Consider the following 57671-nt stretch of genomic DNA (forward strand, 5'->3'; position numbering starts at 1 on the left):
TGAAGATGATGGGCGGTCCGTCGGCGTTGCCCGATTCCTGCACGGCAATGGGCAGCCCGTCGGGGGCGGTCACGGTGTACTGCCGGGTGTCGGCGGCGTGGGCGGTGGCCACGGCTGCCATCATGACCGCCATGGCGAACAGGTGGCAAAGCGGGCGCCACAGCGGGTGAAGCAAAAGGCGAAGAGCGGCAGAGCGATCCATGGAATGCGTCCTGGAATGTGGAAAAAATCTAGTGTCGACCCTCACGCCCATGTGAGGGTCAAGCGCATCCGGGCTGCTATGCTTCGTGGCAGGAGAGACGTCATGACTTCACCCGCCAGATTCCCCCCTCTGTCCATCGGCGCCCTGGCCAACGCCACCGGCGTCAGTGTCTGGGCGATCCGTCATTACGACGAGCACGGGCTGCTGGCCTCTGGCCGCGCAAGTAACGGCTACCGGACCTTTCCGCCCATCGCTGTCACGCAGGTCAGGCAGATCCAGCGACTGATCGCGACCGGATTCAGCCTGGCCGAAATCCGCGCGTTTCCGGATTGCATGCTGTTGATCGAAGGCGCCGCGGCATGCCCGGAAACGTCCGACGTGCAGCGCAAGCGTCTGGCGTCAGTCGAACGCCAGATCGCCGATCTGGAAAAACGCCGGGCGAAGTTGCGGGGCATGCTGGCCGAAGGCGCGACGCCCGCAGGCTGACGCCGCCCACAAAAAAGCCGGCTCGAACTTCCCTTATCAGGAAAGCCGAGCCGGCTTTTATTCAGGCTGCGCCTACCGCAGCCTGGTCAACCTACGATCAGTGGCTTCCCACCGGCACCGGGTCACGACCCGACGTTGCGTGGTCGGGCACGAACACGCTTTCGCCGCTCAAGGTCAGCGCCAGCTGATCCTTGTCCAGCTCGCCTTCCCAGCGGGCCACGACAATGGCCGCCACCGCGTTGCCGACCAGGTTGGTCAGCGCGCGGCATTCGGACATGAAGCGGTCCACGCCCAGAATCAGCGCCATGCCGGCCACCGGCACCGATGGCACCACCGACAGCGTGGCGGCCAGGGTGATGAAGCCTGCGCCGGTAATGCCGGCTGCGCCCTTGGAGCTGAGCATGGCGACCGCCAGCAACAGGATCTGGTCGCCGATCGGCAGCTGGATGTCCATGGCCTGCGCAATGAACAGCGCGGCCATCGTCATGTAGATGTTGGTGCCATCCAGGTTGAACGAATAGCCTGTCGGCACGACCAGACCCACCACCGGCTTGGAGCAGCCGGCGTGTTCCAACTTTTCCATCAACGTGGGCAGGGCAGCTTCGGACGAACTGGTGCCGAGCACCAGCAGCAGTTCTTCGCGGATGTACTTGATCAGCTTGATGATCGAAAAGCCGTTGTAGCGGGCCACCGCGCCCAGCACGACCAGCACGAACAGCAACGACGTCAGATAGAAAGTCGCCACCAGTGCCGCCAGGTTGGCGATCGAGCCGATACCGTACTTGCCAATCGTGAAGGCCATGGCGCCGAACGCGCCGATCGGGGCGGCCTTCATCAGGATCGAGACCAGCTTGAAGAATGCGCCCGAGATCGCCGTCAGGAAGTTCATGACCGGGGCGCCGCGCTCGCCGATCGCGCCGAGCGAGATGCCGAACAGGACCGAGAAGAACAGCACTTGCAGGATGTCGCCACCGGCAAACGCGCCCACGACCGTATTCGGGATGATGTTCATCAGGAAGCCGGTCAGGGTCTGTTCATGCGCCTTGGCCGAATAGCTTGCCACGCTGGCCGCATCGAGCGACGCCGGATTGATGTGCAGGCCATGGCCGGGCTGGATGACGTTCGCGACCACCATGCCGATGATCAGCGCCAGGGTCGAAAAGGTCAGGAAATAGAGCATGGCCTTGCCAACCACGCGTCCCACCTTCTTCAGGTCCTGCATGCCCGCGATGCCGGTCGACACGGTCAGGAAAATGACCGGGGCGATGATCATCTTGACCAGCTTGATGAACGCATCGCCCAGCGGCTTCATCTGTTCGCCCAGCTGCGGGTAGAAGTGGCCGAGCAGGATGCCCAGCGTGATGGCGAAGATGACTTGGAAATACAGATGCTGATAGAGCTTTTTCTTGCGAGCGGGCGCGCCGCTCACCACGGGTTGTGGTGCGATCATGTTGGGATGTCCCCTGCCAGGTGTTGGAGCTTGGCGAGCAATCCCTGGGGACAGCCCTGCAAGCACATTGTTTTCACTGTTCGTGCCTTCCGGCGGTGCCAGCGGCATTCGATGGGGTGATTTAGCAATGCCTGTGCCAGGCAGCGCGTATATCGTTAAACCGTTGATAGTTAAAGGGATTCGGTACGTAGTAATACGGTAAATCCACGCCCGTTGTGCGGAATGTCGCTCGTCGGGCGGCGTCCGTGTGTGATAATCCGCACGCGCCCTTTCCGGTCCACGTCCTGTGACCCCCTCCCTGCCCCAAGAACCCGACTCGTCGCTCGCGACCTCCGCGCCCGCATTGCTGGCCCGGCAGCGCCGCGCATGGCGCTATTTCGCGGCCGCGTCCATCGCCACCCTGGCGGCGGTGCTGTTCCTGGCGTCGCAAGTGGGCGAGGACCAGGCAGTCAGCGACGTTCGCGCCCGGGCGCAGAACTCAGCCGCCCTCAAGGTGGCGGTGTTGATGAGCGAGCTCGAAAAGCAGCGTTCCCTGCCTTTCGTGCTGGCGCAGGACGTCGAAGTGCAGGACGCCTTGCGGACCAGGGATCCTGCAAGACTGGAGGCCCTTGATGCAAAGCTGTTCGCGTTGAAGTCCGGCACGGGCGCCGCCGTGATCTACCTGATCGACCCGGCCGGCATCACGCTGGCGGCCAGCAACTGGCGCGAACCGACATCGTTCGTGGGCAGCGACTACGGCTTTCGCCCCTACTTCCAGGAAGGCGTCACCAAGGGCGCGGCCGAGCATTTTGCGCTGGGCAATGTCAGCCAGCGGCCCGGGCTGTACCTGACGCGGCGGGTGGACAAAGACGGCCTGCTTTTGGGCGTGGTGGTGGTCAAGGTCGAGTTCAACGGCGTCGAAGACAACTGGCGCCGCTTTCCCGAACCGACCTTCGTCACCGATGAGAATGGTGTGGTGCTGCTGTCCGCCGTGCCCGCCTGGCAATTCATGACCTTGGGCCCGCTGCCCGACAGCGACCGCGCCCGCCTGCGCGAGAGCCTGCAATTCGGCGATGCCCCGCTGCAACCCCTGCCGATCCGTACCGACCCCGAACGCCGCGGCGCCGAACGGGTGCTGGCGACCGTGCCCGGCACAGGCCGCGAAGACCGGTATCTGCAGGTGAGCCTGCCTGTGCCGAGCACCCGGTGGACCTTCCATTTCCTGGGCCCGACGCAAGAGCCGGTGGCACGCGCCGCCACCCTGGCGCAGGCCGTGGGCGTGCTGATCGTGCTGCTGTCGGTCTTTGCCGCGGGGCTGGTGCTGCACCGGCGGCACCTTGCCCGCAACGCCATTGCCGCGCAGACCGCGGTGCGTGAAGAACTCGAGCGACGGGTCGCCGCCCGCACGGCCGAACTGCGAGACGCCAACGCCCACCTCGTCAGCGAAATGGACGACCGGCGCCGCGCCGAAGCCGGTTTGCAGCAGCTGCAGGAAGAACTGGAGCAGGCCAACAAGCTGGCGTTTCTGGGGCAGATCACGGCGGGCGTGGCGCACGAAATCAATCAACCAGTGGCCGCCATCCGCAGCTTTGCCGACAACGCCGCCACTTTCCTGGATCGCGCGCAGACCGAGCCGGTGCGGCGCAATCTGGCGTCCATCGCCGGCCTGACGCAGCGTATCGGCGCCATTACCGATGAATTGCGCGCGTTCTCGCGCAAGGGTCGGTCGGGCATCGTGCCGACCCGGGTGGCCGCTGCAATCGACGGCGCCTTGCTGCTGGTCGGCAACGCGCTGCATCGGCAGGGTGTGACGTTGATCCGGCCGGCCACGGAGGACGATGTGTGGGTGATGGGCGAGCGAATGCGGCTGGAACAGGTGCTCGTCAACCTGCTGCAGAACGCGCTGGATGCGTTGGAAGGTGTGCCGGATGCGCAGATCGTGCTGAGCGTGAGCGTGACCCCGCACCACGACGCCGATGGCGCCCCGTCAGCCCCGAATACTGAATGCGTCCGTATCGACGTTGCCGACAACGGCCCGGGTATTGCCCCCGACGTCATGGCGGCCCTGTTCACGCCTTTCACCACCACCAAACCCAACGGGCTGGGCCTGGGCCTGGTCATTTCGCGGGACATCGCGGCCGATTTCGGCGGCGAACTGCAGGCGCATAGCGAGCCTGGCGTCGGTACCCGTTTCACCCTGCTGTTGCAGCGAGCAAGGCCATCATGATGTCACCCGTCGCCCCTGTCCCCGTCAACGCTCCCGGTCCCCAGCGCGTGGTGTTCGTCGACGACGACCCCGCCCTGCGCGAGGCCAACAGCCAGACCCTGGAACTGGCCGGCATGGAAGTCACCGCGCTGCCCAACGCCCGCGCCGCCCTGGATCTACTGACCGCCGACTTTTCCGGGGTCGTGGTGACCGATGTGCGCATGCCCGGCATCGATGGCCTGCAGCTGTTTCGCGCGCTGCACGAGCGCGATCCCGACCTGCCCGTCATTTTGGTGACCGGCCACGGCGATATCGGCATGGCGGTCGAAGCCATGCGCCAGGGCGCGTACGACTTCATCCCGAAACCTTATCCGGCTGACCGGCTGCTCGCCACCGTGCGCAACGCCCTGGACAAACGCCGCCTGATCCTTGAAAACCGGCAGCTCAAACAGCTTGCGCATGATGCCGGCGCCACCCTGCCGCTCATTGGCGACACGCCCGCCATGCAGCGGCTGCGGCGCACCGTGCGTCACCTGGCCGATGCCGACGTCGACGTGCTGATCGAGGGCGAGACGGGGACCGGCAAGGAAGTGGTGGCCACCGCGCTCCACCAGTGGAGCAGCCGTCGGCGCGAACACGCCTTCGTGGCCGTGAACTGCGGCGCGCTACCCGAAGCCGTGATCGAAAGCGAACTGTTCGGTCACGAACCGGGGGCCTTCACGGGCGCGCAGCGCAAGCGCGTGGGGCGCATCGAGCACGCGCACAAGGGCACGCTGTTTTTGGATGAAATCGAAAGCATGCCGGCCATGCTGCAGGTCAAGCTGCTGCGGGTGCTGGAAGCGCGCGAGGTCTCGCCGCTGGGCACCAACGACGTTCGCCCCGTGGACCTGCGCGTCGTGGCGGCGACCAAGGTCGACCTGAGCGACCCCGCGCAACGCGGCGACTTTCGCGAAGACCTGTTCCATCGGCTCAATGTGGTCACGCTGCGGCTGCCCCCGCTGCGCGAGCGGCGCGACGACGTCGGCCTGCTCTTTTCCTACTTCCTGTCGCGCGCCGCGGCCCGCTTCAAGATACCCGTGCCCGACGTGACCGACGGGGTGCGCCACTACCTCGCCACGCACCGCTGGCCCGGCAACGTGCGTGAACTGGCGCACTTTGCCGAACGCGTGGCGCTGGGTCTGGCGGATGAGGGGATGGAAGGCGGGCGGATCCGGCCCGACGAGACCGGTGACGCCGGGGCAACGCTGCCGCAGCGGATGGAACGGTATGAAGCCAGCCTGATCCGGGACGCCCTGGCCACCTATCGGGGCGACGTGCGGGCCACCCTGCAGGCGCTGGGCATTCCCCGGAAGACCTTCTACGACAAGCTGCAGCGCCACGGCATCGACCGCGCCGCGTTTGAACTCCCGGGGGAGTAGACCGCACCCCCGGGCCGCAGGCCAAAAATGACCCGGCGTCCAGACGACAAAAAGGGGCGATATCGCCCCTTTTCATCTGCGGTGCGAGACCCGATCAGCTACGCGAATCCGTGCCCGGAATCTGCAGCGTCTTGCCCATCTGCACCGCGCTGCCCTTGATCCGGTTCAGCGCGCGCAGTTGATCCACCGTGGTGTCGTAACGTTTGGCGATCGACGACAGGCTGTCGCCCTTGCCGACACGGTGCGTGCGCACATGCACCTTCTTGCCCACGGCAGCCGTGCCGCGCGCCGCCACTGGCCGCACCGCGGCGGGAACCGCGGTCGCGATGATGGCCGGCTGGCCTGCTGCCGCGCCCACCGGCACGATCAGGCTGTCGCCTGCCGACACCGAGGACTTGGGCCCCAGGCCGTTCGCGCTGCGCAGGGTGGCCACCGACGTGCGGTATTGCTTGGCAACGCTGGCCAGCGTATCGCCGCGCGCCATCTGGTGGGTGTGCCACGACGACAGTTCGCCGTTGTGCGCCAGCAGGTTCGCTTCGAAGACGCCGATGCGGTCCGCCGGCAGGATCAGGGTCGGTTCATGCCGGCCCAGGATCACGCCGCGGTTGAACGACGGGTTCAGCGCCTTGAACTCTTCCAGCGGCATTTCGGCCAGTTGCGCCGCCAGCTTCACGTCGATGTTGCGGCTCTTGGTGACCGTGACAAAGTAAGGCTGGTTGTCGATGGTCGGCAGCACGATGCTGAACTTGGCGGGGTTGGCGATGATGTTCTTGATCGCCTGCAGCTTCGGCACGTAGTTGCGGGTTTCGTCGGGCATATCGAGCGACAGGTAGTCGGTCGGCATGCCTTGCCCGGCCTTCTTTTCGATCGCGCGCTTGACCGAACCTTCGCCCCAGTTGTAGGACGCCAGCGCCAAGTGCCAGTCGCCGTGGAATTCGAACAGGTATTGCAGGTAGTCCAGTGCGGCGTTCGTCGATGCGATCGGATCGCGGCGCTCGTCGCGCCACCAGTCCTGCTTCAGGTTGTAGCCGCGGCCGGTCGCCGGCACGAATTGCCACAGGCCCGAGGCCTGCGAGCGCGAGAGCGCCCACGGATCGAACGAGCTTTCCACGAAGGGCAGTAGCGCCAGTTCGCTGGGCATGCCGCGCTGATCGATCTCTTCAATGATGTAGTACAGATATTTGCCGGCTCGCTGCGCCGTGCGCTGCAGGTATTCCGGCTTGCTGGCGTAGAAGTTTTCCCATTCGCGCACCAGCGGCGTGTCGATGTTCGGCACGGCAAAGCTGCGGCGGATGCGGGTCCAGACATCGGTCGGGGCCACGGTCAGGTCCACCACCAGCGGCGACAAGCCGGTCGGGGCCACCTGCTTGATCAGCGGCGAGTCGAGCCGGCGGCCCTGAGTCGCCGCCGCGACGCGCGGATTGGCCGGCACGTTGGGCAGGTCGGCCACGCTGGACATCGCTTCAGTGTTCGCCGACGTGTCAGCGGACGAGGTGTCACCGGGATTGGCAGGGGGGAGGGGGGCGCAAGCGGCAAGGGCCATGAGGCAACCCGCCGTAAGGACTTTCAGGAGCGCGCCGCGGGGGATGCAATCGCGGAGGGTCGTCCGCGAGATCCACGCGCCGCCAAGGCGTATTTCCATAGGGGTTTCTTCAGTTTCACTGGGTTAAAGGCGCTGCGCATAGTAGGAGCGTGACGGGGTGTACGTCAAGCTTCCTTACATATCAGCGGCTGATGTCAGGGGTTGAGCGACGATCCAAGCACGTTCAATACAAACGCCATGTTTGGCGGGTCATTTGAAGCTGTTTTTCCACTCGCGCAGTGCGGCGAAGACTTCAGTCCGGGTGGCCAGGGCGCGGCCGGCATGCGTGACCGCCGCCGCGGCGACGGCGGGTTCATCGGTCCGCAGGAAGGGGTTCACTTCACGTTCCAGCGCCAGTGTGGTGGGAACGGTGGGGGTGCCACTGTCGCGCAGCGCCTGGGCCTGATCATGCCACTGCGCCAGCGCGCCATTGTCGGGCTCGACCACCTTGGCCCAGCGGATGTTCGACAGAGTGTATTCGTGGGCGCAATACACCCGCGTATCGTCGGGCAGGGCGGCCAGCTTGCCGAGCGACTCGGTCATCTGGTCGGGCGTGCCTTCGAACAGCCGGCCACAGCCGGTGGCAAACAGGGTATCGCCACAGAACACCAGCGGCGCGACCCCGCCGGCGCGGCCGGCATAGGCGATGTGGCCGGCGGTATGGCCCGGCACGTCGATCACTTCCAGGTTCAGGTCCAGCTCGGGCAGGGCCACCTGGTCGCCTTCGACCAGCCGGCGATCACAGTGGGGCAGGGTTTCGCCCGCCGGGCCGAACACGGTGGCGCCGGTGCGTTCGACCAGTTCGGTCACGCCGCCGACGTGGTCGTTGTGATGGTGAGTCAGTAGAATGGCGCGCAGTTGCAGTTTTTGCTGCTGCAAGGCCTGCAGGACAGGAGCGGCCTGGCCGGGGTCGACCACGGCGGCAAGACTGCCGTTGCGGATCAACCAGATATAGTTGTCACTGAACGCCGCCAATCCGGTAATGCCGGTATTGCCCGGCGGCACGCCGGGGGTGGTGCTGGCGGTTTGCTTCTGTCGTTTATCCGAACCTTTCATTCCGATGCCCCTATCTGCCGCCCAAGGTTACCCGATTTCCGAGCTCGGCCGTTGGCTGGAATCGCCTCCGGGACGCTACCTGCTGGCCTGGGAACAAGCCCGGCTTGACGAAGCGGTATCCGATGTATTTGGCTTCTATGCCGTGCAGGTCGGTCTGCACCAGATCGACGGCTTGCGCGCCAATCGCATGCCCTTCAAGGGTTGCGTGGGCGATCAGGCCCCGGGCGCACCCCTGGTCGAACCGCGCTGCAACGCCTTCGTGGTGGCCGAATTCGAAGAATTGCCCTTCGATTCACAAAGCATCGACCTGTTGGTGTTGCCCCACACGCTTGAAGTGTCCGCCGACCCGCACCAGGTGCTGCGCGAGGCCGAACGGGTGCTGATGCCCGAAGGCCGGCTGATCGTGACGGGGTTCAACCCCTGGAGCCTCTGGGGCGCGGGGCGCCTGCTGGGGCAACGTGCGGCCTTTTTGCCGACCAGCCTGGGGCCGCTGCCGGTGCCGCGCCTGAAAGACTGGCTCAAGCTGCTGTCGTTCGAAGTCGACCGCGCGCATTTTGGCGGCTACGTGCCGCCCTGCAGCAGTGATGTCTGGCTGCAGCGCTTTGCGTTCATGGAAAACGCCGGCGCCAGGTGGTGGCCCTTTTGCGGGTCGCTCTATATCGTATCGGCGGTCAAGCGGCAGGCCGGAATGCGGCTGCTGGGGCCGCCCTGGAAGACGCAGCGCCTGCGGCGCCATGCCGCGGTGGCCGTCGCCCCGCGCATGAACGCGACGCGGCCCGGCAGCGAATCCCCGCCCCAGTAACTACCCCGCAGCGCACCGCGCAGTCACGCCTCGAACAGGTTCTTCTGGATCTGTTCCAGGTGAGCCGTCAACAACTCCCGCGCCTGCTGCGCATCCCGGTCCTTCAAGGCGTCCACCATGGCCCGGTGCTGCTGCTCATAGGCGGTGCGGCGGGCAGGGGTCAGCGACCGGCGTTTCAGCCGCCCCCATTCCCCCTGCTCGCGTACGTCATTGGTCAACTCCAGGATCTGCATGAAGAAGGAGTTGTGCGTGGCTTCGGCAAACGACTTGTGCAGCTCGCCGTCCCAATGCTCGAACTCTTCAATGGTCGTGGCCGCTTCGGATGCAACGACGCACTGGGTCATGCGCGCAAAGTCGGCCGAGGTCGCGTTGCGCACGATCAGCCCCGGCATCAGCGGCTCGATCAGCAGCCGCGCTTCCATCAGTTCGGCCGGACTGGTGTGGCGGGCTTCACGTATCGGCATCGGGGCCGGGGCCAGTTCGCTGGCGCCGGGGGCGACGAAGGTGCCGCTGCCCACCACCTGCGTGATCAGGCCGCGCTCGCGCAAGTCGGACAGCACGCGCCGCACTGACCCGCGCGACGTGCCAAATTGCAGGCTCAGTTGCCGCTCGGGCGGAAGCTTGACGCCTTCCCGCAGTTTGCCGCTGGCCATTTCCGCCAGCAAATGACGGGCAAGGGCGCGTGCGCCCTGCGCCCGCACCCCACCTGTGTCCGTAAAGTCATCCACGTGCATGTCTCCAGAATGCCCCCGCACAGTAAGCGAATCGAACCAATTGGTCAAATATTTGCTAGGCGAAGGCTTGTTGAAGATCCAATTTGGTTCTATATTTTCTCCACTTTCTACCAATTGGACTTTTGCAAGGCGCCCTCATGAAATTCGCAAATCTGAAGATCAACTCTGCTGCTGTCGTCTGCCTTGTGGACACCGATGCCGGCACCTATTGGCCGGTCACCGACCTGGTTCCAGAATTCAGCGGCGACATGGTCCAATTGGTTCAGGAATACCCGAGCCTCAAGGCCAGGCTGGCCCCCAAGGGAGAAGGCAAGCCGCTGGCCGGCGCCACCGTGCTGGCCCCAATCACCCAGCCCCGCCGCAACATCTTTTGCGTCGGCAAGAACTATCACGAGCATGCGGCCGAATTCAGCAAGTCAGGCTTCGACAGCAGCGCCAAAGAAGGCGAACTGGCGCCCGACTTTCCGGTGGTGTTCACCAAGCCCGCATCGACCGTGATCGGCCCCGGCGACGCCATCCCGTCGCATCCCGATGTCACCAGCCAGCTGGACTACGAAGCGGAATTTGCGGTCGTGATCGGCAAGGCCGGGCGCGGCATCAAGAAGGCAGACGCCTTCGACCACATCTTTGGCTACACCATCGTCAACGATTTCACGGCGCGCGATCTGCAGAAAAAGCACCGCCAGTGGTTCATCGGCAAGTCGCTGGACGGCTTCTGCCCGATGGGTCCGTACCTGGTCACCAATGACGAAGTCGACGCCCAGAACCTGGACATCAAGTGCTGGGTCAATGGCGAACTGCGCCAGAACTCCAACACCAGCCTGCTGATCTTCGACATCCCGACCATTATTGAAACGCTGTCGGCCGGCATGACGCTGCAGCCTGGCGACGTGATTGCGACCGGCACGCCGGCGGGCGTCGGCATCGGCTTCAACCCGCCCAAGTGGGTCAAGACCGGCGACACCATCAAGATCGAAGTGCAGGGACTGGGCGTGCTGGAAAACCCGGTCGGCTGACCAGGACGAACGCGCCGCCGCCCGGGCCATCGCGCCCCGGGCCGGACGGCATCCCTAGCCCATCACCCCGAAAAGGGGGAGGAGACACGCATGACCTTCCAGACTCTCTGGCGCCTTGTTGCGCCCGTTGCCACCGTCGCCATGGCCGCCGCCGCCCCGGCCGCGCTGGCCCAGGCGCCCGCCGCCTGGCCTTCCAAGCCCATCACCATGATCGTGCCGTTTCCTCCGGGCGGGGTGGCCGACACCGTGGCCCGTCCGGTGGCCGAAGCCATGAGTCGCAGCCTGGGCCAGACCGTGGTGGTCGAAAACCGCGCTGGCGCCGGCGGCGGGCTGGGCATGGCGCAGGTGGCCAAGGCCGCGCCCGATGGCTACACGGTCATGATGACGCTGTCGTCCATCTCCATCATTCCCGAAGCCGACACGATCCTGGGCCGGGCGCCCATGTACCAGCTCAACCAGTTCACGCCCATTGCACGCTTTACCGCCGACCCCACCGTGCTGGTGGTCCGGGCCGATGCGCCGTGGAAGGACGCCAAGGCATTCATCGCGGCGCAAAAAAAGGGCGATCGCGAAGTGACCTACGGGTCCTCGGGCAACTACGGCAGCATGCATGTGCCGATGGAAATGCTGCGCAGCCAGGCCGATATCCGCCTGCTGCACGTCCCGTATACCGGCGCGGGCCCGGCCGTGGTCGCGCTGCTGGGCGGGCAGGTGGATGCGGTGTCGACCGGGCCGGCGTCGGTGCTGCAGTACATCAGCGCGGGCAGGCTGCGCGCGCTGGCGCATTGGGGGGAAGGCCGCCTGGCGTCGATGCCCGATGTGCCCAGCCTGACAGAATTGGGGTATCCGGTGCAGTTTGCGCAGTGGTCGGGCCTGTTCGCGCCCGCCAACACGCCGCCCGCCGTGGTGGAAGCCCTGCGCAACGCCGCCCGCGCGGCGGCTGCCGACAGCCGGGTCCTGGCGGCGGTGCAGGGCGCGGGCAGTCCGATTCAGTACATGGACGCCCCGGCGTTCAAGACCTATTGGGACGCCGATGCCAGGACCCTTGCGCAGGTGGTGCGCAAGATCGGCAAAGTCGAGTAGCCGGGCAGTTGCAGGGCGCCGCCGGGGTAAGCCGGCACTGCGGCGCTGACCCGCATGCAACGGTCGTGTGGGGGGATTGCCTAAGCCAATAGTTAAGTTGTTGCGGATGCGCTTCCGCTTCTGCTGCGATGCTACATTTGGCTACACCTCCTGGGCAATCAACCTAGTTCAGCATGCAAAAAAGCTCCGTCGTCCTGTTTGTCGTCATCGCACTGGTCGCCGGCGGCGCGATCGGTTTTGTCGCGCCGCGCTATCTGGGTCCCTCGGCAGGGACAGCCGCGCAAGCTGCCGCCGATGCGCCCAAGCCGCCGGTGGCCCGTCCCACCGCGGTCGAAGTCGCCGTGGTCCGCCGGCAGCCTTTCGTGCGCGGGGTCAGCGCCGTGGGCAGCCTGCGGTCCGACGAGTCGGTCACGTTGCGCCCCGAAGTCGCCGGCCGCATCAGCGATATCCGCTTTACCGAAGGCCAGCGCGTGCAGCGCGGCCAGGTGCTGGTCAAACTGGACGACTCGGTGCCGCGCGCGGAATTCGAACAGGCGCGCGCCAACTTCTCGCTCGCCAAAAGCAATTTCGACCGGTCGATGGAATTGCAGCAGAAGGGCTTCATCAGCAAGCAGGCGCGCGACGAAGCCGACAACGCCATGAAGGTGCAGCAAGCCGCCATGGTGCTGGCCCAGGTCAAGCTCGATAAAAGCGAGATCCGTGCGCCGTTCAACGGTGTCATCGGCCTGCGCAGCGTATCCGTGGGTGACTACGTGGGCGTGGGGCAGGACATGGTGCCGATCGAGGCCATCGACGCCCTGAAAGTGGACTTCCGGATGCCGGAGCGCTACCTGCCGCAGATCCGCAACGGCCAGGCCCTGCGGATCATGGTCGACGCCGTCCCGGACAAGATCTTTACCGGTTCCGTCTATGCCATCAGTCCGCTGATCGACGCGGGCGGCCGGTCGGTGGTGATGCGTGCGCAGGTCAGGAACACGGCGGCGCAGCTGCGGCCGGGCATGTTCGCGCGGGTTGAACTCCAGATGGGCGGGCAGTCCGAAGCGCTGCTGGTGCCCGAAGCCGCGCTGGTGCCGGTTGGCGACAACCAGTTCGTGTTCCGGGTGGAAGAGGGCAGGGCCGTGCGGGTACAGATTGAAGTGGGCGAGCGCCGCGATGGCCTTGTCGAAGTGATTCGCGGCATTGAAGACCAGGACGTCGTGGTGGTCGCGGGCACGCAAAAAATCCGTGACGGCGGCGCGGTCACGGTCGCCAAGCCCGGCCCCCGTCCTGCAGGAACGCGGTCATGAAGCTCTCTGAAGTCTGCATCAAGCGGCCCGTCTTCGCGACGGTGCTGTCGCTGCTGATCGTGCTGGTCGGCGCGATTTCCTATTCGCGCCTGACCGTGCGCGAGTACCCGCAGATCGATGAGCCCGTTGTGTCGGTCACCACGGTCTACAAGGGCGCGTCGGCCGAGGTGATCGAATCGCAGGTCACCAAGCCGCTTGAAGATTCGCTGTCGGGGATCGAGGGCGTGCAGATCATGAGTTCGGCCAGTCGTGCCGAACGCAGCAACATCAACGTCAAGTTTCGCCTGAACATTTCGCCCGACGCGGCCGCGGCCGACGTGCGCGACAAGGTGGCGCGGGTGCGGGGGCGCCTGCCTGACGAAGTGGACGAACCCATCATCGCCAAGGTCGAAGCCGACTCGCAGCCGGTGATCCAGCTTGCGGTGGAAGCGGGCAGCCTGTCCAGCATGGAGGCGTCCGACTACATCAACCGCTTCATCAAGCCGCGGTTGTCGGTGCTGCCCGGCGCGGCTGAAGTGCGGGTGTATGGCGAACGCCTGCCTGCAATGCGTGTCAATGTCGACCGCAGCAAACTCGCCGCCTTCCGGCTGACGGTGCAGGAAGTCGAAGATGCCCTGCGGGCGCAGAACGTCGAGATTCCCTCGGGCCGGATCGAATCGCAGGCACGGGAATTCTCGGTCGTGGCCGCGACCAATCTGCGTACGCCCGAAGAATTCCGCCGCGTGGTCATTGCCAACGTCAGCGGCTACAGCGTCACGATCGGCGACGTGGCCGACGTGCGGCTGGGGCCGGTGGACGAACGCGTCACGTCGCGCTTCAACGGGCAACCGGCACTGAACATTGGCGTCGTCAAACAATCGACGGCCAACCCGCTCGACCTGTCGAAAGCGGTGCGCGACGAGATCGAGAAAATCAACCAGTCCCTGCCGAGCGGCATGAAGCTGAACCTGGCGTACGACACGTCGGTGTTCATTGAAAAGTCGATCGAGTCCGTCTTCCACACCATTGTCGAAGCCGTGATTCTGGTGGTGCTGGTCATCTTCTTTTTCCTGCGCAACTGGCGGGCGAGCCTGATCCCCATCGTCACCATCCCGGTGTCGCTGATCGGCGCGTGCACGCTCATGTTCGCCTTTGGTTTTTCCATCAACACGCTGACGCTGCTGGCCATGGTGCTGGCCATCGGGCTGGTCGTGGACGATGCCATCGTGGTGCTCGAAAACATCTTCCGCCATATCGAAGAAGGCAAGACACGCATTCAGGCGGCCCTGCTGGGCGCCAAGGAAATCGGCTTTGCCGTGGTCGCCATGACGCTGACGCTGGTGACGGTGTACGCCCCGCTGGCCTTTGCCACGGGCCGCACGGGCCGCCTGTTCATCGAATTTGCGCTGGCGCTGGCCGGCGCGGTGCTGGTGTCGGGCTTTGTCGCACTGACGCTGACACCCATGATGTGTTCGCTGCTGCTGCGCCACGAGACGAAACACGGCCGCCTGTACAACCTGGTCGAAGGCTGGCTGGAAGCGCTCAACCGCGGCTATCGCCGGCTGCTGGGGTTTTCGTTGCGGCACCGGCTGTGGGTGGTCGTGCTGGGCCTGGTGGTAGGCGGCGCAATGGTGCCACTGTTCTCGGTCATCAAAAGTGAATTGGCGCCTGTCGAAGATCGCGGCATGATCTTCGGCCGGATTACCTCGCCGCAAGGCGCCACGGTCGGCTACACCACCAACTACCTGGAGCGCATCGAGCAGATCTACGCCGACATTCCCGAGGCCGCCGCCCACCAGGCGATCGCGGGATTCCCGGTAGTGACCGACGGCAATGCCATCCTGCGGCTCAAGCCCTGGGACGAACGGACCAAGTCGCAGCAACAGATCGCGCGTGAACTTCAGCCGAAGTTCGCCGCGCTGCCGGGTGTGCAGGCCTTCCCGTTGAATCCCCCGTCTCTTGGACAGTCGCCGCGCTCGTCGCCGATCGAATTCGTCATCATGAGCCAGGTTTCCTACCCGGAACTGGCTGCCATCGTCGATAGCTTCGTGGCGGAAGTTGCCAAGTATCCCGGCGTGCAGAACGTGCAGACCGACCTGCGGCTGAACACGCCCGAACTTCGGGTGCAGGTCGACCGCGCCAAGCTGGCCGACGTGGGGGTGGATGTGTCACGCGTCGGCCGCACGCTGGAATCGATGCTGGGCGGCCGGCAGGTCACCCGCTACAAGGAAAGCGGCGAGCAGTACGACGTGCTGGTGCAGGTCGTGCCACGCGATCGGTCGCGGCCCAACGACATTTCGGACATCTACGTGCGGGCGCGCAGCGGCGAAATGGTGCAGCTGGCCAACGTGCTGACGGTGCGCGAAGGCGTGTCGCCGCAAACGCTGAACCACTTCAACCGCCTTCGTTCCGTCACGATATCCGCAGCGCCTGCGCCCGGCTATTCGCTGGGCGAAGCCCTCAAGGAAATGGACACCATCGCGGCCCGCGTGCTGCCGCTGCAGGCCCAGACCGACCTGGATGGCCAATCGCGGGAATTCCGCGATTCCGCCGGCAGCATCTACCTGGTGTTTGGCATGGCCATCGCGTTCATTTACCTGGTGCTGGCCGCGCAGTTCGAGAGCTGGCGCAATCCGCTCATCATCATGCTGTCGGTGCCGCTGTCATTGACCGGCGCCCTGCTGGCCTTGTGGCTGACCGGGGGGACGCTTTCCATCTACAGCCAGATCGGGCTGATCACCCTGGTCGGCCTGATCACCAAGCACGGCATCCTGATCGTTGAGTTCGCCAACCAGTTGCGGGACGAAGGCCACGGGCTGGTTGACGCGGTTGTCGATGCCAGTGTGATGCGTCTGCGCCCGATCCTGATGACGACCGGCGCCATGGTGCTGGGCGCCGTGCCGCTGGCCCTGGCCAGCGGCGCGGGCGCCGAATCCCGTGTGCAGATCGGCTGGGTGATCGTGGGCGGCATGAGCCTGGGCACACTGCTCACGCTGTTTGTCGTGCCTTGCGTCTACACCCTGATCGCCGGCGCACGGAACAAGCCGGTGCCGCTGGGCGTGGACAGCCATGCGCCCGAGCATGGCCGCACGCCGGGGCAGGTCGCGACGCCGGAGTCGGTGGGGTGATCCGCTACACTGCACCCTTGCTGTTTTATTGAACTCCCGGATCCCTATGCGTTACGTCGTCCTCGATACGGAAACCACCGGCCTTGACCCCCAGCTGGGCAATCGCGTCATCGAAATCGGTTGCGTCGAAATCTTCAATCGGCGCGTCACCCAGCGCAACTTCCACACCTACCTGAACCCGGAACGCGACAGCGAGCCGGGTGCGCTGGAAGTGCACGGCCTGACCACCGAATTCCTGTCCGACAAGCCGCGCTTCCATGACAAGGTCGACGAATTCCTGGACTTCATCCAGGGCTCGACGGTCATCATCCACAACGCCGAGTTCGACATCCGCTTTCTGAATGCCGAACTGGCGCGGCTGGATCGCCCCGGTTTCCGCACGCATTGCGTCGACGTCATCGACTCCCTGCTGCATGCCCGCGAATTGCACCCCGGCAAGCGCAACTCGCTCGATTCCCTGTGCGACCGCTACGGCATCTCGAATGCCCATCGGGTGCTGCACGGCGCGCTGCTGGACTCCGAACTGCTGGCCGAAGTCTGGCTTGCCATGACGCGCGGCCAGGACAGCCTGGTCATCGACCTGGGCGACACCGGCGGCGTCGGCACCCTGGACCTGGGCGCCTTCGACCCGTCCGTGCTGCCCATTCCGGCCGTACCTGCCGACGAACTCGCCGCCCACGCCGCCTACCTGGCCAGCCTGGACAAAGAGTCCAAGGGCCAGGCCGTGTGGCGCATATGGGATAGCGTGGCCGAAGCCGCTTGATGGGCCTTGTGGCACCATCCAAAAATTGTGCTATATTCTTGGGCTGCCAGGACATCTTTGCGTCTGGCAGCAAGAATACGCACTAAGTACCAACCACATGGGTGGTTAGCTCAGCGGTAGAGCACTGCCTTCACACGGCAGGGGTCACAGGTTCAATCCCTGTACCACCCACCAGAATTTGTCAGAAAAAAGGGCTCACGCTATCGGCGTCGAGCCCTTTTTTTCGTCTGGCGCCGGTCGGGGCTGCGGCCGTATTCCTCCTGGTGGAATGCGGCAATTGCCGCCTTGCACTGCCGCGCCGCGCACCCTTACGCTGCGTCTGACTTGCCATCGAGCGACATCGCTTCACGCGGCACCCCCTTGCGAGACCGTATGACCCACTCCAGATTCAGGACAGGACGATGGCTGGCTGTCGCCGCCTTGGCAGGCCTGCTTGCCAGCGCGCCGACGATGGCGCAGGTGACGTTCCCCGTGCGTCCCATCTCGCTGGTGATCGGCTATCCGCCCGGCGCCATTGTCGATACGGTGGCCCGGCAGGTCGGCGCGGCGTTGTCGCCCATTCTTGGCCAGACGATCGTGCCCGACAACAAGGGTGGCGCGGCGGGCGTGATCGGCGCCAGTTCCGTGTCGCATGCCCGGCCCGACGGTCACACGGTACTGTTCACCGCCTACACGTCGCTGCAGATCGCAAGCGCGATCGAGCGCAACCTGACCTTCGATCCCGTCAAGGACCTGATCCCGGTCGCGTCCATTGGTCGTCCGACGACGCTCTTGCTGGTCAATGCCGACTTTCCTGCCAAGACCTTCGATGAATTCCTGGCGTATACGAAGAGCCGGCCCGACCCGACCCCGTTCGGCACGAGCGGTATCGGGTCACCCAATCACTTTGCGCTCGAACATATGAACGCGGCGTTCGGCACCCGCCTGACCGCGGTGCCCTACAAGGGCGCCGCCCAGATGATGACCGACATGCTGGGTGGCCGGGTAAAGGCAATCTTCAGTTCGTCGTCGCTGGCGGCGGGCCACCTGCGAGCGGGCACGGTGCGAGCCCTGGCGATCGGGTCCCCCGATCCCACGCCGCTGTATCCCGATCTGCCTGTGATCGCCGACCATGGCGCGCCGGGGTTCAATGCCAGCGGTGCGCTGGGCGTCTTTGCCCCGCCCGGCACGCCGCCCGCCATCGTGGATCAGTGGAACGCGGCCATCGGCAAGGCCTTGCAGGATCCCGTCGTCGCGGAAAAACTCGCGGGGGAGGGCATCATCGTCAAGCGCCAGAGTGCGTCGCAGTTCGGTGCAACCTATCGCCAGGAGGCACGGCAGATCGCCGACTTCATCAAGCAGGGCAATATCAAGATCAATTGAGACCCCCGGCCGGGGGGTCTGCCAGGCCGCCCATCGACTTGCGCGGCATCCGGTAATTCGGCAGAGTGGGAGCCCGCGAACTTGCGGTCGCCCGACTTTTCATGCTGCCGCCCCTGTCCCCCATGCGCTTCCTGACCCATCCCGCGGCGTGCCTGCTTGCGGTTTCCCTGCTCGCCGGTTGCACGATCAGCCGCAACGCCATGCCGCCAGCCAGCGCTGCGGATGCGCTGCCTGGCGTCGGCACTCCCGTGCTGCCGCCTGCCGTGCGCATCGACCGCGTCGATGACGCGCGTCGCTTCGAGCCGCGCGCCAGGCTCGCAACCACGCCTTCCCTGAATGATGACGAAGCGGCCAATCCCGCGGTCCGTGCGCGGGCGTTCGCGCAAAAACGCGACAGCAACGGCCGCCCGCTGGGCAGCGTGCTCCTGCCGGCCGGGCAGTCGGTTGCCAAGTTGACGGAAGCAACGATCTTGCGGGTGCTGCAGGATGCGGGATATCGGGTGGCCAAAGCCGGGGACGCCGACTTTGCGCGCGCGATGCCGGTCACGGCGCGGATCGACCGGCTGTGGGCGTGGACCGAATCGGGGTTCTGGCAGGTGGAGCTGCAGGCGAGTTATGACGTGACCGTGTCGGCGGCGCTGCCGGGGCTGCAGCAAGGGCCGCGTTTTGTCGGTACCACCAAGGCGACCATGCAGTTCCCGACGGCCAGCGACTGGAATGCCGCCGTGACGCGGCTGCAAACGGATCTGGCCGCGCAGATGCGGGCAGTGGTGCCCAAGGCGCCCTGAACGCAGGCCAATGGCGTCATAGCGGCGCCCTGCCTGCGGCCGGTCAGCGTATCGGCGTCTTGCCTGCCAACGTTCCGCCTGGCGCCGTCCTGCCTACCGCCGTCCGCTGGCCGGCGCGGCGTCGTCGTCGCGGCCGGGGTTGACCTTGGTGTTGTCCATGCTTTCCTGATCCAGTTCTTCGCGGATCTCCATCAGGTCGGCACGCGCTTCGTTCACGTCAAGAATGCGCTGCGTGCCCCATGCCGCCGCCATCAGCACCAGCAGCCACGCGGCGATACGCACGGGGCGGGGCGTGTTGCGCACGGCGCCCAGCACCAGCCCGACCACCGCGCCCGCAAGCAGGCCGCCAATGTGGCAGGCGTTGTCGGTGCCATTGGTCTGCCAGCCATACACGACGTTGATGCCGACCAGCACGGCCAGTTCCACGGCGCTGAAGGGCAGGGCGAGCGGTTCGCGGCTGGCATTCTTCAACAGCTTGAGCATGATGGCCGCGGCGGCCAGGCCCATGACGGCGCCCGAGGCCCCGGCGCTGACCACCAGGTAGATGGTGGGCGTGGCATTGCTCAGGTCGGCGGCGGCTTGCGGGCGTGCGTTCCACAGGGCGCTGACCAGACTGCCGCCCAGGCCGGACAGGAAGTACACCAGCAGGTAGTTCAACTTGCCGAAGTTGCGCTCGGCGATCGACCCCAGGAACAGCAGGCTGATCATGTTCAGGGCCAGGTGCAGCACGCCGATGTGCAGGAACATGCTGGCCAGCAGGCGCCAGCTTTCGCCGGTCAGGGTCAGGGCGGCAATGTTGGCGCCCCAGCGCCCCAGGTCGTCGAGTTCCGGGTTGGTAGGGCTGATGCCCGTGGCGATCTGATACAGGAAGAGGCCCAGGTTGACCAGGATGAGCACCCCGGTGATCGGGGCAATGCGGCGCAGGAAGGTCGGCATGTCGATGGGTGTGTGGAGCGGGTCCGGCAGTCTAGGGGGCCCTATTGTCGCCCGGTCGAGCGAAACCGGGGCGCGACAGGCGGGCCATGATGCCATGAGTTGCCCGGACCGCCCTGTCAGGTCGGCCGGATGGGCGAGACAAGGGCGCGTGCGCCATCAGGCCGGATCGGCCGCGGCGCGGGCCGCAATGCCCCGGTCCTGGGCCAGGCGCTCGCGCGCCAGCACACGGAAGTCGGTAGGGGAATACTGCGTCTGGCGCGTGAAGAAACGCGAGAAATACCCGGGATCGGAAAAGCCCAGGGCAATTGCGATCTCTTTGATGCTGAGCGATGAATAGGCCAGGTCGCGCTTGGCTTCCATGACCAGGCGGTTGTGGACCACCTCGAGCGCGGACTGGCCCAGCGCGTCGCGGCACACGCGGTTCAGTTGCGTTGGCGTGATGCCCAGGTGCTCGGCGTAGTAGCCGATGTCGCGTTGCTCGCGAAAACACTGATTCAGCATGGCCTTGAAGCTTTGCACGTGCTGCATGGCGCGTGACGGCCGCACGCCCAATTCCTGCGCGGTCCGCACGCCGACTTCACGGGCCAGCATGACCAGCACCAGGCGCAGCAGGGTTTCCAGTGCCACCAGCCGCCAGGGTCCGGGCGTGTCGAACTCTTCCAGCAGGTGCTCCAGCGACCGGGCGGCTGGCGATGGCTGTCCCATAGGCCAATGCAGCACCTGCGCACTGCCAAAGCAGGCCACGAGTTCTGGCGTGGGCGCCAGCAGGTGTTCCATGTGCTGTGTCACCACCGTCACGACCGACCCGTCGACATTGCTGGAAAAACGAAAGCCATGCGCAAAGAAGGCCGGCACCACCAGCATGCACGGCCCGTTCACGTGGAACTCCCGGGCATCGAAATGGATGTCGGCGGACCCGCTGCGGATGTACAGAATTTGCATGAAGAGTTCATGCCGATGCGGCTTGATCTCCCAGTCGTAGTGGCGGCTGCGCATGGGGATCGACTCGCAGTGAAGGCTGTCGGGGACCAGCGACTGTGTATGTTCGCCGTACAGCGCATAGGTGGGCACGGTGCTGGTCATGGCGAAGGCCGGTTGCGGACGATGTTCGGATTATCCATCCGAATGTCGGCAAAATCTATTCTCGCGGCCGTGCTCGGCTATTAAGATCGCCGAAATAACGAATCCAGGAGACAGGCCATGCGCGTCCAAGTAGCCATCATCGGATCCGGCCCTGCCGGATTGTTCCTCGGACAGATCCTGTCCCGGGCTGGCATCCACACCGTGATCATCGAACAGCGCAGCAAGGACTACGTGCTGGGCCGCATCCGGGCCGGGGTGCTGGAACAGGGCACGGTCGACTTGCTGAACGAGATCGGCGTCAACCAGCGGATGAATGCCGAAGGCATGTACCACGACGGCATCGAGCTCTGTTTCAATGGCGCGCGGCACCGCATCGACCTGAAGGCGCTGAGCGGCGGCAAGCGCGTGATGGTGTACGGCCAGACCGAGGTCACCCACGACCTGATGGACGCGCGCGAAGCCGCCGGCTACGAGACGGTGTACGAGGCGCAGAACGTCAGCGTGCACGACTTTGATACCGATCATCCCAAGGTCCGCTACCTGAAAGACGGCGTGTCGCATGAAGTCGAATGCGACGTGATCGCTGGCTGCGATGGGTTCCACGGCGTATGCCGCGCCAGCGTGCCGCAGGACGCCGTGCAGACCTATGAGCGCGTATACCCGTTCGGCTGGCTGGGCATCCTGTCAGACACGCCGCCTGTGTCGGACGAGCTGATCTACTCCAACCACGAACGCGGCTTTGCCCTGTGCAGCATGCGGTCGGCCACACGCAGCCGCTATTACGTGCAGTGTTCGCTGGACGACAAGGTCGAACAGTGGTCGGACGAGGCCTTCTGGAACGAACTGCGTTTGCGCCTGGACGATGAAGCGGCCGAACGCCTGGTGACCGGGCCGTCGATTGAAAAGAGCATTGCCCCGCTGCGCAGTTTCGTGGCCGAGCCGATGCGTTTTGGCCGGCTGTTCCTGGCGGGGGATGCCGCCCACATCGTGCCGCCCACGGGCGCCAAGGGTCTGAACCTGGCCGTGGCCGACGTGCGCTATCTGTCGCAGGCCTTGCTGCAGTTCTTTGACGGCGATGCGAACGGCATCGACACCTATTCGCAAAAGTGCCTGCAGCGCGTCTGGAAGGCCGAACGTTTCTCGTGGTGGATGACGTCGTTGATGCACAAGTTTCCCGAAAACGGCGCCTTCGGCCACAAGATCCAGCAGGCCGAGCTGGCCTATCTGATCGGGTCGGAAGCGGCCGCGACGTCATTGGCGGAGAACTACGTGGGTTTGCCGTTCGAAGCGTGACGCCTTTGAGCAACGCCGGCCCGCCCTAAAGCAGCGACAATCGACACCGTTGGCCGATCGCCACATGCGGGTGTGTGCGGTCATGCCCTTGTCACTGCTTGAACGCACCCTGTCGCTTTGCCGGCACTGGCGGAACCACCATGAAAAGAACATTCGAACGCCGTGCCGTCGCGGCCGTCTTTGCACTCTGCTGCGCCGCGCCGGTCTGGGCGCAACAAGGCGGTGCGCCCACGGGCCTGGCCAATGCCGCGGCCGATAGCGCGGGCGCCGCCGACCCGGGCTTGATTCCCGAAGACGAACCGTATGCCTTTCACGGCCAGTCGACCTATGTGTGGCAGCGCAAGCCCTCGTTCGCGTCGCCGTATGAAGGCGAGAACAGCCTGCAAGGCAAGAAGGCCAAAAGCTATTCGTTTACCGCCACCGTCGACCTGGGCCTGCGCCTGTGGGAAGGGGCGGAGTTCCATGTGAATGGCGAAGGTGCGCGTGGCCAGGCCTTTTCGGGCCTGCATGGCCTGGGCGGCCTGACCAATGGCGAGCTGGCCAAGACGGCCGGCGCCGACATGGTCTATTACCGCGCGCGTACCTTCTTGCGGCAGACCTGGGGTCTTGGCGGTGGACGCGAAGCCGTCGAAGGCGACATGAACCAGCTGGCCGGCGGGCAGGACAAGCGCCGCATGGTGCTGACCGTGGGCACGGTGTCCATGCTCGATATTTTCGACTCGCTGGAATCGGCGCACGACCCGCGCACGCAGTTCCTGAACTGGTCGTTCCTGACGCATGGCAGCTTCGACTACGCCGCCGACTCGCGCGGCTACACCAGTGGCGCCGCGCTGGAATACATCGACGACGGCTGGGCCGTGCGCGCGGGCCGCTTCATGATGCCCAAGGAATCCAACGGCCTGCCGCTGGATACCCGGCTGGGCAAACATTACGGCGACCAGATCGAATTCGAAAAGCAGTACCAGGCCTGGAACCGGCCCGGCACGGCCCGCATCATCGGCTTTCGCAACAAGACGCGCATGGCGGATTTTGGCGAAGCCATCGCGGCCGGCCGTGCCGCGGGTGCCGCCCCCGAACTGGACACCGTGCGCCGCGAACATGCCAAGGTGGGCGTGGGCGTCAGCTTTGATCAGTCGATCACCGACGACGTGAATGCCTTCATGCGGGCCAGCTGGTCGGATGGAAAGACAGAGACCTATGCATTTACCGAGATCGATCGCGCCCTGTCGGCAGGCGTGGTCGTCAAGGGCACGCAGTGGTCACGGCCTTACGACACCGTGGGCGCGGCCGTGGCCGTCAATGCACTGAGCCGCACGCATCGCGGCTATCTGGCCGCGGGCGGCATTGGTCCCTTCCTGGGTGACGGCGCGTTGAACTACGGCGTCGAGCAGATTGCCGAAACCTACTACAGCTTCCGGCCCTTCAAGTATTTCTGGCTGACGGGCGACGTGCAATACATCCGCAACCCGGGCTATAACCGGGATCGCGGTCCGGCCAAGGTGTTTTCGGTGCGGCTGCACACGCAGTTCTGAAGCCGCATCAGGCGCCCGGCCGGGGTCGGTCGGCGCCGCTCTCCGACGTTTATCGGCCGCAGTGGGTTGCGGTCATTCCGGCTGGATCTGCGCCCGGTCGATCACCTGTTTCCACGCCACGGCTTCCTTTGCGATCTGTGCGCCAAATTCGGTGGGCGAGTTGCCCACCGCAGTCACGCCAATGTCGGCGTACTGCTTGCGCACGGCCGGGTCCGACAACGCCGCCTTGATGGCCGCAGACATCTTGTCGATGATGGCCGGATCGGTGCCCGCCGGCGCCGCCATGCCCCACCAATTGCCGGTCAGCAGGTCCGGCAGGCCTTGCTCGCGCGTGGTCGGCACATCGGGCAGGATGGCCAGCCGCTGATCGCTCGCCACCGCCAGCGCCTTCAACTTGCCGCCCGCCACGTTGCCCGCCACCGAACTGAACGCCGTGATGTACAGCTGGATCTCGCTGCCCAGCAGCCCCGCCACGGCGGGTGGCGAACCGCGATAGGGCACGTGCGTCAGTTGCACCTTGGCCAGCTGGCTATACAGCTCGCCGGCCAGGTGCGGGGGCGTGCCATTGCCGGGCGATCCGTAGTTGAGTTTGGACGGACTTTGCCGCGCCATCTCGGTGAAATCCTTGAGCGTGCTCACGGGCAGCGTGCTGTTGACGATCATGACCGACGGCGCATTGCTCAGCAGCGCCACCGGCATCAGGTCCTTGAGCGGATCGAAGCGCATGTTCCGGAACAGGAACTGGTTCGTGACGAAGTTGTTGGTCGCGCCCAGCAGGAAGGTATAGCCATCGGGCTGCGCACGCACGACCTCGTCGGCGCCGATGTTGCCCGACGCGCCGCTTTTGTTGTCGATCAAAAAACGAACGCCAAACTGCTTTTCCAGCTGCGGCTGGATGAAGCGGAAGGTGATGTCGCCGGTGTTGCCGGGCGCGTACGGCACCACGATACGGATCGGGCGGGACGGCCAGGGTTCGGCGGCGAAAGCGGGGGCCGTCAACGCGCCGGCTGTGGCGAACGTGGCCGCGGCGGTCAACAGGTTGGCGAACACGGTTGCAGCGATCGACGCGGTCGCCGCATTTCCGGTGCGCAACGGGGGCATGCATGATGCGCCGGGTGCGGCAGATGTGGCAGATGCGGCAGATGAGTCAGTCATGCGTGAACTCCTGAGGTGGGTCGGCTGCGTGCAGGCGGCCGTCGATGATGAGGTGATCTGCCCGCAGGCCGGCAAGGGCTTCCGGCGCGCAGGTGAGCGGGTTGTCATTCAGGATGACCAGGTCGGCCAGCTTGCCGGGCGTGATGCTGCCGCGCGTGGACTCCTCATGCGTGAGCCACGCGCCACCCATCGTGGCAATCGTCAACGCTTCGGCCCGGCTGATGGCTTGATCCGGTGCGACTGGGTTGCCGTTTCTTGATTGCCGTAGCACGGCATGGCTGATCGGCCCGAACAGCGACACCGGCAGGTTGTCGCTGCCGAAGGCGACGGGCACGCCGGCGTCCAGCAGACGGCGCAGCGGCACGATGTCGTTGACCGGGTTGTCGGGGTGGTGGATACCGGCGCCGTCATCAGCCGAACTCATTGCCCTGCGTTTGTCGACCCACCCATCGCCATCCTTGTAGATGTGCCGATTGGTATGCGTGGTGATGACCAGGCCCAGATCGTGGACTGTCGCAACCATCTCCCGTGTCAGCACGGGTTGATGGCCGAGCACCCATCGCAGGTCATCGATAGCGTGCACACCATGCGCGGCCTGAAACAGCGGCAGCAAGGTGGGCCAGATGCCGCAGACACGAATGCCTTCGCGCGCCGCTTCGATCAACAGCGGTTGCAGCACGGCTTCGGGCAAGGCCGCGCCTGCCTGGAATCCTGCCCAGCCCGTGCACGGGTGATTGGACGCACGCAGCGTGTTGTTCAGGGGGTCGGCGTCGATCTCGGCATACAGGCCTTGCAGTCGTACCCACGGGTGATCGGCATGACGGCGGCGCAGCCAGCTGCGCCAGTCGCGAAGCAGCTCGATGGCGGTGTCCGCGCCGCTGCGACTCGCGTGGCCGTTGCCTGCCATGCCCGGCCCGCTTGCTGCACCCGCTTCGCTTCCTGCACTGGCTTCGATACCCCATCGCGGGCTGAAGGTCAGTGTCGCGCGCACCGTCGCGGCGCCCTGGTTCGCCGCGTCGCGATAGGCCGCAATGACCTCACCCGCCACGCCATGCCCTTCGAACACCGCCGTGGTGCCGACGGCGTTGTAGGCGCGCATGGCGCTGCGCAGGCCACTTGCGCGCTGCGCCGCGCTGAAGCCGGGCGCAACCCGCATCAGGCTGTGTTCGACAATCGGCACCAGGGTCGATTCGCTGAACGTACCATCGGGTTCGCCGCTGGCGTCGCGGCCCAGGGTGATGTCCGGGCTGGGCGGCACGGTGTGCCGGTCGATGCCGGCCAGGCGCAGCGCCAGGGTGTTCGCGATCGACACCAGCGGCGCGCGGTTGCGCCAATAGCCCCAGATCGGGCGGATATAGACCGGGTGATCGGGACTGACGCGGTCCAGGTCGTGTCGGGTCGGATAGCGGCCTTCGCGCAGGCCGGCGGCGGGGTCGGGATACTCGGGCGGCTCGCCGATCGGTTGCGTGACAATCCAGGTGCCCGGCGGGGTGCGGCGCACGTCGTGGGCGATGCGATCCAGGATGTCGTCGATGCACCGTGCGCCCTGCAAGGACGGCAGGTGTCGGCGCAAGCCTTCGCGGTCAAGGTGGGCATGGCCATCGGTCATGCCCGGGATGACGGTGCGGCCCGCCAGGTCCACGCGTTGGGTAGCGGGGGTGGCCAGTGCCGCCATATCTTCGTCGCGGCCGATGGCCAGGATGCGATTGCCGTGGATCGCGACGGCCTGGGCCACAGTACCCGTGCCAGTACCGCCGCCGTCGCAGGCGATGACCGTGCCGCCGTGCAGCAGCAGGGTCGCATGGTCGGGCCGCGGCGCCGGCTTGGTCGTCATGGCTGGCGGTTCCTGTCGTCGCCGCTGCTGTCTGCGTCGCCGCTGCTGTCTGCGTCGCCGCTGCGGCTGCCAGGCCCGCCACCGTCGTCGCCGCCACTACCCGCGCTCCGCGTCAGCAAGGCCAGGGTGTCGCGGAACAGCTTGCTGCCTGGATCCGCCAGATCCAGGATCACATCGAAATGATGCCGGTCCGGCACGACATCGAAATCCGCCAGCATGTCGAAGTCACGCAGGCGGTCGGCCATGGCGCGGGCCTGTCGGCGGAATTCATCGGTGTCGCGTTCGGCCACGGCCACCACCACCGGGACACGCACCGTGGGTTCTGCATGGGCCAGCGAGTAGCTGCGGACATGCGCCGCATCGAGGTTCAGGCGTGTGTTGCGATACGACAGCCGCACGGGTTCCAGATCGCTCAGTCCACTGACCATCAGGGCGCCATGGAAGGGTGGGGTGGTCAACCCTTCGGCGGTCCAGTCGTGCGTCAGCGCCTGGCTGACCAGATGCGTCCCCGAGGAATGTCCGGCCAGAACGATACGTTGCGGGTCGCCGCCCTGCTCGGCAATGTGCGCGTGCACCCAGGCAATGCCGCGCCGCACGCTGGCCACCATGTCGGCAAACGCCACGTCCGACGCGTCCGGGAAACCCAGGGCGACCCACATGCACCCATGATCGGCAAACGCCTGCGCACCGAAGGCGCTGTCTTCCTTTTCCTGCGTCAGCCACGCGCCACCGTGCACGAACAGCAGCACCGGCAGCAGGCCTGGCTGCAGTCCTTGCAACGCCGCGTCGCCCGACTTGGCGGGGCGAGGTGGCCCGTAGATGTCCAGGCGTTCCAGCGGATGCGGCCCCCAGGCAATATCGCGCGCGCCGGGCAGGCCCGCCGCCGCGGCGGACAGCGCCGTACCCTGCGCAAGCGTGTCGCGAAAGCCCGGACAGGCCAGCTGATTGTTGTACTGGGCGTCGAGCGCTTCCTGGGTATATCGATCGAAAACGAAGGCGGACACAGCGGGTGGCTCCTGATGCAGACCCCCAATCTACCAGCCGGCGCTGATTGAAAAAATTGAAATGTTCATATAGATTCATTCGATTCTTCAATACCGCAGGCCACCATGTCGATCACGCTGCGTCAGCTCGAAGCCTTCGTGGCCGTCTGCAATGAGGGCAGCTTCAGCAAGGCCGCGCAGCGCATTCACATCTCGCAATCGGGGTTGAGCATCCTGGTGCGCGACCTGGAACAGAACCTGGACAGCCGCCTGTTCGACCGCAGCACGCGGCAGGTCACATTGACCGACGCAGGCCGCGAGTTCCGGGCGCCGGCTGCGCGCTTGCTGGCCGATCTGTCGAGCGCGGTCGGCAATGTCCGAGGCCTGGCGACACGTCAGCACGGCCACGTCACGGTGGCTGCGCCGCCCCTGCTGCTGGCACGGCTGCTGATCCCGGTGGCCGCGGATTTCCGGCGGCAATACCCCGACATTTCCATCACGCTGCTGGATATTCCGTCCGAGGCCATCCTGCCGCGGATCGCCAGTGCCGAGGTCGACATCGGCGTGGGCGCGTTTACCGATGACGATCACGACTGCGTGATCGAACCGCTGCTGGAAGGGCCGCTGGTGGTGCTGATGCCGCGCGATCATCCGTGCGCGCACAAGCGCACGGTCAAATGGGAAGCGCTGGCCACCTACCCGCTGGTGACACAGACACCCGAAAACAAATTCCGCGCCTTCCTTGACCGCACCTTCGCGCAGCTGGGCCTGACCCCCACGATCGCGATCGAAGTGGCGCAGCTGGCAACGGTCATCAGCCTGGTCGAAGCCGACTTTGGCATCGCGCTGTTGCCGCCCTATACCGCGCTGTTTCCGGCGGGTCGCAAGACGGTCGTGCGGCCGGTCAGTGCACCGGTCATCCCGACGCAGATCGTGCTGGCGCGCGACCGCTTCCGTTCGCCGTCGGCCGCGTCGCTTGCCTTCATGGAAGTGACCCGCCGCGCGGTAGCGCGCTGGCAGGCGCGGGTCTAGGTTGACTGCAAGGACCCGGATGCGCGACAGACAGGTCGCCACCAAGCCGGGATGCGCGGCAATGTGCGCCGTCAGGCCGCCGACTGGCTGTCCGGCAGCAGTGCCGACGCGATCGTGGCAGGCGTCTCGAACATGCAGGTGGGGCCCGATGTTTCCAGCGCCGCGGGCGTGGCGTAGCCCCAGGCGACCGCGCCAAAGTCGATCAACTCGGATCGCGCGGCTTCGCGGTCTCGCGTTTCGTCGCCAATGTAGATGGCCCGATTGGCCGGAATGCCACTGTGCAGCAGCACCCGCCGCAGATGCGTGCGTTTGCCGAGCAAGGCCGCGCCGCATTCGTAGTGGCGGATCAGGGCGGACAACTCCGGTCCGAGTACCTGCCGTACGTTTTCCTGCGAATTGGAACTGACCACGGCCAGCACGATGCCGCTGTCCGCCAACTGGCGCAGCAGCGGCCCGATGCCGTCGAACAGGCGGATCGTCTGGATGTTGTCAGTCATGAGCCGCTTGTAGTGGTTGCCGACCTGCGGCAGTTTCCACAGGGGCAGGTCCACTTGCCGCAGCAGCGTCTTGATGTCATAGCCACGCACCTTGTCGAGATGCGCGGTGTCGATCGGACGAAAGCCATGGTGCGCCGCCAGGCGGTTCACCACGCTCACAAAGAAATCGAAGGAGTCGGCAAGCGTGCCGTCGAAGTCGAAGATCGCAAGGGAATACGTCATCGGCGGGGCATCCTGGCGTGGGCAGCGCTGCGCTGCAACATTTCCATTATCCCCGACTCCCGGCGATGCCTGATGACGCAGGCCCGGACGGCCTCATTCCACCTGGATGTTCGCCTTCGTGATCGTCGACTGCCAGACCGCGGCTTCACGTGCGTTCTGCGCGGCGAATTCCGCGGGCGTGTTGCCGACACCGCTCAGGCCCAACTCGTTGAACTTCGCCACGATCTCGGGCGAAGCGACCGACGCTTTAACGGCCGCCGCGATCTTTTCCAGGATCGCCGGATCAGTGCCGACGGGGGCGGCCAGGCCCCACCAGTTGCCGGTGCGCAGTTCGGGCAGGCCTTGTTCCGCGGTGGTGGGCACGTTGGGCAGCGCGGCCAGGCGCTGCGTGTCGGCCACGGCCAGGGCCTTGAGCTTGCCCGCCGCCAGATGGCCGGCGACCGTGCTGATGCCGGCGCTGGCAAAAAAGATCTGGACGTCGTTGGCCAGCAGCGCCTGCACCGCGGGGGGCGCGCCCCGGAAGGGCACGTGGACCATCTCGCTCTGGGTCATCTGCGCATACAGCACGCCGGTCAGGTGCGGCGGCGTGCCATTGCCGGGCGTGCCGAAGTTGAGCTTGCCGGGATTCGCCTTCGCGTATGCCGTCAGTTCACTGAGCGAATTCACCGGCAGCGAGGTGTTCACCACAACCACCGACGGCGCCAGGTTGACCTTGGTGATGGCCACCAGGTCTTTCAGCGGGTCATAGCGCAGCCCCTTCGTCAGGTACTGGTTCATGACGAAGTTGTTGGTCGCGCCCAGCAGCAGGGTGTAGCCATCGGGCGCCGCGCGCGCCACGTCTTCGGCGCCGATGTTGCCAGATGCCCCGCTCTTGTTGTCGATGTAGAAGCGCGCGCCCAGGCGCTTTTCCAGGTCGGCCTGGATCAGGCGAAAGGTCACGTCGCCCGCGTTGCCGGGCGCATAGGGCACGACAAGGCGGATGTTCCGGCTGGGCCAGGCGTCGGCGGCATGCGCGGCATGGGTGGTCAGCAGGGCAGCGCCACAGACAAGGGCGAGGACGGCGCGGCGCGCTGGCGAAGAGAGAAGGTGCATGACAGGTCTCGAGAGGCAGAAGGGATCTGGAATGTCTCGTGGATGGCCGGTTCACTAGCGCACACAACCGGCTCGACTCAACGCAGGGCACACAGATAGCAGGTACCTGACCGCAATCTATCAGTGGCCGACCCATATGCGTTATCGAAAAATTCATATGGATCCATATGAAAAGCCAATGCGTCAACGAGGCCGGATAGTCGCAAGGTTGCGATGACGTTACGTAACGTCGTATCGGCTGATACGTAACGTCCCGCCCGAAACAAGGGTAATCCCGGGCCCGGATTGGCTCCCTGCACGCACCGGCCATCCGGCGTCCAGAGCGCGCCAGCTCAACCATAAACGCAATGATTTCAATGACTTGCGCAGCGGTGGCAAGACCTGATCCCTTCGTTGATCGATGCCTTGTGTCCTTGTGTCACCCGATGGCACACCTTTTGCAAAAGTAGAGCCCACAAGCCATCGGCTCGCATGACCGGCGTTTTTGCAGCGCACGTGCGGCAGATGGATTCACAGGATCGTGGCTGCCGAACCGCGCGTGCGGACCGGCCGATGGGTTTCTCGGGGGATTGAAAGTGAACAAGATCTATCGCACCGTTTGGAGTGACACCCTGCGTACGTGGGTTGCCGTGGCTGAAAACGCACGGGCCAGGGGCAAGAGCGGCGGTGCGCGGGTGGGCGCAAGCGCCGCCGTGTTGCTGGGTGCCTCGCTGGTCGCTGCCCCGTCGTTCGCTGCGGGCATGCACGACACGCCGGACCTGTTGAACGGCCGGCTGACCGCGGCGCCGCTGGTCGGCAGCATGACCGCCGCGCTGAACCAGGTGAGCCAGGCGACTCAGGTCGGCCAGACCGTGCAGGCCCTCAGCGCCGCGCCTGCCGTCCTTCAGTCCGCCACCGTATCCGCCATGAACGGCGTGGTCCCCGTGTTGAACTCCCCGTTGATGGATACGCCGATGGCCTCGCCATCGATGTCGCAGGTCCCTGCGGTCGTTACCACCGTGACGGCGCCGCTGACCGGGGGATCGTCGGGCCTGCCCGCCTTGCAGAACGTCGCGCAGACGCTCAAAGCCCCCGTAGCCGCCGTGACCACACCCCTGGCAAGCGCCTCGGCCACCGCTGTTCCCGTGGTCGTTGCCAAGGTTGCCCAGCCTGTCCGCACTGCCGTGACCACGACGGCGGCGCGCACTGCACCGATCGCGCAAACGGCGCAGACCGCGCAGACGGCCGTGGCCGCCGTGACCGGTCCCATCGTGGGTGGCGCCGCCGCGCCGGTCGTGTCCGAGCCCCTGGCGACGCTCAGCACCGCCGTGCCCAAGCTGCTGTCCACCGTCGTCACGCAAAGTGGCGGCGGGTCGGACCCCGCCTCGGGCCTGCCCACCCTGGTCAACGCCGCGATCGCGCCCGTGTCGCGAGTCGTGAATCCGAGCAGCAGCGGCACGCCGTCCATCAGCCTGGTCACCGATACGCTGGACACCGTCGTGGCGCCGGTTGCCACCCTGGTGCCGCCGCTGGCTGGCACACCCAGCTCGCCGCTGACTCCCGTTACCGACGCGCTGGCGCCCGTGACGTCGGCCCTGATTCCGGTCACGGCGCCTGTCGCCACGGCCACCGCGCCGGTGCTGGATGCCGTGACCGGCGCGCTGGAGCCCGTCACGACGGCGCTTGCCCCGGTCACCACGCCGCTGGCCCCCATCACCAACGGCGTCGGCGTGATCGCCGCGCCAGTCACCAATGCACTGGGTGGCATCACCACGCCGCTGGCCGGCCTGCCCATCGTCGGCAACATCGTGTCGCCCATGATCGCGCCCACGCCGGTCGTGTCGGGCTCGATCGCCCCGTCGCTGAACCCCGCGCCCCCGTCGGGCCTGGTCATCGGCACCGCTGGCGTGACCGGCGGCGTCGGCCAGGGCCTGGCCCCGCTGACACTGGCCGCGTTCGGCCAGCAGGAAACCTTTCTGCGTTCGGGCGCGCTTGCCGTCAACCGCGAAAACATCAATGCGCGCTTCAGCGTCGTCAACGTGCTGGGCCTGCCGGTCCTGGACCTGGCCCCCGTCACGGGCACCCTGGCGGGCACAACGGGCGGCAGCCTGCCGCAGCAAAACCTGACCCTGCTCGGCGGCGTCACGTCAGGCAACTACATCACCAACATCAATTCCGGACTGACCTACAACAACGGCCTGCTGCTGCCCGGCACCACGCCACCGTCGTACGTACAAGGCAACAACTGCCTGAACGTGCTCGGCATTGCCGGCGCGACTTGCTGGGACGTGCCCGCCGCGCAGAACAACCAGGTCCTGATCGGTGATGGCGCGTCGGCCAACGGGTCGCAGGAAGTCGTGATCGGCACCAACGCACGCCACCTGCTGCCAAACGAAAACGCCAACGACATCTTTACCGACCCCAACATGCTCGGCGTGCCCAACACCAATTACGCGGCACGCAAGGGCCATTCGGTGGTGATCGGCGACAACACGCTCGGCACCGCGAACGGCCAGACCATCATCGGCGCCGAAGCCACGTCCAACGTGGCCGGCGGCGTCGCCATCGGCTTCCAGTCCGTGGCGGACCGGGTGGGTACCGGGGTCGAAGCCTACAGCGGACTGGCCGTGCCCGTGCAAGGCGTGGTGTCGGTCGGCAGCGCAGGCGCCGAACGCCAGATCACCAACGTGGCGGGCGGCACCGTCGACACCGACGCCGTCAACCTGCGTCAGTTGCGCGCACTGGAAACGCAGGTCACCGCTGGCGATGCCAATGCGATCCGATACGACGACGTGACCAAGGGCACGGCCACGCTGGCGGGCGTGGGCGGCACCACCTTGACCAACCTGAAGGCCGGCGCCGTCACGGCGACCAGCACCGATGCGGTGAATGGCTCGCAGCTGAATGCAACCAACACGGCCGTGACCAACCTCGACAACGCGGTCACGACGATCAACAACGCGGGCACGCGCTACTTCCGTGCGAATTCGACGCTGGCCGCGTCGGATGCGAGCGGTATCGATGCCGTCGCCGCAGGCGGCAATGCCGTGGCATCGGCCGCCAACGCCCTGGCCCTGGGCACGGGCGCGAACGCCTCGCTGGCCAACAGCGTTGCCTTGGGTGCGGGCGCGACCACCACGACCGGCGCGCAGGCGGGCTACACGGGCTTTGCCCTGACCGCGCCGCAAACGTCGGCCGGTGAAGTCTCGGTGGGTTCGGCAGGCGCCGAACGCAAGCTGACCAATGTGGCCGCGGGCAGCCTGGACACGGATGCTACGAACGTTGCGCAGTTGCGCGCGGTGAGCTCGCAGATCGGCGACCTGGATGGCCTGGCCGTGAAGTATGACGACGCGACCAAGGGCCAGCTGACGCTGAACCCGGGCGGCACGTCCACCCGCGTGACCAACGTCGCGGCCGGTGCACTGACGCCGACCAGCACCGACGCGGTCAATGGCGCGCAATTGAACGCCACCAACCAGAACGTGACCACCGTCACCAATACGGTCACGACCCTGGGGGACACCGTCAACACGATCGACCTGCAGGGCACGCGCTTCTTCCGCGCCAATTCGACCCTGGCCGGTGCGTCAGCGACGGGCATCGACAGCGTGGCCGCGGGCGGCGCATCGGCCGCCTCGGCCACCAACTCGGTCGCCCTTGGCACGGGCGCCAACGCCACCCAGGCGAACAGCGTGGCGCTGGGTGCCGGTTCTGGCACCACCGTCGGCGCACAGACCAACTACGCCGGCTTTGCCCTGGCCACGCCGCAAAGCTCGGCCGGTGAAGTGTCGGTCGGCGCAGCCGGCGCCGAACGCAAGCTGACCAATGTGGCCGCGGGCAGCGCCGATACCGATGGCACCAACGTCGCACAATTGCGTGCGGTGAGCTCGCAACTGGGCGACCTTGATGCATTGGCCGTGAAGTATGACGATCCCGGCAGGAGCCAGCTGACGCTGAACGCAGGCGGCGCATCCACCCGCGTCAGCAACGTGGCGGCCGGCGCATTGACCGCCACCAGTACCGACGCGGTCAATGGCGCGCAATTGAACGTCACCAACCAGAACGTGACCACGGTCACCAATACGGTCACGACCCTGGGCGACACGATCAACACGATCGACCTGCAAGGCACCCGTTACTTCCGTGCCAACACCGCCCTGGCCGGTGCGGCCGCCACCGGCGCCGACAGCGTGGCGGCAGGCGGTGCTGCCACGGCATCGGTCGCGAACTCGGTCGCGCTGGGCACGAACGCCAATGCCACGCAGGCCAATAGCGTTGCGCTGGGCGCAGGCTCCACCACATCGGTGGGTGCACAGACCGGCTACACGGCGGTGGCCCTGGCCACGCCGCAGAACTCGGCCGGTGAAGTGTCGATCGGTTCGGCAGGCGCCGAACGCAAGCTGACCAACGTGGCCGCCGGCAGCATCGATACCGATGCCGCCAACATTGCGCAGTTGCGCGCCGTGGGCTCGCAGGTCACGCAGCTCGATCAACTGGCCGTCAAATACGATGATGCGACCAAGACCGTGCTGACGCTCAATGCGGGTGGTGGATCGACCCGCATCGCCAACCTGTCTCGCGGCGCGGAAACGGCAGACAGCACCGATGCCGTGAACGGCTCGCAGCTGTGGGGGTGGACGCAGGACACCAGCAACATCCTTAGCAACACCAGCCTGTACAACAGCATCCAGAACATCAACACCGGCAGCGGTTCGCCTTACTTCCGCGCGAATTCGACCCTGGCCGGTGCGCAGGCCACCGGCATCGACAGCACGGCAGCCGGTCCGCAAGCCGTTGCGGCGGGCGCAAACAGCGTCGCCACCGGCAAGGCAGCCAACGCCGCGGCCGATAACGCGGTGGCGACTGGCAATGCCGCGGCCGCCACGGGCACGGCCGCCGTAGCGGTGGGCTCCGACGCCACCGCAAGCGGCGCGCAATCGACTGCGGTGGGGGCCGATGCCAAGGCCACGGCCAGCAACAGCGTGGCGCTGGGCAGCGGTTCGGTGGCGGACCGATCCAACAGCGTGTCGGTTGGCGCCGTGGGGGCCGAGCGCCAGATCACCAACGTGGCAGACGGCGTGGCCGATACCGATGCGGCCAATCTGCGCCAGGTCAAGGCGATCTCGGGCGACGTCACCAATGTGATCGCAGGCAAGGACGGCATGTTCCAGGTCGAGAACTCGCTGGCACGGGCCAAGCCCGCAGCGACGGGCGTGGACTCGGTGTCTGGCGGTGCCGGCGCGCTGTCGGCCGGAGCACAGGCCACGGCACTGGGCAACGCGGCCAACGCGTCGGGCAGCAATGCCACGGCCGTCGGCAACGGCGCGGTGGCATCGGGCACCAACACCGCGTCGCTGGGGCAGGGCGCCGTCGCATCGGGTGCGAACGCCTCGTCGTTCGGCCAGGCCGCGGTGGCCTCGGGCGCCAATGCCGTTGCGGTGGGCAACAACGCGCAAGCGCAAGCCTCGGGCAGCATGGCGCTGGGCAATGGGACGCAAGTGGCCTCGGCCGCGACCAACAGCGTGGCGATCGGCACGTCGTCAGTGGCCAATCGTGACAACTCGGTGTCGGTGGGCGGCGGCGCGACCGGGGATCGCCAGATCACCAACGTGCGGGCCGGCACCCAGGGCACCGACGCGGTCAACGTGCAGCAATTGCGCGATGCAACCTCGGGGTTTGGCGACGACCTGAACAACCTGCGCGGCGACCTGCGCAAGTACGAACGCAATTCGTATGCGGGTGCCGCGTCGGCAATGGCCGTGGCGGGCTTGCCATCGGCCTACCAGCCCGGCAAGAGCATGGCATCTGCGGCGGTCAGCAACTACCTTGGCCAGTCCGCGGTGGCGATCGGCGTGTCGACGATTACCGACAACGGCCGCTGGGTCTACAAGTTCGCGGGCAACGTGAACTCGCAGGGCAAGCTCGGTGCGGTGGTCGGCGCCGGGTACCAATTCTGATGCGTCACCCCACCCTGAACCGGCACCCGCCATCCTCGGAGATTTCCATGTCCCACTCACGCAAGGGCGCACTGGTTGCGGCATCCCTGCTGACGCTGCTGGTGCTGAACGGCTGCGCGACGTTCAAGGGCAGCGCGGCGTCTCGCCCCGTCGTCGCGAATGCCGATGCCGGCGCCTCGCAGTTTCCGGACAAGGCCAGCGCGACCCTGAAGGAGGGCACCTTCGCCAATATCGAAAACCTGCGCAAGATGATCCCCGGCCTGACCAAGGCGCAGGTGTACGACCTCGTCGGTGCGCCGCACTTCAGCGAAGGCGTCTTCAACGTGCGGCAGTGGGACTACATCTTCAACTTCCGCACGGGCAAGGGAAACGACTACCTGGTCTGCCAATACCAGATCAAGTACGGCGAGAACATGCGCACCGTGACCGGCGCGTGGGACAAACGTGAATGCGCCGACATGGTGTTCCCGCGCCCGGTGGTCGCACCCGCGCCAGCGCCTTCGCCGGCACCGGTGGTGGCGCCCGTCGCACCGCCCCCACCGGCGCCGCGCCGCGTGACGTTGGCCGCCGATGCGCTGTTCGACTTCGGCAAGTCCGACATCGACAGCATCTCTTCGGCGGGGCGCCGCCGGCTCGATGAGCTCAGCCGCGACATCCGCGCTGTCGATGTGGAAAGGGTGCACGTGATCGGACATGCCGACCGCATCGGCGACGCTGTGATCAACGACACCCTGTCGCGTGAGCGGGCCGCCACGGTGGTGAGCTACCTGGTCCGTGCCGGCGTGCCGGGCAACGTGGTCACGTCGGAGGGCCGGGGCTCGCGGGACCCGGTCGTCCAGTGCACGGACAGCAATCGCACCGCATTGATCGCGTGCCTGGCGCCCAATCGGCGGGTCGAACTCGACATCCGGGGCAAGGCCGAGGCACGTCGCTGACAGGTTTCAGTCGCTAACAGATTTCAAAAAGGGTGGCCCGGATCGGGGCAACGCCGCAGCACACCGCAAACGGGCAACGCGGGACGGCAAGGCGGAAAGGCAACGCAAGAAGGCAATGCCATAGGGCAACGCAGGATCGCAAGGCAGGAAGGCAACGCAGGGCGGCAACGCACGAGCGCAACGCATCGTGGCAACGCAGGGCAGGCAACGCAGGGCAGGCAACGCAGGGCAGGCAACGCATCGATGGCGACATCGACCGCAACGCACCCGCGCAACGCTCCGCCGCAACGCCACGAGGCAACGCACCGGCGCAGCGCAATCGCTGCAACGCATCCGGCAACGCCATCCGGCAACGCAGTTCTGCAAGGCCTGGCGGCAACGCAATCTTGCAACGCCATCTCACAGCGCAGTCCGGCAACGCATCGGCGGCAACGCACGGATCCGGAAGCAGTCAAGCAGGTAACGAGAAAGGACCGCCAACCGGAGCCATCCGCTGGAGGGTGAAGGGGAGCTCAGGCTCCCCTCTTTTTTTGGGTGGCCGATGCGGCCTGGCGGGCGGGATCGGCGCGCGGCGGTTTGGCGGCGGCGCGCGGCCGGGGTAGCATGGTTGACTCACCCTTCCCAGCTCAGGAATCCGTCATGTCCGCACCTTCGTTCACCCCGCTTTCCGACAACTTTGCCGTGGCGCCGCAACTTGCCCCCGAAGACATGGCCGCGCTGGCGGCAGCCGGCTTCAAGAGCGTGATCAACAACCGTCCCGACTTTGAAGGCGGCGCCGATCAGCCCGCCGCCGACACCATCGGCGAAGCCGCCCGCGCCGCCGGCCTGAACTACGTCCACCAGCCCGTCAACGGCGCCAACCTCCAGGCCGGCGACGTCGCCACCTTCGCGCAGCAACTCGAGACGCTGCCGGGCCCGATCCTGGCCTTCTGCCGCAGCGGCGCGCGCAGCACCCGTCTGTATCAGCTCGCCCTCGCACAGCGCTGAGCAACGTGGTCGTGCGCGCTCGGCTCGGCAACCTGCCCGTCTGGGCCAGGCGGTCCCTCAAGATCGGCGGTGGCGTGGTGGCCGGCTGGCTGCTGCTCTCGGGCCTGGCCGCGTGGCGCGTGCCCATCCTGGTGCAGGATCTTGCCGCGTCGCAGTCCGCCGCCATCCTTGGCCGACCCGCGCGCATCGACACCGTCACGTTCAACCCCTTCACGCTGGTGCTGCGCGCGCGCGGCGTGCATGTCTTTGAGCCCGATGGCACCACGCCGCTGCTGACCGTGGCAGGCCTGGATGTGGATGCGTCGATCACGTCGGTGTTCCGGCTTGCGCCCGTGCTCGATCGCATCACCGTGACCGAACCGCGGCTGGCCCTGGTGCGCGAGGATACGCGGCGCTTCAACATCAGCGACATCCTTGAACGCCTTGCCGCGCGGCCCGCCGGTGACGGCGGCACCCCCCGGTTTTCATTGAACAACGTGTCCTTGCAGGGCGGGGACATCACCCTGCAAGACAAGGTGACCGGCCGCACGCACACCGTGCAGTCGCTCGACATCGGCCTGCCCTTCCTGTCGACCTTGCCCTATGCGGTGGAGATCGACGTGCTGCCGCGACTGACCGCCGTCATCAACGGCAGTCCGCTGGACCTGGGCGGCCGCGCGCGGCCGTTCGATGCGTCCCGCACGTCGTCGCTCGACTTCCATCTGGACGGCCTGGCGCTCGACGCGTTTGCCGACGCGTGGCCCTTGCCCTATCCGGTGGCCCTGCGCAAAGGCACGCTGGATGCGCAGCTGCAAATGGTGTTCGATGCCCCGCCCGATGTCGCGCCCACGTTCCGTATCAGCGGTGATGTGGCCTTGAACGATGTCGACATCCGCAGCACGCCTGACGACGCGGCGTTGATGCAGGTGAAGACGCTGGCCGTGAAGGACATGGCGGTCGAGCCGTTGGCCAGGCGCGTGACGATAGGGCGGGTAGAGGTCGTGGACCCGCAGGTCAATGTGACGCGGAACGCGGCGGGGGAAGTCAATGTGGTGCGCGTAGCGACGCCGCAGCCGGGGGCGAAGGCGCCTGCGACGACGACGGCAACATCTTCGGCGCCTGTTCCGGAGCCTGTTGCCACATCTGCTGCCGCACCGGCTGCCACAGCGGCTGCCACAGCGGCTGCAACCCCTTCTGTGCCTGCTGCTTCAGCCGGCGCTACGGCAACGGCGAAGCCCCTGCCGGCCGCAGCGGATGCGCCGGCGGCAACCGCTGTTGCGCCGACCGCACCTCGCGCGCCAACTGCTGCGCCTGCTGCCTGGCAAGTTGCCGTCAAGGAAGTCGACCTGACCGGCGGCAACGTCCGCTGGCAGGACGCCAAAGACAACTTTGGCACGTCGCTCTCCGGGATCGCCTTGAAGGTGAGCGCGCTCAATTTTCCTGACCCGTCGAACGCGCCCGCAACGTTGTCGCTCAACGCCAGGGTTGCCGACGCGGGAGCCGTGAAGGTGACTGGCCCCATTCGCCTCCAGCCATTGAGCGCGGACCTGGACGCCTCCTTGACCGGCTTGGCCTTGCCAGCCCTAGCGCCGCTCTGGAAACCGTACGTTGCGCTCGCCATCGATCGTGGAACGCTGGACGTCAAGGCCAAAGTCCGTGCCTCACAGGCTTCCAGCGGCATGCAGGTGGCCTGGAACGACGGCGCCGTCAGCATCAAACAACTGCGCGCCGCTCCCCTGGCCAACCCCGAATCGCAGCTGCAATTCGATCAACTGGCCCTGCAAGGCCTGGAAGGCGACCTGCAAGCGCGCCGCGCGCACCTGGGCGCCATCACCCTGAGCGCGCTCAATCTTGCCGCGCAACGCGATCGCAGCGGAGCGATATCCTGGGCATCGTTGACGAATACAACGGTTGCGGTCGCAACTGATGCATCCACCCGTCAGCCGACAACCGCAGCGGATCCAAAGCCAGGGAAGGGCCGCGCGTCGAAAACGAACGCCGCTGCACCAGCAACCCCCGCCGCGCCCTGGACCGTCTCCGCTACCAGCGTCGCCGTCACCGACTCCGCTGTCCGCTTCACCGACGAATCCGTCACGCCGCGCGTCAACGCCCGCCTGGACGACCTGCGCCTGACCACCGGCAAGCTTGCCTGGCCCGCCACCGCCCCGATAGCCTTCACCCTGTCGAGCGGCCTGCAGCGCGGCGGCAAGCTCGAAGCTTCCGGCAAGGTCACGCCATCGCCGCTGGCCGTCAATGCCGATCTGACTGCCACGCGCCTGAACCTGACGGCGTTTGCTCCTTACATTGCCGAGCGTATCAACGCCACCGTCGCCAGCCTGGTCGTCGGCGCCAAGGGGCGGCTGGACTTTACCGCCGCGGCGGGCCGCGCACCCCAATCGGTGGCCTGGAAAGGGTCGGCCGACGTCAACGACCTGACGTTGCTCGACAAGGCGAACCGCGCCGACTTCCTGCGCTGGCGCCGCCTGGGGTTCAAACAGCTCGACGTCAAACAGCAGGGCGACGTGTTGACGGCCGACCTGGGCGACATCGCGCTGCAGGACTTCTTTGCCCGCGTCATCCTGCGTGAAAGCGGCCGGCTCAACCTGCGCGAACTGCTGGTCACGCCCGGTGAAGAAGGCAATGCGTCGATCACCCAGGCCGCCAGCGAACGCGGCGGCAACGGCAAGGCCCAGGCCACGGTGGACACCGCGCCGGACACGGGCAAACGCACCATTCGCGTCGGCGGCCTGCAACTGAGCCGCGGCAACATCAACTTCACCGACAACTTCGTCAAGCCCAACTACACGGCCAACCTGACGGACATCGAAGGCGGCATCACCGCGCTGGCCACCGACCGCCCCGAGCCCGCCAACGTCACCCTGAAAGGCCGCGTCGATGGCAACGCGCCCGTCGACATCCGCGGCAAGGTGCAACCCTTTGGCGAGCAGCTCTACACCGACATCACGGCCAGCGCCAAGGGCGTGGACCTGCCCGGCCTGACACCGTATGCCGCCAAGTACGCGGGCTACCCGATCGAACGCGGCAAGCTGTCGATGGACGTCCACTACCTGATCGAGGACGGCAAACTGACCGCCAGCAACAAGGTGCTGCTGGATCAGCTGACCTTTGGCGATCGCGTGGATGGACCGAGCGTGCTCAATCTGCCGGTGCGGCTGGCCGTGTCGCTGCTTAAGAACAGCCGCGGTGAAATCAACCTGGATCTGCCCGTGGCGGGCTCGCTGGACGATCCGCAGTTCTCGATTGGCTCCGTGGTCTTCCGCGCGCTTGGCAATCTGATCGTGCGCGCTGTTACGTCGCCGTTCTCGCTGATCGCATCGGCGTTCGGTGGCAGCGGCAGCCAGGAATTGTCGTATGTGGAATTCGAACCGGGCCGCGCGGCGTTGAGCAGCACCGCGCGCAGCAAGATCGACACCTTGGTCAAGGCATTGAAAGACCGCCCCGCGCTCAAGCTCGACATCAGCGGCCGTGCCGACCCCGCCGTGGACACGGACGCGCTGCGCACCGTGGGCGTCGAACAGATGATGCTGGATCAGAAGCGGCGCGTGGTGACTCGCCGCAACGACGTCGACCCCGCCACGATCACGCTGCAGCCGGGGGACGAGTCCACCTATCTGGAAGCTGCCTACAAAGCCGCCCGGTTCGACAAGCCGCGCAACGCGATCGGCCTGACCAAGTCGCTGCCTGATGACGAGATGCAGTCCCTGCTGGCAGCCCAGGTGGAAGTCGGCGCGCCGCAACTGCGCGAACTGGCCGTGCGCCGCGCGCAGTCCGTCATGGCGGTGCTGCGCGAGGCCGGCCTGAGCGAACGCGCCTTTATCATCACGCCGCACACCGACGCCAACGGCGTCAAGGACGGCAAGACCACGCGGGTGGACTTTTCGTTGAAGTAATCAACGATCAGGTCAGAGCCGCCCGCCGCGTGTTGACGTGGTCCACCACCTTGTTGATGGCGACAAGCAACGTGTTGCTGCCGTCAACGACCTGATTGAGGCTCGCCACCCTCCGTCTGCAGCGCCAGCCACACCTGCCGCATCGATGGATCGTTCTTGTCCACGTCCACCCGGAATCCCAGGCGGCGCATCAAGGTCAGCATCGGCCCGTTATTGCCCAGCACGAACCCTTCAATGCGCGACAAACCCTGGTTGCGCGCGGCCTCGATCAGCGTCGTCATCAGCTGGATGCCGAGTCCCTTGCGCTGCCAGTCGTCGCCGATCACCAGCGCATACTCCGCGCTTTCCCCATCGGGATTGAGCAGATAGCGCGCGACCCCAATCACCACCTCATGCAACAGGGCAGGGCGCTCGGGGTCCGGCTCCCACACGGTAGCCACCACCGCCAGTTCGCGGTGGTAATCGACCTGCGTATAGCGGGCCAACATGCGCGGCGACAATTCCCGCATGGTTGAAATGAAGCGCATGTAGCGCGTGTGTTCCGACAGGCCGCGCGTGAAGGTCTGCAGCGGCACGGCATCTTCCGGACGGATCGGCCGGATCGTGTACGGCGCGCCATTCGCAAACTGCGCATGCCGCACCAGCCGCGTGGGGTAGGGGTGGATCGCCATGTGCGCATAGGCCGTCGCGCCGGCATCCATGGTGCCGAGCTCCGTCGCGCCCGAGGTGGTCGCGCCCTCGGGCAACGCAACGCCCGGCATCAAGGTAATGCGTGCGTCGGCCGCCACGACGCGGGCCCCATCCACGATGATCGGATTGATATCGATCGTGGCAATGTCCGGCAAGGCGCACACGATCTCCGATACCCGCACCAGGGTGTCTTCCAGCATATCCAGCGCCTCGGGCGACGCCTGGCCGGCCAGGGTATGCCGCCAGACGGCGGTGCGCTCCATCAGGCGCTGCGCCAGAAAGCCGTTCAGCGGCGGCAGTTCCACACCGTTGCCGTTGACGGCTTCGGTGCGTGTGCCGCCCGTGCCGAACCGGATCACCGGCCCGAACAGCGGATCACGCGCCACCCCGATCGCCACTTTGACGGCGCCCGGCGGACTCGACATGGCTTCGACCGTGATCCCCGCCACGCGCGCAGTCGGCGCGGCTTCATGCGCGTTGGCCAGCATGCGGTGATACGCCGTCACCAGCTCGGTCGTATTGCGTATGTCCAGGTGCACCCCGCGCACCGCCGACTTGCGCTCCACGTCGGGCGAATCGATCTTGATGGCCACCGGAAAGCCGGTCTGCTGCGCGGCAATCACTGCTTCGGCTGCCGAACGTGCCAGCACGACCGACACGACGGGAATGTGAAAGGCCGCCAGCAAGGCCTTGGCTTCGGGTGTCGTCAGCGTGAGGCGTCCATCGGCCCGCGCCGTCTCGATCATGATGCGTGCACCCGTCAGGTCGGGCGACTGGCCGGGCGGCTCGGGCGGTGGCGTCTGCAGCAGCAGCTGCTGGTTGTAGTGATAGGTCGCCAGGTTGCCGAAGGCGTCCACCGCCGATTCGGGCGTGCGAAACGCGGGGGACCCGGCATCGTCCAGCACGCGCCGCAGCGGCCGCATGGCCGCGTCCCCCATGAAGCAGGTAATGACGGGCTTGGCCGCCTTGGGGGCCACCTCGGTCAAGGCCTGCGCAACCGCTTCCATATTGGCATCCGGATCGGGCGACAGCACCACCAGCACGCCGTCCACGCCCGGGTCGGCCACCAGACTGCGAATGGCCTTGCTGCATGCTTCCGGCGTCAGCGGCGAAAATTCGACGACCGGGTTGTCCACCCACGACGTCGCACTCAACGCGCTCGCCAGCTCCACACGCGTAATCTCCGACAACTCAGCCGGCGACACTGCCGCGCCACCCGGCCCGATCAGGTCCAGCGCCAACTGCGCCGGCCCGCTGCCGTTGGCAAACAGCGCGATCCGCCGGCCACTCGGCCGCTTGGCAAAGCCCAGGGCCTTGACCGCCGAAAACAGCTGCACGAAGTAACGCACCCGCACCGCGCCAGCACGACGCAGCGCCGCGTCGAACACCACGTCGGATGGAATCGTCGACACCGCGCCGTCCGGCGTGCCGGTGTCGGCAGGCGCGCCCGGCCGCACACTGGTACGCGCCTGCCCCGCACGACCCGCTTTCAACACCACCACCGGCTTCACACTGGAGGCCGCCCGCACCGCGCTCATGAACTCGCGCGCGTTCTGCACATCTTCCAGATACAGCGCAATGCTGTCGGTGCGCGGATCGGCCACCAGAAAATCCAGCACCGTCGGCACGTCCAGCATGGCCTCGGCACCCAAGGACACCACGGTCGAAAAGCCCGTGCGGTTGTCGTCCGCCCAGTCCATCACCACCGCCATGATCGACCGCGACTGCGTGACCAGCGCCACGCGTCCCAGCCGCGCCAGCCGTGGATGCACACTGGCGTTCAAGCCCGCATGCGGCCGCTGCAGGCCGAAACTGTGCGGACCCAGCAACATGCAATCGTGCGCCTGCGCCCAGCGGCGGCAGAACGCCGTGTCGTCATCGGAAGGTTCGTGCGTGATCACGATGGCCGCGCGCGGGGGCAGGGCGGACAGCGTCTCGAGCACGCCACGCAAGGCCGCGCGCGGCACCTTGATCACCGCCAGATCCGGCCGCGCCTTGGGGTCGGCGCTGCCGCACAGTGGCGAGGGCAGGGTGATCCGCTGATGCGCGTCGAGCCGGATTTCGGTGGTGGTCGCGCGCAGCGCAGGCGGCAGCGTGATCATCAGCGGCAGGGGGCGATCGCTGATCGCGACCAGCGAATGCGGGTCGAACAGGGGGGATAAGCTGTGGCGTGACATAGCCCTTTCTCGAGTCCGGCAGGGGCCGGCTAGCGGCCATTTCAAGGGATATGCCGTCTCACTGCAAGAGGCTTTTCGTACAATCGGGGATTGGACTGTGCCGCAGTCCCCTCTTTTTCGAGATTGCCCATGAGCACCGACACCCCGACATCGCCTGCCCGCCTGGCCAACGTGCGCACCCGGTTCGCCCCATCGCCCACCGGCTTTCTGCACCTGGGCGGCGCCCGCACGGCCCTGTTCTCGTGGGCATTCGCGCGCCACCACGGCGGCACGTTCATCTTGCGCGTCGAAGACACCGACGTCGAACGGTCCACGCCCGAAGCCGTCCAGGCCATCATCGACGGCATGCAGTGGCTCGAACTGTCGCACGACGAAGGTCCGTTCTACCAAATGCAGCGCATGGACCGCTATCGCGAAGTCGTGGCCCAGATGCTCGCCGCCGGCACCGCCTACTACTGCTACAGCTCGCCGCAGGAAATCGAAGCCATGCGCGAACTGGCGCGCGCCGAAGGCCGCAAGCCGCGCTACGACGGCACCTGGCGCCCCGAAACCGGCAAGACCTTGCCCTCCATCCCCGCCGACCGCAAACCCGTGGTGCGCTTCAAGAACCCGGTCGATGGCGACGTGACCTGGAACGACATGGTCAAAGGTCCGATCAGCTTTTCGAACGGCGAACTGGACGACCTGATCATCGCCCGGCCCGACGGCACGCCGACCTACAACTTCTGCGTGGTGGTCGACGACTGGGATATGAAGATCAGCCACGTCATCCGCGGCGACGACCATGTCAACAACACGCCCCGTCAGATCAATATTTTGACCGCCCTGGGCGCCGCCCTTCCCGAATACGGCCACGTGCCCATGATCCTGGGCCCCGACGGCGAAAAACTGTCCAAGCGCCACGGCGCCGTCAGCGTCATGCAGTACGACGACCAGGGCTACCTGCCCGAGGCCATGGTCAATTACCTGGCCCGCCTGGGCTGGAGCCACGGCGACGACGAAATCTTTTCGCGCGACCAACTGGTGGACTGGTTCGACACCCGCAGCCTGTCCAAGTCCGCAGCCCAGTGGGACCCGAAAAAGCTGAACTGGGTCAACGCCCACTACATCAAGGCCAGCAGCAACGACGACCTGGCCGCCCGCGTTGCGCCCCGCATCGCCCAACGCGGCGGCAAGACCGACGGCGTGAACCTGGCCGCCATCATGGGACTGCTCAAGGAACGTGCCGAAACGCTCGAACAACTGGCCGACGAAGCCATGCTGTTCTGCGGCGAGTTCGATGCGTCCGCGACACCGCCAGAATTAATTTCGCAGCACCTGACCGACGTCACGCGCCCGATATTGCAGGACTTTGCGGCCCAGGCAGCCCAGATCGAATGGACCCGCGAGAACATTCAGGGCCTCATGAAGCCACTTCTGGCCAAACATGGGGTTAAAATGCCGTTGTTGGGCATTCCTTTGCGCGTAGCAGTGACCGGCCGGGCCCAAACCCCTGCCATCGACGCGGTCCTGGAATTGCTTGGCAAAGAAGTTGTGCTGGAACGCTTGCACCGGATCTAAAAAGTGTGCATAATGTCGTTCTTCGCTGCACGGGGGGTATAGCTCAGCTGGGAGAGCGCTTGCATGGCATGCAAGAGGTCAGCGGTTCGATCCCGCTTACCTCCACCACCAACCTTCGATCAGACAAGTCGATGAGTTGTGCGAAGAAAGCAGTATGTAGTAAGATAGCGGGCTGCACCAAGCAGTGCGTTGGTAAGCAAGCAGTGTCAGTAAGCAGTACAAGTTGTCCCCATCGTCTAGAGGCCTAGGACATCACCCTTTCACGGTGAGTACGGGGGTTCGAATCCCCCTGGGGACGCCACCAAACCTGTTGGTTGGGCAGGACAGCTTGTAGTGCAAGTAGTTGGTAGTGTTGAAGTAAGCAGTATTGAAGTTTGCAGGGCCGCTGCGGAGCGGTAGTTCAGTTGGTTAGAATACCGGCCTGTCACGCCGGGGGTCGCGGGTTCGAGTCCCGTCCGCTCCGCCAAAAAATTCAAGGGGTTACGTCATCGCGACGTAGCCCCTTTTGCTTTTGTATTCCAAACTTTGGAATATGAATCACTGGGTGACCGTACAGGTTTCCCAATGCGCGCCCGTCGACGGTCATGGACCGGACGAATCCTGCGAACGCACCGAGCATGCCAAGGATGACGAAGAGCAACGCGGTAACGTTCTTCAGTATCGCACCGCGTTTCTCAAGCAAATGCCTGTCCAACTTACCGCGCTCGCCAAGCTGCCTTCGAGCGCCTGCGCCAACTCGGCGCCAGCCGCCACGCCCCAGGGCAGATCTGCGGCCGGCGGCACCAGCGCAAACGACGGCAGTGGTCATGACGCCGGATGGCGTCCATACTGGCGGCCGAACTTGGGAGCATGTGATGAAAACAGAGGAACCTTGGGTTCTGGCCGTTGGCGCGTCTGGCTCGGAAGGGGTTGCAGACATTCGCGCGCTGCTGCGCGCGCTGCCGCCATCGCTTGCGATCATTGTGCTGGTGGTTCTGCATCGTCCTTGGGGGGTCGTCAGCACGTTGCGCCGGATTCTCGCAAAAGACGCGTCGATGCCTGTCATCGAGGCGGAGACGGGAGAAAAGTTCATGCCGGGCACTGTGTACATCGGCCTGCCCGAGCAGCATCTGACGCTGGTGGAGCGGAGCTATGGCATTCTGATCGGGGACCCGGACCGCGATTACGGAAATCGAACGGTCGACTTGTTGTTCGGGTCGGTGGCGCGTTTTGGCGGCAAGCGCATGATAGGCGTGGTGCTTTCCGGGGCCCTGGACGATGGCTCCCGCGGATTGGCTGCGATCAACCATGCGGGCGGGCATGTCATGGTGATCGACCGGACGTTGGACGGTAGCCAACGCGAAGCGCCTGGCATGCCAGAGAACGCGGCGAAGTACGATGGACCGATCGACTGCACAGGAAGCGCCCTGGAGATCGCCGAGGCAATCGTCAAGATCGTCCAGGCTGACTAGCGCAGCGTGGGGTACGACGGCGATGCGCGCCAGCGGCCGCGACGGCGCCTGGTCAAGAGGCGGTACCTGCTTCGTTATTGCGGCCTGAAGCGCGCGCTCCGCATCCTTGATTGCGCAAGGCTTGCCCAGCACCGGATCAACATGAACGTTGTCGTCGGCAAACGGCGCGACGACGTCGCTCATGAGCGTGACCAAATGCAGCGCCTGTTAATGCTGCCGGGTGGGCAGATCACGCCCCTGTGGCAACGCCAGCAGACGGGAGTCGAACGGAAGCAGGTCTCTTCGTTGCATCCGGCTGCAAATGCGCCGCTTGCCTTGCTTGCTTGATCGGCTACATTGCCCGCACTTCTTCTTATCGGAACGCCACATGATCAAAACCTTTGCTGCCGTGGTCCTGACGCTGGCTTCGCTGGGCGCGCACGCCATGGATGCCGGCGCGCGCGTCGAGCCGTGGACCCTCGATGATCAGTTCGACAAGCCCTATGCGTTCAGCAATGACGTGAAGGTGCTGCTGGTGGCGCGCAGCATGGATGCCGCCAAGGTGGTGAATGCGGCGATGGAAGACCAGCCGGCCGGCTATCTGGAAGCGCGCAAGGTGGTGTACGTGGCCGACATCGCGCGGGTGCCGTCAGTGGGTCGCATGTTCATGGTGCCCGCCATGAAGAAGGCGAGCTACCGGATCGTGCTGGATCGTGAGGGCACGGTGGCGTCGAAGTATGTGGAACAGAACGACGCGGTGACGTGGTTGCAACTGCGCGATGGCGTGCTGGTCAATCAGAAAACGTATACCGACCCCGGTGCGCTGCGCGCGGCGCTGGAGCGCGCCGTCGACTGAACCCTTGAGGCACTGAGGCGTCAGTGCCCCCAAAAGGCGGAAGTGAGCTGAAGCGGGAGCGAGCAGATCCCGAGCACGTCGGCGATCAGCCCGCCGCGCCCGTCAGCGCCGCATTGCGCTGCACGGCCGGCAGCATGGCGGCGTCGAACAGCGCACGCACGAACGCGCGGGTGTCTTGCCGGTCGCCCAGGGCGCGGCTCAGATGCGCGTCGGCATGATGCAGATGCATGCCAAGCCGGCGACGCGCGGCTTCGACGCCAAGCAGCGCGATCAAGGTCGACTTGCCTTCGTCTTTGCAGATGTCTTTGCCGGTGGCGGCGGTATCGTTGTCGCGGGTGTCGCGCAGGTCGTCCAGCAACTGGAAAGCCTGGCCCAGTTCCGACGCAAAGCTGCCCAGCGTGACGCGAATGGATTCGTCGGCTTGCGCAATGATGGCCGCCATGTCGATGGTGGCGCTAAACAGCACACTGGTCTTGAGATCGTTGGTGGACGCAATTTCGTCGGCCGACCGTGGCCGGGTGCCTTCCCGCAAATCCTGGTATTGCCCTTTGACGAGTCCCTGCGTGCCGACCGCGTTGGCCAGGGCGCCGACCAGTTGCGTGCGCAGCAGCGGCGGGACGGCCGACAGGCTCGATACCAGGTGGAAGGCGCGCGTCAGCAGGGCGACTGCCGTGAGAATCGCGACATCCTCACCAAAGTGCAGATGAATGGTCGGACGGCCGCGGCGCAGGCGCGCGTTGTCCATGCAGGGCATGTCATCCAGGACCAACGAGGCAGCGTGCACCATCTCGACCGCGCAGGCCAGATCGAGCAGGGCGGGATCGTCATACCCCAGGTCGCGCGCAGTCAGCACCAGCAGCAAGGGGCGGACACGTTTGCCTGGCGCAAGGGTGCTTTCGCGCATGGCCAGCGCAATCAGGTCGCGTTCGCCGCCGGCTTCGGGCAGCAGGTCGGCAAGCCGCAGTTCCACGTCCTGGCGAAGCGCGCGCACGTCGCATGACGGCGGGGCGTCCTGCGTAGCGGTGACGGGTAAAACCATAGGCCAGGTCCTTTGAAAAGCCTTGTGACACTTCGAACTGCGACAATTCGCCCCAGTGCGGGACCGATGCTGCATGCTTTCGAGCGATTCAGCCCGTCAGGGTACCTGCTTTTCGGCCGCAGTCTTGTAAACGATGGAACGCTGCCGGTTGCAGTCCGCAGGCCGGCCGGACGTGCACCCTGACGGATGTTGTACAACGTCAAAGCCGGCGTCGCCAGCACCGCAAGCACGCCGCAGGCGCTGCGTGCGTCACGGGTTTCTTCTTTCAGTATGGAACGTTGGGCATGATTCATTTTGGCGTCATCGCGCCGGCGTTTTCAAGCCATTTTCAGGTGCTGCAGGCGCTCGCTTCTGCCCTGGTCGATCGGGGGCATCGCGTCACCTTCATCCACCAGGTAGACACCCGGCCGTTCGTGACGGATTCCCGCATCGGGTTCGAGGCGGTTGGCGCCGCCACGCACCCGCCGGGGTCGCTTATCCATGCGACGCGCGCAGCGGCCAATCCGGGCAGTCCGTGGGGCCTGCGCCGCGTGATCGTCGATCTTGCGCGATGCACCGACATGCTGTGCCGCGAGGTGCCGGCGGCGATCTCTCGCCTGGGCATCGATGCCTTGCTGTGCGACCAGATGGAAGCGGCGGGCGGACTGATAGGCGACGGGGTGGGGCTGCCTTACGTCTCGATTGCGTGTGCCTTGCCTGTCAACCGCGAGCCGGGTGTGCCGCTGCCGGTCATGCCCTTTGTGTGGGAAGACACCGAGAAGTCGGCGCAGATGGCCGCCCAGAGCGAGCGGGTCTACGACTGGATGATGACGCCGCATCGCCGGGTGATCGAAGCCCGCGCGGCCGGCTTCGGTCTGTCGCGGCGCGGCGCGTTGCACGAGTGCCTGTCGCCCTTGGCGCAAGTGAGCCAGATCATTCCCGAATTCGACTTTCCCCGCAGGGCCTTGCCTGCGCATTTCCACTATGTGGGTCCGCTGCGGCCGGTGGATACGTCGGGTCCGCCACTGACCTGGCCGATCGCCGATGACCGGCCGTTTGTGTTTGCGTCGCTGGGCACGGTGCAGGGGCATCGCCTGGACCTGTTCAAGCGGATCGCGCAGGCGTGTCGGCGGGTCGACGCGCAGTTGCTGGTGGGTCATTGCGGCGGGCTGAACGCGCAGCAGGCCAGCGAATTGCAGGCCGCGGGCGCCACGTGGGTGACGGACTACGCGCCGCAGGGCGCCGCGCTGATGCGGGCCGACGCGGTGGTGTCCCATGGTGGCCTCAATACGGTGCTGGATGCCATGGCGACCCGCACGCCCATGCTGGCGATGCCGATTGCGTTCGACCAGCCCGGCGCGGCGGCGCGGATGGTGCGGATCGGGGCGGGGCGGCGCGCCTCCCCCCGCTTTGCGACCGTGGGCCGGCTGGCGACCTTGCTGCGCGAATTGCTGGATGACACCGAGATGGCCGGGCGCCTGGAGGGCTTGTCGGCGGCCGTGCTGCGGGCCGGCGGGACGCGGCGTGCGGTCGAGATCGTTCTGGATGCAGTGCAGGGACGGATGCCGGCGGGGCGCACGACAACGGGCAGCCCGCGCCAGGCTGATGTCATCTCCCCGATCGGATCGGCCGAGGCGCGCGCGCCTGCCGTGCAGCAAGCGTGAGCGCGGGCGGGCTGCCAGGCGCAGCAGGGCACGGTGCCAGGATGGGCTCCGCATTGGATTCCGGGCCGTTCGACATGATCCTGGTGGGCGGTGGCCTGGCCAACGGGCTGCTGGCCTGGCGCCTGGCGTCAGAACGCCCGGACATCCATTTCCTGGTGCTCGAAGGCGGCGACCGCCTGGGCGGCAATCACACCTGGTCGTTTCATGACAGTGACATCGACCCGGCACAACGCGCCTGGCTGGAGCCTGTCATTTCCTGCAGCTGGCAGAGTTATCAGGTCGTCTTTCCCGAGAGGAAACGCACGCTGCACAGCGGCTACGCCAGCATTGCGTCGGATGATTTCGCGCGCGTGGTTGCGCCGGTGCTGGGCGACCGGCTGCGGCTGGATGTGGCAGTGAGTGAGGTAACGCCGACGTCGGTCCGATTGGCGACCGGGCAGACGCTGACGGCGGCCGCCGTGGTCGACGGCCGCGGCCCACGCGCGAGCGAACATCTTGCGCTGGGCTACCAGACCTTCCTGGGCCAGGAGGTCCGGCTGGCGCAGCCCCACGGAATGACGGCTCCGATCATCATGGATGCCAGCGTGCCGCAGGGCGGGGGCTATCGCTTCGTGTACGTGCTGCCGTTCGGGCCGGATCGCCTCTTGATCGAGGACACCCATTATGTCGATCACCAGCGCTTGACCGAAAACATTCTGCGGGCCAATGTCACTGAATACGCACGGTCCAAGGGCTGGACGATTGCCGAACTTTTCCGCGAAGAACGCGGGTCGTTGCCGATCATCCTGGCGGGCGATACGGAAGCGTTCTGGAGAGATATCGGTGAGCAACCGACAACCGGTCTGCGCGCGGCACTTTTTCATCCGACGACCGGCTATTCTCTACCTCATGCGTTGCGACTGGCATGGCGGCTGGCGGCGCTGCCCGACCTGCGGGCACCGGCCTTGTTCGCGGCGATCCGCGACGAGGCCCGCCACGAATGGCGCGCGCAAGGGTACTTCCGTCTTCTCAACCGCATGCTGTTTCTGGCGGGCCGGTCGGATGACCGGTGGCGCGTCATGCAACGTTTCTACGGCTTGTCCGAAGGCCTGATCCGCCGCTTCTATGCGGGGCGACTTGCGCCGCACGACAAGCTGCGCATTCTGGTCGGCAAGCCACCGGTTCCGGTAGCGCAGGCCATGAAGGCCGCGCTGGCGGTCCATCCCCATCGAATCAGGAATTACGAATGAGCGACGCGCAACGTGCCGTGGTGATTGGCGCCGGCTTTGGCGGACTGGCCCTGGCCATTCGCCTGCAGGCAAGCGGCGTGCAGACCACGCTGCTGGAAAAGCGGGACAAGCCGGGCGGCCGCGCCTATGTGTACGAGGACCAGGGGTTTGTGTTCGATGCCGGCCCGACCGTGATCACCGACCCGTCGGCGATCGAGGAACTGTTCACGCTGGCCGGCAGGAAGATGTCGGATTATGTCGAGATGCTGCCGGTCTCGCCGTTCTATCGCCTGTGCTGGGAAGACGGATCGAGCTTTGATTACGTCAATGACCAGGAATCCCTGGACCGCCAGATCCACGCGCGCAATCCGGCTGACGTCGCCGGTTATCAGCGCTTTCTGGCGTATTCCAAAGCGGTATTCGACGAAGGCTATCTGAAGCTGGGCGCCGTGCCGTTCCTGTCGTTCCGCGACATGGTGGCCGTGGGCCCGCAACTGGCCAAGCTGCAGGCCTGGCGCACCGTGTACAGCATGGTCTCCAAGTTCATCCAGGACGAACATCTGCGCCAGGCGTTCTCGTTCCATTCCTTGCTGGTGGGCGGCAATCCGTTCGCGACGTCGTCGATCTATACGCTGATCCACGCGCTGGAGCGCAAGTGGGGCGTGTGGTTTCCGAAGGGCGGCACGGGGGCCTTGGTACGCGGCCTGGTGCGGCTGTTCGAGGACCTGGGCGGACGCATCGAGGTCAATGCGCCGGTGGCGAAGATCGAGGTCGCGAACAACCGGGTGACGGGCGTGCGGCTGGAAGGCGGCGAGCTGTTCCCGGCCGATGCGGTGGCGTCGAATGCCGACGTCATGTTCACCTACGACAAGCTCCTGGGTCACCACCCGCGGGGCGTGTCTCGCGCCAATTCGCTGCGCAAGAAGCGCTTCAGCAATTCCCTGTTCGTGCTGTATTTCGGTGTGAATCATCACCATGCGCAGCTCCAGCATCACACGGTGTGTTTCGGACCGCGCTACCAGCAACTGATCCACGACATCTTCCACCTGGATACGCTGGCGGACGATTTTTCGCTGTATCTGCATGCACCGTGCATTACCGACCCGTCGCTCGCGCCACCGGGTTGCGGCAGTCACTATGTGCTGGCCCCGGTGCCCCACCTGGGCAACGCGCCCATCGACTGGGAAACGGAAGGCCCGAAGTATCGCGACAAGATCCTGGCCTATCTGGAAGAGCGCTACATGCCCGGCCTGCGCAGCCAGCTGGTGACGACGCGCTTTTTCACCCCGCTGGATTTTCGCGATGAACTGAATGCGCATGTGGGGTCGGCGTTCTCGCTGGAACCCATCCTGACGCAGAGCGCGTGGTTCCGTCCGCACAACCGCGATGCCGACCTGCCCAACCTGTATTTGGTGGGCGCAGGCACGCACCCGGGCGCGGGGGTGCCGGGCGTGATCGGATCGGCCAAGGCCACTGCCGGGCTGATGCTGGCCGAGGCCGCACGATGAGCGAGGCGCTGCTGGCGCACGCGACGCAGACCATCGCGGTCGGGTCCAAGAGCTTTGCGGCCGCCGCCAAGCTGTTCGCCCCCGACACCCGCCGCAGCGCCTTGATGTTGTACGCGTGGTGCCGGCACTGCGACGACGTGGTCGACGGGCAGGAGTTGGGCTTTGGCGCGGTTCCGGGCAAGCCTGAGGATGCGGCCAGGGACCGGGCCGAAGGCGAAGCCCGGCTGGCCACCTTGTATGCCGAAACGCGCCGCGCCTACGCGGGCGAGACCATGACGGATCCGGCATTTGCCGCCTTCCAGGAAGTGGCGCTGAAGCATCGCATTCCAGAGCAGTACGCCTTCGAGCACCTGGACGGCTTTGCGATGGACGTGCACGAACGCAAGTATGAAACGCTGGAAGACACGCTGAACTATTGCTATCACGTAGCGGGTGTCGTGGGCCTGATGATGGCGGTGATCATGGGCGTGAAGGACGAGGCGACGCTGGACCGTGCGTGCGACCTGGGACTGGCCTTCCAGTTGACCAATATCGCGCGCGACATCGTGGACGATGCGGCCGTGGGCAGGTGTTATGTCCCGTCGGACTGGTTGCGGGACGCGGGCATTCCACTGGATCGGGTGGGCGACCCGGCCTATCGCGCGCAGCTCGCGCCCTTGGGCGCCCGGCTGGTGGACGAGGCCGAGCCGTACTACGCGTCGGCGCTGGAAGGGGTGAAGGTCTTGCCCGGGCGGTCGGCGTGGTCGATAGCGACGGCGCGCGGGGTGTATCGCGATATCGGCGTCAAGGTAAAGGTCCTGGGCCCGCGCGCGTGGGACAAGCGGGTGTCGACCTCCAAGGCCGACAAGCTGCGCCTGCTGGGCGGCGCAGCCGTTACTGCGCTTCGCCTGCGGGGGCAGACGCCCGCCGCGCGGCCCGCGCATCTGTGGGCGCGGCCGCGGCCGGACCTGGATCCGTCAGCGGCGCGTCTGCCGGAAACGTCGCGGCCTGACGCAGACCGGCCTCGCCATGGATCTGCTGCAACTGCTGCTTGAGCGCCGCAACCGACGGCGCATACAGGAAACCGAAGGACACGCAGCCTTCCTTGCCGTGGACGGCATGGTGGATGCGGTGTGCCTGGTACAGCCGCTTGAGATATCCCTGGCGCGGTGTGTAGCGCCACGGCAGGCGGCGATGCACCAGCCCGTCGTGCGCCAGGAAATACAGCAGGCCATAGGCCGTCATGCCGGCGCCTATCCATTCCAGCGGGTGATGGCCGGCCGACCCGAGCGCGATCAGCACGATCGACACGCCCGCGAACACGACGGCGTACAGGTCGTTCTTTTCGAACCAGCCCGTGCGCGGCGCGTGATGCGACGCATGCCAGCCCCATCCCCAGCCGTGCATGATGTACTTGTGCGCGACGATGGCGAAAAGCTCCATCCCGACTACGGTCGAGACAAAAACGAGGCTGTTGATCAGTACGTTCATCAGGTCACTTTAAGGTGATGCGTGGTTTGATGATATCCCCATTCGTGCGCCGGACCTGTCGCAGGGCGTATCTCGTGTCTGTCCGCATGATGAGCACAGCGGCGCGTCTTGCGCCCGCCTGCCAGGCATTCTCCATGCGTCTTGCCCCTCGCGTCCGAGCGTTGCGCGGTGGTGCATGGGCTGCCGACCCTGGCGCGGTACCGGTCCCACCATGACCACTTTATCCAACGACCGTCTCAGGGTTATGCCCTGCTGCGCGCCGCGGATGTGGGACTATTCGCACTTAACTGGGGGTCAATAGATGTTAGTACTAATCACCGGCAGTCTTTTCATACTGCTTGGTCTCGTCATTGGTGGCTTGGGTATATCCCTCGTCACGGTGGGAGGAAGTCCGTTCTATATCGTGATGGGGCTGGGCCTCATTTTTTCCGGCGTGCTGGTCCTGCGCCGCCGCCGCGCAGCCTTTGGTGTGTATGCGCTACTGCTGCTGTTGACACTGGTCTGGTCGCTCTGGGAAGTGGGTTTCGACAAGTGGCAACTGATACCGCGGGGCGCGCTGCTGGCCGTGCTGGGCCTGTGGCTGGCGCTGCCGTTCGTGGCGCGCCGCCTGAACAACGGCCAGGTGGCCCGTCAACACAACCTCGATCCTATCTCGAAGCGCCTGAAGGCGAATGACGGCCGCCGCGGCATCGCGCCTCTGTGGAAGGGCGCGCATGGCCTGCTGGCCGGCGTCATGGGGCTGCTGATCGTGCTGACGATCGGCATGTGTTTCTACGATCCCTTCCCGACCGAGGGCAGCCTGCCCACCACGCAGGCCGACGCCGTGCCGCCGCCCGCCATCCCGGGCACCGCGCCGTTTCCGGCGGATGACTGGGTCGCCTATGGCGGCAACAACCTGGGCCAGCGGTATTCGTCGCTCAAGGACATCAATCTCGACAACGTCAAGAAGCTGAAGCTGGCATGGGAATACCACACGGGTGACCTGCGCGATCCGGCGCGGGACGCGTCGGAATACACCTTCGAAGCGACGCCGCTGAAGGTCAACGGCATGCTGTACCTGTGCACGCCGCACAACCGTATCGTCGCGCTGGATCCGGCGACCGGGAAAGAGCGTTGGAAGTTCGACCCGGTGGTCGAACCCGATGCGATGCTGCAGCACCAGACCTGCCGCGGCGTGTCGTATCACGATGAAGATGCGGCAGATGTGGGCACAGGGGCCCGCGCCGGTGCTGCGGCGGCGGTTGCGCCTGCGGCCGCTGCGGGTGCTGCCACGGCCGACTGCCGTCGCCGGATCGTCGCCACCACGACCGACGGACGCCTGTTCGCGGTCGACGCCAACACCGGCAAGCTGTGCCAGGGCTTC

The 57671-nt window shown here is 65.9% G+C and carries 41 protein-coding genes, 4 tRNA genes and 1 pseudogene (2 of these 46 only partly in view); 31 read left to right on the forward strand and 15 right to left on the reverse strand.

Translation table 11 applies throughout. The annotated features are described in order from the left end of the window. Window positions 1–202 carry the start of an alpha/beta fold hydrolase gene (locus IE116_RS19820; protein WP_373303067.1) on the reverse strand. Its footprint begins 734 nt before the window's first position, so 202 of the gene's 936 nt are visible here — the first part of the coding sequence; its start codon is at window positions 200–202; its stop codon lies off the left edge, out of view. 102 nt (window positions 203–304) lie between these two features. On the opposite strand from IE116_RS19820, the gene IE116_RS19825 reads away from it, so the two are divergent. Next, window positions 305–688 carry a MerR family transcriptional regulator gene (locus IE116_RS19825; protein ID WP_189614988.1) on the forward strand — a complete coding sequence of 128 codons (384 nt, stop codon included), beginning with the start codon at window positions 305–307 and terminating at the stop codon, window positions 686–688. Window positions 689–785: 97 nt separating this feature from the next. On the opposite strand, the gene IE116_RS19830 is transcribed toward IE116_RS19825, so the two are convergent. Beyond that, on the reverse strand, window positions 786–2138 hold the full coding sequence (locus IE116_RS19830; RefSeq protein WP_189614989.1) for a dicarboxylate/amino acid:cation symporter: 1353 nt from the start codon (window positions 2136–2138) through the stop codon (window positions 786–788). 286 nt (window positions 2139–2424) lie between these two features. Here IE116_RS19830 and IE116_RS19835 point away from each other — a divergent pair, with 286 nt between their 5' ends. Then, window positions 2425–4344: a sensor histidine kinase gene (locus IE116_RS19835; RefSeq protein WP_229828564.1), complete on the forward strand. Its 1920-nt coding sequence runs from the start codon at window positions 2425–2427 to the stop codon at window positions 4342–4344. Then, window positions 4344–5741 carry a sigma-54-dependent transcriptional regulator gene (locus IE116_RS19840; protein WP_189615794.1) on the forward strand — a complete coding sequence of 466 codons (1398 nt, stop codon included), beginning with the start codon at window positions 4344–4346 and terminating at the stop codon, window positions 5739–5741. Before IE116_RS19835 ends, IE116_RS19840 begins: the two co-directional genes overlap by 1 nt. Window positions 5742–5835: 94 nt before the next feature. On the opposite strand, the gene IE116_RS19845 is transcribed toward IE116_RS19840, so the two are convergent. Further along, on the reverse strand, window positions 5836–7284 hold the full coding sequence (locus IE116_RS19845; protein WP_229828566.1) for a LysM peptidoglycan-binding domain-containing protein: 1449 nt from the start codon (window positions 7282–7284) through the stop codon (window positions 5836–5838). A gap of 249 nt (window positions 7285–7533) precedes the next feature. Then, window positions 7534–8379 (reverse strand): hydroxyacylglutathione hydrolase, encoded by an 846-nt coding sequence (gene gloB / locus IE116_RS19850; protein WP_189614990.1) that lies wholly within the window; start codon window positions 8377–8379, stop codon window positions 7534–7536. 4 nt (window positions 8380–8383) lie between these two features. On the opposite strand from gloB, the gene IE116_RS19855 reads away from it, so the two are divergent. After that, window positions 8384–9181: a class I SAM-dependent methyltransferase gene (locus tag IE116_RS19855; RefSeq protein WP_189614991.1), complete on the forward strand. Its 798-nt coding sequence runs from the start codon at window positions 8384–8386 to the stop codon at window positions 9179–9181. Window positions 9182–9204: 23 nt separating this feature from the next. On the opposite strand, the gene IE116_RS19860 is transcribed toward IE116_RS19855, so the two are convergent. Then, entirely contained in the window at window positions 9205–9909 is a 705-nt protein-coding gene (locus tag IE116_RS19860) for a FadR/GntR family transcriptional regulator (RefSeq protein ID WP_229828569.1), read from the reverse strand. A gap of 143 nt (window positions 9910–10052) precedes the next feature. On the opposite strand from IE116_RS19860, the gene IE116_RS19865 reads away from it, so the two are divergent. The 8 genes from IE116_RS19865 to IE116_RS19900 all read left to right on the forward strand — a co-directional run bounded on the left by IE116_RS19865 (window position 10053) and on the right by IE116_RS19900 (window position 19320). Next, window positions 10053–10931 (forward strand): fumarylacetoacetate hydrolase family protein, encoded by an 879-nt coding sequence (locus IE116_RS19865; RefSeq protein ID WP_189614993.1) that lies wholly within the window; start codon window positions 10053–10055, stop codon window positions 10929–10931. 90 nt (window positions 10932–11021) lie between these two features. Beyond that, window positions 11022–12014 carry a tripartite tricarboxylate transporter substrate binding protein gene (locus IE116_RS19870; protein ID WP_189614994.1) on the forward strand — a complete coding sequence of 331 codons (993 nt, stop codon included), beginning with the start codon at window positions 11022–11024 and terminating at the stop codon, window positions 12012–12014. 173 nt (window positions 12015–12187) lie between these two features. After that, entirely contained in the window at window positions 12188–13300 is a 1113-nt protein-coding gene (locus tag IE116_RS19875; RefSeq protein WP_189614995.1) for an efflux RND transporter periplasmic adaptor subunit, read from the forward strand. After that, the gene (locus IE116_RS19880; RefSeq protein WP_189614996.1) at window positions 13297–16407 is read left to right on the forward strand and encodes an efflux RND transporter permease subunit; all 3111 of its coding nucleotides are present in this window, start codon (window positions 13297–13299) and stop codon (window positions 16405–16407) included. Before IE116_RS19875 ends, IE116_RS19880 begins: the two co-directional genes overlap by 4 nt. Before the next feature lie 46 nt (window positions 16408–16453). Then, on the forward strand, window positions 16454–17170 hold the full coding sequence (dnaQ, locus tag IE116_RS19885) for a DNA polymerase III subunit epsilon (protein ID WP_189614997.1): 717 nt from the start codon (window positions 16454–16456) through the stop codon (window positions 17168–17170). Between the two features lie 99 nt (window positions 17171–17269). Next, window positions 17270–17344 (forward strand) — tRNA-Val (locus IE116_RS19890). Between the two features lie 198 nt (window positions 17345–17542). Beyond that, window positions 17543–18532: a Bug family tripartite tricarboxylate transporter substrate binding protein gene (locus tag IE116_RS19895; protein ID WP_189614998.1), complete on the forward strand. Its 990-nt coding sequence runs from the start codon at window positions 17543–17545 to the stop codon at window positions 18530–18532. A gap of 101 nt (window positions 18533–18633) precedes the next feature. Continuing rightward, window positions 18634–19320, forward strand: coding sequence for a hypothetical protein (locus tag IE116_RS19900; RefSeq protein WP_189614999.1), 687 nt, complete (start codon window positions 18634–18636; stop codon window positions 19318–19320). Between the two features lie 93 nt (window positions 19321–19413). On the opposite strand, the gene IE116_RS19905 is transcribed toward IE116_RS19900, so the two are convergent. Together IE116_RS19905 and IE116_RS19910 are read right to left on the reverse strand one after the other, a co-directional pair. Beyond that, the gene (locus IE116_RS19905; protein ID WP_189615000.1) at window positions 19414–20256 is read right to left on the reverse strand and encodes a rhomboid family intramembrane serine protease; all 843 of its coding nucleotides are present in this window, start codon (window positions 20254–20256) and stop codon (window positions 19414–19416) included. A gap of 156 nt (window positions 20257–20412) precedes the next feature. Continuing rightward, complete coding sequence (locus IE116_RS19910) at window positions 20413–21339, reverse strand: helix-turn-helix domain-containing protein (RefSeq protein ID WP_189615001.1); 927 nt, start codon at window positions 21337–21339, stop codon at window positions 20413–20415. 117 nt (window positions 21340–21456) lie between these two features. Here IE116_RS19910 and pobA point away from each other — a divergent pair, with 117 nt between their 5' ends. Together pobA and IE116_RS19920 are read left to right on the forward strand one after the other, a co-directional pair. Further along, complete coding sequence (gene pobA / locus IE116_RS19915; protein ID WP_189615002.1) at window positions 21457–22632, forward strand: 4-hydroxybenzoate 3-monooxygenase; 1176 nt, start codon at window positions 21457–21459, stop codon at window positions 22630–22632. A gap of 140 nt (window positions 22633–22772) precedes the next feature. Next, on the forward strand, window positions 22773–24164 hold the full coding sequence (locus IE116_RS19920) for a carbohydrate porin (RefSeq protein ID WP_189615003.1): 1392 nt from the start codon (window positions 22773–22775) through the stop codon (window positions 24162–24164). A gap of 72 nt (window positions 24165–24236) precedes the next feature. Here the strand turns inward: IE116_RS19920 and IE116_RS19925 are convergent, their stop codons facing one another. From IE116_RS19925 to IE116_RS19935, 3 genes are all read right to left on the reverse strand, one after another. Beyond that, a complete protein-coding gene (locus IE116_RS19925) occupies window positions 24237–25214 on the reverse strand; it encodes a Bug family tripartite tricarboxylate transporter substrate binding protein (RefSeq protein ID WP_373303089.1) in 978 nt (325 codons plus the stop codon). Between the two features lie 97 nt (window positions 25215–25311). Then, the gene (locus IE116_RS19930) at window positions 25312–27153 is read right to left on the reverse strand and encodes an amidohydrolase (protein WP_189615004.1); all 1842 of its coding nucleotides are present in this window, start codon (window positions 27151–27153) and stop codon (window positions 25312–25314) included. Continuing rightward, a complete protein-coding gene (locus tag IE116_RS19935; RefSeq protein ID WP_189615005.1) occupies window positions 27150–28157 on the reverse strand; it encodes an alpha/beta hydrolase in 1008 nt (335 codons plus the stop codon). The genes IE116_RS19930 and IE116_RS19935 overlap by 4 nt, the downstream gene beginning before the upstream one ends. A 105-nt stretch (window positions 28158–28262) precedes the next feature. Here IE116_RS19935 and IE116_RS19940 point away from each other — a divergent pair, with 105 nt between their 5' ends. Beyond that, window positions 28263–29168 (forward strand): LysR family transcriptional regulator, encoded by a 906-nt coding sequence (locus tag IE116_RS19940; protein WP_189615006.1) that lies wholly within the window; start codon window positions 28263–28265, stop codon window positions 29166–29168. 71 nt (window positions 29169–29239) lie between these two features. On the opposite strand, the gene IE116_RS19945 is transcribed toward IE116_RS19940, so the two are convergent. Both IE116_RS19945 and IE116_RS19950 read right to left on the reverse strand, forming a co-directional pair. Beyond that, window positions 29240–29887, reverse strand: coding sequence for an HAD hydrolase-like protein (locus IE116_RS19945; RefSeq protein ID WP_189615007.1), 648 nt, complete (start codon window positions 29885–29887; stop codon window positions 29240–29242). A gap of 93 nt (window positions 29888–29980) precedes the next feature. Then, window positions 29981–30979 (reverse strand): Bug family tripartite tricarboxylate transporter substrate binding protein, encoded by a 999-nt coding sequence (locus IE116_RS19950; protein WP_189615008.1) that lies wholly within the window; start codon window positions 30977–30979, stop codon window positions 29981–29983. A 575-nt stretch (window positions 30980–31554) separates the two neighbouring features. On the opposite strand from IE116_RS19950, the gene IE116_RS19955 reads away from it, so the two are divergent. From IE116_RS19955 to IE116_RS19970, 4 genes are all read left to right on the forward strand, one after another. Continuing rightward, the gene (locus tag IE116_RS19955; protein WP_189615009.1) at window positions 31555–36915 is read left to right on the forward strand and encodes an ESPR-type extended signal peptide-containing protein; all 5361 of its coding nucleotides are present in this window, start codon (window positions 31555–31557) and stop codon (window positions 36913–36915) included. A 47-nt stretch (window positions 36916–36962) separates the two neighbouring features. Then, entirely contained in the window at window positions 36963–37850 is an 888-nt protein-coding gene (locus tag IE116_RS19960) for an OmpA family protein (protein WP_189615010.1), read from the forward strand. A 639-nt stretch (window positions 37851–38489) separates the two neighbouring features. After that, a complete protein-coding gene (locus tag IE116_RS19965; protein ID WP_189615011.1) occupies window positions 38490–38837 on the forward strand; it encodes a protein tyrosine phosphatase family protein in 348 nt (115 codons plus the stop codon). An 11-nt stretch (window positions 38838–38848) separates the two neighbouring features. Further along, a complete protein-coding gene (locus IE116_RS19970; RefSeq protein WP_189615012.1) occupies window positions 38849–42727 on the forward strand; it encodes a DUF748 domain-containing protein in 3879 nt (1292 codons plus the stop codon). Window positions 42728–42810: 83 nt separating this feature from the next. Here IE116_RS19970 and IE116_RS19975 read toward each other — a convergent pair whose 3' ends face one another. Next, window positions 42811–45594, reverse strand: coding sequence for a bifunctional acetate--CoA ligase family protein/GNAT family N-acetyltransferase (locus IE116_RS19975; RefSeq protein ID WP_189615013.1), 2784 nt, complete (start codon window positions 45592–45594; stop codon window positions 42811–42813). 129 nt (window positions 45595–45723) lie between these two features. Here IE116_RS19975 and gltX point away from each other — a divergent pair, with 129 nt between their 5' ends. The 7 genes from gltX (at window position 45724) to IE116_RS20010 (ending at window position 49440) form a co-directional block, all read left to right on the forward strand. Then, on the forward strand, window positions 45724–47154 hold the full coding sequence (gene gltX, locus IE116_RS19980) for a glutamate--tRNA ligase (protein WP_189615014.1): 1431 nt from the start codon (window positions 45724–45726) through the stop codon (window positions 47152–47154). Window positions 47155–47186: 32 nt separating this feature from the next. Then, window positions 47187–47262 (forward strand) — tRNA-Ala (locus IE116_RS19985). 117 nt (window positions 47263–47379) lie between these two features. Beyond that, window positions 47380–47455 (forward strand) — tRNA-Glu (locus IE116_RS19990). 88 nt (window positions 47456–47543) lie between these two features. Beyond that, a tRNA-Asp gene (locus tag IE116_RS19995) sits at window positions 47544–47620 on the forward strand. Window positions 47621–48008: 388 nt separating this feature from the next. After that, the gene (locus tag IE116_RS20000) at window positions 48009–48605 is read left to right on the forward strand and encodes a chemotaxis protein CheB (RefSeq protein WP_189615015.1); all 597 of its coding nucleotides are present in this window, start codon (window positions 48009–48011) and stop codon (window positions 48603–48605) included. A gap of 141 nt (window positions 48606–48746) precedes the next feature. Beyond that, window positions 48747–48932, forward strand: coding sequence for a hypothetical protein (locus IE116_RS20005; RefSeq protein ID WP_189615016.1), 186 nt, complete (start codon window positions 48747–48749; stop codon window positions 48930–48932). Between the two features lie 40 nt (window positions 48933–48972). Then, window positions 48973–49440, forward strand: a complete 468-nt coding sequence (locus IE116_RS20010; RefSeq protein WP_229828577.1) for an FAD/FMN-containing dehydrogenase — start codon at window positions 48973–48975, stop codon at window positions 49438–49440. An 85-nt stretch (window positions 49441–49525) separates the two neighbouring features. Here IE116_RS20010 and IE116_RS20015 read toward each other — a convergent pair whose 3' ends face one another. Beyond that, window positions 49526–50479 (reverse strand): polyprenyl synthetase family protein, encoded by a 954-nt coding sequence (locus tag IE116_RS20015; RefSeq protein ID WP_189615017.1) that lies wholly within the window; start codon window positions 50477–50479, stop codon window positions 49526–49528. A 284-nt stretch (window positions 50480–50763) separates the two neighbouring features. Between IE116_RS20015 and IE116_RS20020 the strand changes: the two genes are divergently transcribed. Genes IE116_RS20020 through crtB form a run of 4 tightly spaced genes read left to right on the forward strand, consistent with a single transcriptional unit; the run spans window position 50764 to window position 55872 of the window. Continuing rightward, window positions 50764–52122, forward strand: a complete 1359-nt coding sequence (locus tag IE116_RS20020; RefSeq protein ID WP_189615018.1) for a glycosyltransferase — start codon at window positions 50764–50766, stop codon at window positions 52120–52122. Between the two features lie 41 nt (window positions 52123–52163). Then, window positions 52164–53351: a lycopene beta-cyclase CrtY gene (crtY, locus tag IE116_RS20025; RefSeq protein ID WP_189615019.1), complete on the forward strand. Its 1188-nt coding sequence runs from the start codon at window positions 52164–52166 to the stop codon at window positions 53349–53351. Next, window positions 53348–54838, forward strand: a complete 1491-nt coding sequence (locus IE116_RS20030) for a phytoene desaturase (RefSeq protein WP_189615020.1) — start codon at window positions 53348–53350, stop codon at window positions 54836–54838. Before crtY ends, IE116_RS20030 begins: the two co-directional genes overlap by 4 nt. After that, on the forward strand, window positions 54835–55872 hold the full coding sequence (crtB, locus tag IE116_RS20035; RefSeq protein WP_229828579.1) for a 15-cis-phytoene synthase CrtB: 1038 nt from the start codon (window positions 54835–54837) through the stop codon (window positions 55870–55872). The genes IE116_RS20030 and crtB overlap by 4 nt, the downstream gene beginning before the upstream one ends. An 88-nt stretch (window positions 55873–55960) precedes the next feature. On the opposite strand, the pseudogene IE116_RS25990 reads toward crtB, so the two are convergent. Then, window positions 55961–56308 (reverse strand): annotated as a pseudogene (locus IE116_RS25990) (sterol desaturase family protein); the annotation flags it as partial. Between the two features lie 301 nt (window positions 56309–56609). Here IE116_RS25990 and IE116_RS20045 point away from each other — a divergent pair. Then, window positions 56610–57671, forward strand: the start of a protein-coding gene (locus tag IE116_RS20045) for a membrane-bound PQQ-dependent dehydrogenase, glucose/quinate/shikimate family (protein WP_189615022.1). The gene runs 1452 nt beyond the window's last position; 1062 of the gene's 2514 nt are visible here — the first part of the coding sequence; its start codon is at window positions 56610–56612; the stop codon falls past the right edge of the window.

Origin of the sequence: Pigmentiphaga litoralis, from assembly GCF_014651835.1 — a bacterium.
Classification (GTDB): domain Bacteria; phylum Pseudomonadota; class Gammaproteobacteria; order Burkholderiales; family Burkholderiaceae_B; genus Pigmentiphaga; species Pigmentiphaga litoralis.

What these genes read in the sequence shown, in the direction of transcription:
- IE116_RS19825 (WP_189614988.1), top strand. Translation starts at nt 305, where the DNA reads ATGACTTCACCCGCCAGATTCCCCCCTCTGTCCATCGGCGCCCTGGCC.
- IE116_RS19830 (WP_189614989.1), bottom strand. Translation starts at nt 2,138, where the DNA reads ATGATCGCACCACAACCCGTGGTGAGCGGCGCGCCCGCTCGCAAGAAA.
- IE116_RS19840 (WP_189615794.1), top strand. Translation starts at nt 4,344, where the DNA reads ATGTCACCCGTCGCCCCTGTCCCCGTCAACGCTCCCGGTCCCCAGCGC.
- IE116_RS19845 (WP_229828566.1), bottom strand. Translation starts at nt 7,284, where the DNA reads ATGGCCCTTGCCGCTTGCGCCCCCCTCCCCCCTGCCAATCCCGGTGAC.
- gloB (WP_189614990.1), bottom strand. Translation starts at nt 8,379, where the DNA reads ATGAAAGGTTCGGATAAACGACAGAAGCAAACCGCCAGCACCACCCCC.
- IE116_RS19855 (WP_189614991.1), top strand. Translation starts at nt 8,384, where the DNA reads ATGCCCCTATCTGCCGCCCAAGGTTACCCGATTTCCGAGCTCGGCCGT.
- IE116_RS19865 (WP_189614993.1), top strand. Translation starts at nt 10,053, where the DNA reads ATGAAATTCGCAAATCTGAAGATCAACTCTGCTGCTGTCGTCTGCCTT.
- IE116_RS19870 (WP_189614994.1), top strand. Translation starts at nt 11,022, where the DNA reads ATGACCTTCCAGACTCTCTGGCGCCTTGTTGCGCCCGTTGCCACCGTC.
- IE116_RS19875 (WP_189614995.1), top strand. Translation starts at nt 12,188, where the DNA reads ATGCAAAAAAGCTCCGTCGTCCTGTTTGTCGTCATCGCACTGGTCGCC.
- IE116_RS19880 (WP_189614996.1), top strand. Translation starts at nt 13,297, where the DNA reads ATGAAGCTCTCTGAAGTCTGCATCAAGCGGCCCGTCTTCGCGACGGTG.
- dnaQ (WP_189614997.1), top strand. Translation starts at nt 16,454, where the DNA reads ATGCGTTACGTCGTCCTCGATACGGAAACCACCGGCCTTGACCCCCAG.
- IE116_RS19895 (WP_189614998.1), top strand. Translation starts at nt 17,543, where the DNA reads ATGACCCACTCCAGATTCAGGACAGGACGATGGCTGGCTGTCGCCGCC.
- IE116_RS19900 (WP_189614999.1), top strand. Translation starts at nt 18,634, where the DNA reads ATGCTGCCGCCCCTGTCCCCCATGCGCTTCCTGACCCATCCCGCGGCG.
- IE116_RS19905 (WP_189615000.1), bottom strand. Translation starts at nt 20,256, where the DNA reads ATGCCGACCTTCCTGCGCCGCATTGCCCCGATCACCGGGGTGCTCATC.
- IE116_RS19910 (WP_189615001.1), bottom strand. Translation starts at nt 21,339, where the DNA reads ATGACCAGCACCGTGCCCACCTATGCGCTGTACGGCGAACATACACAG.
- pobA (WP_189615002.1), top strand. Translation starts at nt 21,457, where the DNA reads ATGCGCGTCCAAGTAGCCATCATCGGATCCGGCCCTGCCGGATTGTTC.
- IE116_RS19920 (WP_189615003.1), top strand. Translation starts at nt 22,773, where the DNA reads ATGAAAAGAACATTCGAACGCCGTGCCGTCGCGGCCGTCTTTGCACTC.
- IE116_RS19930 (WP_189615004.1), bottom strand. Translation starts at nt 27,153, where the DNA reads ATGACGACCAAGCCGGCGCCGCGGCCCGACCATGCGACCCTGCTGCTG.
- IE116_RS19940 (WP_189615006.1), top strand. Translation starts at nt 28,263, where the DNA reads ATGTCGATCACGCTGCGTCAGCTCGAAGCCTTCGTGGCCGTCTGCAAT.
- IE116_RS19945 (WP_189615007.1), bottom strand. Translation starts at nt 29,887, where the DNA reads ATGACGTATTCCCTTGCGATCTTCGACTTCGACGGCACGCTTGCCGAC.
- IE116_RS19950 (WP_189615008.1), bottom strand. Translation starts at nt 30,979, where the DNA reads ATGCACCTTCTCTCTTCGCCAGCGCGCCGCGCCGTCCTCGCCCTTGTC.
- IE116_RS19960 (WP_189615010.1), top strand. Translation starts at nt 36,963, where the DNA reads ATGTCCCACTCACGCAAGGGCGCACTGGTTGCGGCATCCCTGCTGACG.
- IE116_RS19965 (WP_189615011.1), top strand. Translation starts at nt 38,490, where the DNA reads ATGTCCGCACCTTCGTTCACCCCGCTTTCCGACAACTTTGCCGTGGCG.
- IE116_RS19975 (WP_189615013.1), bottom strand. Translation starts at nt 45,594, where the DNA reads ATGTCACGCCACAGCTTATCCCCCCTGTTCGACCCGCATTCGCTGGTC.
- gltX (WP_189615014.1), top strand. Translation starts at nt 45,724, where the DNA reads ATGAGCACCGACACCCCGACATCGCCTGCCCGCCTGGCCAACGTGCGC.
- IE116_RS20000 (WP_189615015.1), top strand. Translation starts at nt 48,009, where the DNA reads ATGAAAACAGAGGAACCTTGGGTTCTGGCCGTTGGCGCGTCTGGCTCG.
- IE116_RS20005 (WP_189615016.1), top strand. Translation starts at nt 48,747, where the DNA reads ATGAACGTTGTCGTCGGCAAACGGCGCGACGACGTCGCTCATGAGCGT.
- IE116_RS20010 (WP_229828577.1), top strand. Translation starts at nt 48,973, where the DNA reads ATGATCAAAACCTTTGCTGCCGTGGTCCTGACGCTGGCTTCGCTGGGC.
- IE116_RS20015 (WP_189615017.1), bottom strand. Translation starts at nt 50,479, where the DNA reads ATGGTTTTACCCGTCACCGCTACGCAGGACGCCCCGCCGTCATGCGAC.
- IE116_RS20020 (WP_189615018.1), top strand. Translation starts at nt 50,764, where the DNA reads ATGATTCATTTTGGCGTCATCGCGCCGGCGTTTTCAAGCCATTTTCAG.
- crtY (WP_189615019.1), top strand. Translation starts at nt 52,164, where the DNA reads ATGGGCTCCGCATTGGATTCCGGGCCGTTCGACATGATCCTGGTGGGC.
- IE116_RS20030 (WP_189615020.1), top strand. Translation starts at nt 53,348, where the DNA reads ATGAGCGACGCGCAACGTGCCGTGGTGATTGGCGCCGGCTTTGGCGGA.
- crtB (WP_229828579.1), top strand. Translation starts at nt 54,835, where the DNA reads ATGAGCGAGGCGCTGCTGGCGCACGCGACGCAGACCATCGCGGTCGGG.